Source organism: Corynebacterium sp. ED61, assembly GCF_015233855.1.
In the GTDB taxonomy this organism is placed as follows: Bacteria; Actinomycetota; Actinomycetes; order Mycobacteriales; family Mycobacteriaceae; genus Corynebacterium; species Corynebacterium dentalis.
Map to the genome: position 1 here is coordinate 1 of NZ_JADGIT010000011.1, position 42,046 is coordinate 42,046.

The following is a 42,046-nucleotide window of genomic DNA, read 5'->3' on the forward strand; positions in this document are numbered from 1 at the left end:
GCATGTTCCAGATTTTCCCATCTACTCAGACGGAACAAAACCTGGGGCACTTCAGGCTGCCACCAAGGTGTATTCCTCTGCGGCGTATTGGGTGGCTGCGTTCACTGCCATTGCGTTGGCTTTTATCCCGAAGTTCGGGGCTGCCATCTTGACGATTCCAGTCGGTGTATTGGGTGGGGCAACGATCGTCTTGTACGGAATGATTGGGCTGCTGGGAGTGCGCATTTGGCAGGACAACAACGTTCGTCTCACGGATCCAGTCAATCTCACAGCGGCATCCGTCGCCATCATCGCCGGCATTGGAAATCTAACGTTGACGGTAGGCAGCGTTCAGCTGGAGGGCATTGCGTGGGGTTCGGTTGGCATCATTGTGGGCTATCCAGTGATGCGTTGGCTTTACGATCACGTGGGGGAAGGCCGATACGTCAATACGGCACGCGCGGAATAGTCGTGGTGGCGACTGCTGAATACCGGGTGGCTACTTTTTAGCGAAGGCTACAGAAACTCCAGCATTCTCTAGTGCGGCGACGTAGGACTCGTGTGGTTGTAGGTCAGTGACAACGGTGCTGATGTCTTCAATAGCAGCGAAGCTGACTAAGTAATCCAGCCCGAACTTTGTGGCATCTACGAGGGCTATGACGTGCTCGGCGTGTGTGACCATGGCGCGTTTCACAGCGCCCTCTTCTTCATCAGGGGTGGAGAGCCCGTGATTTAGGGTAAGAGCGTTGGTGCCTACAAATGCCACATCAGCTCTGAGAACTGCGATGGTTTGGGTGGCGATATTGCCTACGACCGCTTGCGCCTGTGGGCGTACTTTGCCGCCGAGAAGCTGGATATCGAAGTATTCGGAATCTGCCAGAGTTTTGGCGATGGGTAGTGAATTCGTGATCAGCTTGTAGGGAGGAACATAACCGCTGGTAGGGGCGTGGGGGATGCTCTCTAGTCCCGAGGTGGCGAGAGCTTCTGCCATGAGAGCGGTAGTGGTTCCTCCGTCGAGAAACAAGGTGCGGCCAGGAGGCGGAAGTAGCTCGAGAGCTCTGCGAGCAATACGCCGTTTAGCGTCGAGCGCAGATTGGGCGCGCGATTCGAATGGGGTGAATTCCGTGCGGTAGTTCTGTGACGGGACCGCGCCACCGTGTACTCGGCGAATTCCGCCTTGTGCATCGAGTGTGGCCAGGTCGCGCCGAATTGTTTCTGCCGTGACGCCAAACTTCTCCGCGAGCTCAATTACCGTGACGCGACCCTTAACGGCGGTCAACGACAATATTTGCCGGCGACGTTCAGTGGACCGCAACGGCATGGGCGGACGACCTTTCTCCTAGGGCTAATCGATTACCTCGTCTAGATCTTACGGAGGACGGCGACGACCTTGCCCAAGATCTCCGCCTCTTCAGCAGGAATTGGTTCGAACAGATCGTTGTGGGGGAGCAGCCACAATCCGTCTTCGTTCTTGTGCCATTCCTTAACGGTGGCGTCTCCATCAATCATCGCGGCCACAAAATCGCCCAGTTCTGCGACCTTTTGGGACTTGACGACGACCCAGTCTCCATTGAAGATGCCGGCATCTCGCATGGATTCACCGACAACCTGCAGGAGGAAAAGTTCTCCACTGCCCACGAGTTCATTTGGGAGGGGGAAGACCGCTTCTACGTTTTCCTCAGCCAATATCGGAGAACCAGCGGCGATCTGACCGACGACGGGAACATACGAGGCTTCAGGGCGCGCATCACTGGCTTCAGTGGCGTTTTCGCTTGGCTTAGACCGTCCTGGGGATGATTCATATCCGCGAATATCAACTGCACGCGGCTTCTTGTCTTCTCGGCGAAGCAGCCCCTTCTCCTCGAGCTGGGTCAAGTGATAGGACACCGACGAAGTGGACTGCAGACCAACGGCCTCTGCAATTTCGCGGATGCTTGGGGGGTAGCCACGCAGCACCTTGGAATCAGTGATGACTTCTAGAATGCGCCGCTGGCGCTCACTGAGAGAATCGCGACCCTTTCCCTTGGCGCTTGCCGCCTTATCTGCTGCGGACTTACGGGGTCGGCCTGGCTTGCGGCGGGCCTCGGGTGCGACGGGCTGCTCATCTCCGGCGGAAGAAAGTGGACTCATGTGTGCTCCTTGAAGATTTCGACGTGGTTCTCACCCTACCTCATCAACGTCACTTAGTCTGGTTCATCTGTTCGAAAAAGCTTGGAAAATGAATGGACAGTTTAGAACGGGCGTGCTATTTTTCCATTAAGGCATGAAATCGAACGTTCGTACCAAAGGCGTTCAGTGTTCGATTAAATCCACTCTGGTTGTCTAGCCGGTGAGTTTAATGATCTTCGTGCCTGTTCGGATGGCTCGCAGGTAGTCGATGGCCGCACTGGTCGTGAGAATTACATGCGTGAGCTAGCCGAAGTGGCAAATGCATGAAATCACCGAGGTTTGTCCTCATGACGATTGTTTGAGAAGAAAGAAGGCCAATATGACTACTGCGCTGACTCGCCCGGATTCCCGTTCTGTTCGTACTGCACGTGCAGAGCGTATCGTGTCGTCGATCCCCGCACAGAGCGGTTCTACCATCAGTCCACCTCGGGAATCTTTCACGGACCTTCTTGTTCCGAAAGTTCCTGAATCCACGCAGCGTTCGAACACCCATGGGCAGGGAAGGGCGATCGTTCCTTCACGAGCGCGTGTTCGTAGGAGCGAGCGTCTGGTGGAAGATTCTTCTGCAGCGTTCGATAACGCATCATCTAGGTTCTTGGAACGATGGACGCAGAATGTAGAGAAGTTCGTTACCTCTCCAGGTGGTATGTCCCTTTCGGTGGGGACCATGGTTCTGACTATGGGTTTGAGCCCGCTATTCCTTTAAACGCTGCATCGGGACTAGCATGAGTGGCGTGCTGTGCCCTTCTTGTAGTTCCCAACAGTCGCGTGTAGTTGATTCCCGAACCGTGGAAAGCGGTGTCGCGATTCGCCGTCGTCGAGAATGTCTCGAATGTGAAACCCGTTTTACCACCGTGGAACGCTCCGTTTTGCTGGTTACTAAGCGCAGCGGGGTGACTGAAGAATTTAGCCGCGAGAAAATGATCAAAGGCGTTCGCCGGGCATGCCAGGGTCGTGATGTGTCAGATGATGCACTTAAGAGACTGGCCCACGAAGTAGAGCAGAACGTTCGCGCTGTTCACGGTTCACAAGTGCAGGCCAACCAAATTGGCCTCGCGATTCTGGAACCTCTAAGGAACCTGGATGCAGTGGCCTATCTCCGCTTCGCCTCTGTGTACAAGTCCTTCGATAGCGCAGAGGATTTTGAGCAGGAGATCGAATCACTCCGCGCTCACCGCGCCCGTAGCTAGCTAAGATGCAGAGCTCAGCACTGAATCTTCCGAGGCCTTGAAGCACAACCCCTAGCGAATCTTGTCGAGTGCCTTCTTAATCCTCTGGACAGATACCGAGCGTGCGGTACCCAAGTTTTGCGCAAACAAGCTGACCCTGAGCTCTTCAATCATCCAGTGGATCTCCTTGATCTGCGGAGAAGCCGCTCGCGCCTCAGGCAATCTATCCAGGGTCTTAGCCAGGTATCTTTCCGCGTCTAAGACTTGCCCGTCCAGCACTTCTTCCTTGTCCGGATCAGTCTCCATCAGGTCCAACCTGGCCTGCATGGCAGCCACGTACCGCGGAACATGCCTAAGTTGAGCAACCCCATGGCGCGCCACGGCATGAGATCCCACATAGAAATCCAGTTGCTGACGCATTGCCTCTATGGGCTCGCCACTCCACTCCCTTAGTTCCTCGGCCATGTCCGCAACCGCCAAAACTGCAGGTGCAACTTCCACCACAGCCTTTCGGACCCCAGTGGCACCCTGCTTCCGAGCAATGTTAATGACTTCTGCGCACCGGTCTGGATCTCGAATAACTGGTCCGTGCTCCTGCAAAATACTCTTGCACGTCACGGTGACAAGATCTTCCAACAGTGAGTCAAAGCCCACATACGGGAAATTCTCCAACGCAACGCGCTGTCGCAGCGGCAGGCCTTTGAGCATCTGTGCGCGCGAGACGGCTACCGTCTTCGTCATCATGGTCAAAACCGTCTTGAACTGCTGTGCAGCAGCCGCTTGCGGCGTGGGGAACGCTCGTAACACCACGCCCTTGTCCACGGAGACGATCGCGGGGTAGGCCACCACAGTCTGCCCATCGACGATGGTTTCTACCGTCTCTGGAACCGTCCCTATGTTTTCTGCATCCCAGTTGGCGGCGCGGGCCAGCACACCGCCAGTGGCAGCACCGCCGCGTCCTGAAGCGTTGCGTCCGCCAGGTTTACCCTGCGCAGAATTCTTATCTCGACCATTCCCGGACTTAGTCTTATCGCCACTTTTCGGCCTTCCGTGGCGACCATGAGAAGCTGCGTCGGCGGGATCGGGCGCATCAGATCCAGAACCCAGGCTGCGGGCTGCGGCTTGCGCAATAGCGTTGGTGACCTGAGAGGTGAGTCGCTGTTGGAGCGCAGCGACGTCGCGGTCCTGATCCACCACATGGCCTCGTCGATCAATGGCAGCCACGTTCATCCGCAGGTGGGATGGCACCTTGGACCAATCAAAGTCCGATGCGGAGATTCCACTGCCACCAAGTGACCGAAGCGCATCAGCCAGCGCTGCATCGATGGCTCCGTCGAAAGGCGTCATACGTTGCAGTGCGTGTTCCGCGAAGTCCGTAGCGGGCACCACGCTCCTGCGTAGTGGCTTGGGCAAGCTCTTAATCAGCGATACACACAGTTCCTTGCGCAGCCCGCTGACCAGCCACTGCGTGGCTTGGGAATCGACCGTAGCCAACAAGGGAAGTGGCACGCGCATGGTGATTCCGTCACGCGGGTCTCCCGGCTGGAAGACATAGCTGAGTTCGAACTCTAAGCTGCCCTGCTGCCACACGTCAGGGAACTCGTGGGCGGCTGTCGCCCCCTCAGCGGATTCGATTAGCGCATCGGCGGAAAAGTCCAGCAAACCGGCGTCGGTATGACGGGCCTTCTTCCACCACGCGTCGAAATGCCGAGCTGAGGTGACAGAGGCAGGGATCCGGGAATCGTAGAACCGGAACAGAGTGTCGTCGTCGACAATAATGTCCCGCCTGCGGGCCTTGTCTTCCAACAAGCTGGCCTCGTTCAACAACTCCTGGTTGTGATGGAAGAACTTGTGGCGCGTGGTCCAATCGCCTTCCACCAGGGCATTTCTGATGAACAGTTCGCGCGCCAGTGGTTTGTCGATTCGTCCCAGGTTGACGGTTCGGTCCGCAACCAGCGGCAATCCGAGCATCAAGACCTTTTCGTGGACCATCGCTGCGCCGCGAGAGCTAGACCAATGTGGTTCGGAATGCACAGTCTTGGTCATGTGTGGCGCGATGGTTTCCACCCACGCAGGATCAATTGGACCGGCCGTGCGCGCGAAAACCTGGGAGGTTTCCACCAGTTCGGCAGCCATGACCCACTGCGGTGGTTTTTTGGACAGCTGGGAACTGGGGTGGATGACGAAGTGCGTATTGCGCGTGCCAGTGAACTGCTTGGAGTTGCCTTCCCGCATGCCAATATTAGTCAGCAGGCCGGTGAGTACTGATTTGTGCACCGCGTCTTCATGGATGTTTTCTTCGTCGAAGTCCATGTCGCGCACGTGGGCAATGTTGGGGATGCTCCACGAGAGTTCCTGGATGACTGTCAGCAGCTGGCGCACCAAATCCATCCATTCGCGAGAGCGCATGTAGTGGATGAATTCGCTCTGGCAGAGCTTGCGGAACTGGTTGCCGCTGAGTTCCCGACGATTGTGCTGCAGGTAGTTCCAGAGCTTGAGCACGCTGATGAAGTCCGAGTCCGCACCGAAGCGGGCGTGCAGCTGGTCCGCCTTGCCTTGGTGTTCGAGCGGACGTTCCCGCACATCCTGAATGCTCAAGGAGGCCACAATCACCGCGACTTGTTCCAGAACGTTGTTGTGGTGGGCTGCCTCGAGCATGCGTGCCAACCGAGGATCGGTGGGAATGCGAGCCATATCGCGGCCAGTTTGGGTTAGTTGTTGTTGCCCGCCGGCCTGGTGCTTTTTTCCCGACGCCACCTTCAGCGCGCCCAGCTCGTGCAACAGCGCCACACCATCGCGGACGGACTTCTTATCGGGAGCTTGGAGGAAGGGAAACTCGTCGATATCCCCGAGACCCAGTGCGATCATGGAAAGAATGACGCTGGCCAGGTGCGTGCGAAGAATTTCCGGGTCGGTGAACTCCGGGCGAGCGTGGAAGTTTTCTTCCGAGTACAGGCGGATGGCGATGCCGTCTGCGGTTCGGCCACAGCGGCCGGATCGCTGCGTTGCACTAGCTTGGCTGATCTCTTCGACTGGGAGGCGCTGGACTTTTGTGCGGTGGGAGTAGCGGGAGATGCGTGCCAGGCCGGTATCCACCACGTAATGAATGCCGGGCACGGTCAGCGAGGTCTCCGCAATGTTGGTAGCTAGCACGATGCGTCGCTTACCACCAGGGGAGAAGACTCGATGTTGCTCGGCGTTGGAGAGTCTGCCGAATAGCGGGAGTATGTCGATCTGCTCGCCCCGGTTGTGGGGGAAGGCGGCGTGTAAGGCGTCTGCGGCATCGCGGATCTCTCGTTCTCCAGAGAAGAAGCAGAGGATATCGCCGGGGCCAGTCCGCACGAGTTCGCGGCAGGCTTCCACGAGACCGTCGAGAGGATCGACTTCCGTTTCCGTAATCTCGCCAGTCTTGTCGTTGAGATGCTCGCGAACCAGCGGCCGGTAGCGAACTTCCACCGGGTAAGTGCGACCGGACACTTCGATGATCGGCGCGGGCTTTCCTGCAGCATCGCAGAAGTGCTCTGCGAATGCCTGGGGGTTGATGGTCGCGGAGGTGATGATCAGTTTGAGATCCGGGCGCTTGGGTAGCAACTGCTTGAGGTAGCCCAAGAGGAAGTCGATGTTGAGGCTGCGTTCGTGGGCTTCATCGATGATGAGTGTGTCGTAATCACGCAAGAGCCGGTCGCGTTGAATCTCATTGAGAAGCACACCGTCCGTCATGAGCTTGATGGCGGTGGACGAACTGATGTTGTCATCGAAGCGGATCTTGTAGCCCACCAGCTTTGCGTTCTCTGAACTGGAGGAGGTGAGTTCTTCATCGATACGCTCCGCGACGCTGCGGGCGGCGATACGGCGAGGTTGAGTATGACCTATGAGCTGGGAACGTCCACGACCGAGCTCGAGGCACATTTTCGGAATCTGGGTGGTCTTGCCGGATCCAGTTTCGCCCGCGATGATGACCACCTGGTTTTCAGAGATCGTCTTCATGATCTCTTCACGCCGCTCGCTGACCGGCAGTTGATCCGGAAAGCTAATGGGACCAATGGTGCGCACGGGGCGTGAGGGGCGGGACGAGCGACCTCTCCGACGTTTACGACGTTGGGGACCGGACGTGCCGCGGGGGTGTCCGTCATGTCGTGGTTTGTCGCTATTGGGGGTACTCACCAAAAAGATTCTAACAAGTGGCCTGCGGGCTTCTTCATTTCCGCCCCACGCTCGACTCTCGTTTGTTTAGTATTGCCTAGCTAATGAATATCTAATTCGAAGAAAGTGAACGACGCTGATGGTTAAAGACACCATGGGGCAGTCCCGCACGCACACCGAAGCCACTCTGGCTCAAGCCACCGAGGTAGCGGGAAGCGTGTTCAATTCCCCGTTTTCCCGCCGCATCTTTTTCGCTGGGATGGCCGCAATCAGCGGCAGCGTGCTGTGGTCTTCCATCTCCCAAAGAGCCGCCGGGGCGCAATCTGGAGGATCCCTCGAAGTTGGCCGTGGCATGGCAGACATGACTGGAGAGCCGTGGGGCGCGGGAATGAATGGGTATGCCGTGCTGGAGCAATCGTCCATTGGGCTACAGCGTCGTCAATATGCACGTTCGTTCATCTTCGTGGACCCCGATAGCGGGCAGCGAGTGGTGCACTGCACAGCGGATGTGGGCCTGATGTTTCAGTCCATTCACCTAGAAGTGTTGCGGCGGTTAAAGGCAAAGTTCGGCGACTTGTACGGCCAGCACAACGTGCTGCTGCACGCCCAGCACACGCACATTGCCCCGGGTGGTACCTCTGCCCACCTCATGGTGGACATCACTGTGGGCGGATTCCGTCCCATCACTTTTGAGGCCAACGTCTCAGGCATTGTAGATTCCATCGTGCGTGCGCATGACGATATTCAGCCCTCAGACATCACCCTGTCCCGTGCCGAGGTGCATAACGCCAGCGTGAATCGCTCACGAGAGGCCTTCGACAAGAACCCGCAGGAAGACAAAGACGTATTCCCGGAGGGCATCGATCCAGCGGCAACAACGCTGCGCATCCATCGTGGTGACAAGACCGTGGGCTTTATCAACTGGTTCGCTGTGCACCCCACGAGCAACGGACACACGTACCGTCACGTCGGTACAGATAACAAGGGCTATGCCGCATGGGCCACCGAAGAAGCGCTCGGCGTGGATCACCAACATCCAGAGAATGCTACATTCGTAGCCGCATTCGCCAATTCCTCCCCAGGAGACATCACTCCAAACCTCGGGCTCACGCCTGATAGTGGACCGGGAGTCAACTCCATGGACTCCGCGCGCATCATCGGCGAGCGGCTGATGGGTGGCATCGCGGGATCCAGCGACATCCCCGGAATCTCTGGTGGAGGGGTCAGCGGCATCTATCGGTGGATGGACATCTCAAACCAGCAGGTCGACGGAAAATGGACCCCGGATGGCAAACCGGGCAAGACCAGCCCGGCCATCCTCGGCGCCGCCTTTGCCGCGTCCTCGCAGGAAGACGGCGGTGGCGAACCTCTGCTGGGCTTCCAAGAGGGTGAGCGAGGCGGCACACCGTGGGTCGAGCAAGTGGGCAAAGTCGTGGTTCCTCCGCAGATGCATGAGATCCATGATCCGAAAGAAATGTTGCTTCCCGTCGGCTTCATCCCCGGCATGCTGCAGCAGGTCTTCCCGTTCTACATTCATCGGATCGGTGGACTCGTGCTCATCTCTCACGGATTTGAGGCCACTATCGTGTCTGGACTGCGGCTGCGCCGAGTGGTTGCCGAGGCTTTGAATGTGCCCTTGGACACGGTCATTTCCCAGGGATACGTCAACTCTTACGGGCACTACGTCACCACTCCAGAGGAGTATTCCACTCAGAACTATGAAGGTGGAGCCACCGCCTTCGGAAGGAACCAACTCCCAGCGATGCAACAGATTTTCCACGATCTGACGCAAGCCATGCACGAAGGCAAAGAGGTGCCAGTAGGTGGCCCGGCCGGGGATCTCACGGGACATATCCCTCCTGCACCGGGAGCCAACCCGTGGATGGACATCGCTCCCTTCGGCAAGAAGTTTGGCGATATCGTGCAACAGCCGGGCGTGGTGACGTCGGGAAACAGCGCCACCGCAAAATTTGTGGGCGCCAACCCAAACAACAACCTGCGCCACGGCGAAGGGTATTTGACCATCACCGATGAGGACGGCGCAGTGGTGGCCAACGATTCCAGCGAATCCACGCTCATTACCTTCGCGAACTCGTGGGGGAGTACCACCGTCACCGTCTCGTGGAATACCGCAGAGATGAAGCCAGGCAAGTACGCCTTGAGCTTCCGTGGTGATTCCAAGTCCATTGGCGGGCAACTCACGCCATATGAGGCGAAAACTACCATTACCGTGGTCTAACGCTTAGGTAGGGTGAAAGGGTGGTTTATAAAGACTTTCGGCCGACCTTCGCCCAGCTGCGAACTTTCGCGATCATCGCGGAGTTCAAGCATTTTGGTGCGGCAGCGCGACACTTGGGCATTTCCCAACCCTCGCTGTCGCAGGGGCTCGCGGCGTTAGAAACCGGACTGGGAGTGCAGCTCGTGGAACGCTCCACGCGCAAGGTGATCATCACACCCATCGGCAGAACCCTGTTGCCGTTTGCCCAGGCCACGCTGGAAAGCCTCGATGCGTTCGTGGGGCAGGCCCGCGGCGCACAAGGCGGACTGGTGGGGGATCTAATGGTGGGAATCATCCCGACCATCGCCCCATACCTGCTGCCGCATTTGCTGGGCCGGCTTCCCGAGGCCGCGCCGGAGCTGCAGCCGCAGATCGTGGAAGACAGAACTCACGCGCTGGAGGAGGGCTTGCGTTCCGGAAATCTGGAAGTAGCGGTACTCGGCGGTTCTGTGGATAGCACCACTTTTGATTCCATCGAGCTCTACGACGAAGAATTCGTGCTTGTGGTTCCGTACGATTCCCCGCTGGCGGGACGAACAGATTTGGCGCTCAGCGAGATCGCCGGGGAAAACATTCTTTTACTTGACGACGGACACTGCCTGACAGACCAAGTGGTGGACATTTGCCACGCGGTGGATATCCCTGTGGATCCCCGCACGGCGTTGACTCGAGCGGCCAGCCTGACCACCGTGATGCAACTAGTGGCGGCTGGTTTTGGAGCCACGCTGGTTCCCTTGAGCGCAGTGGCCGCTGAATGCCGCCGCCCACACCTGGCGTTTGCTCGCTTCGCCGGTGGAGCACACACCGCGAGCCGCTCCGTGGTTCTGGCGTTTCGTGCGAGCACCACGCGAACCAGTGACTACGCGGAGTTAAGCGAAATGCTCACAAGCGCGTATCGGGACGCGGAGGCGGAAAGCCACGAATTTCTCGAATCCCATGGTTTGGCGCGCTAGTTCCACAGGCTGCTAGCCCTGGATTATGCGCAGCGCACGCAATCGCACTTCGCCAGCTTCATCGGTAGCTGCGAGGTCAACCTCTCCCTCGAAAGCCCAACCGTGGTCCTTCTCTGGGTCATCTAAGGTTTGCCGGACCAACCACAGGTTGTTGTCTGGCCCATCCCAGCCTTGACCGCGTTGGATGCGGATCATCGCGCCCGAACGCGCATCAGCATCGAGTCCGAGGTCGGCGTACTCCTCGAAGTAATCGTCCATCGCAGCGGGCCACTCTGGTGGGGAATCCATATAGTCGTCCAATGCAGCCAGCGTGTTTTCGCGCTCGAAGGCGAACAGCTCCACGTGCCTGAAGAACAAGTTGCGCACCATAGTCGTCAAGGCACGCGGGTTGGAGGACAGCAAGGACGCATCTTCCACGCCAAATGCGATCTCAGCCACTTGCTCTTCGGTGAGCGGCGTATCTTCGTCGCCCATCGTCGCCCACTCTTCGATGAGTGAGGAGTCCACCTGTCGGATCAGCTCGCCAAGCCACACGATGACGTCTTCCAACTGCTCCGTGCGGTGCTTGGCGGGCACAGAGTGATCGAGTGTCTTCCATGCATCCGTGAGATAGCGCAGCAGCACGCCTTCGGACCGGGCCAGGCCATAGGTGGCAATGAAGTCTGAGAACGTCATCGCCTTCTCAATCATGTCCCGGACGATGGACTTCGGGCTGATATCGAAATCTCGGGCCCACGGGCTGCCTTCACAAAACATCTCGAAGGCATTTTCGAGGTGCTCTTCCAAGGGCTTGGGCCACGTGACTTCTTCCAGCAGCGCCATGCGTTCGGTATAGTCCACGCCTTCGGCCTTCAGCGCTGCGATTTCTTCGGATTTCGCGGCCTTCATCTGGGCGGTCAGAATCTGTCGCGGGTCATCCAGCACGGCTTCGAACGTGCTGATGATGTCCATCGTGTACGTGTCCGATTCGGGATCAAGAAGATCTAATGCGGCCAAGGCAAAGGGAGACAGTGGCTGATTGAGAGCAAAATTGACCGGCATATCCTCTGTCAGCCGCGCGTTCTTTCCGGTCGGAGTCTGTGGGTCGTCGTATTCTTCGACGACGCCAGCCCACAGCACGCCACGGTAGAGCTCGATGATCCGGTGAATGGAGGCGTTTTGCTTCGTCCGCGTATCGTGATTGCCACGAATGAGGTGACGCAACGCGCCATATGTCCATTCGGGACGTGCCACGACGTTCAACAGCATTGAGTTGCTGACGTGGAATTGGCTGATCAATTCCTCGGGCTCTGCGGTGGTCAGGCGTTCAAATGTCTTTTCCGACCACGTCGCACGGCCCTCCGGGGCGGCCTTCTTGCGAAGCTTCTTTAGCTTCGCCGGATCGGTGCCCGCACGCTGACGGAGACGGAAGTTTTCCACCTCGTGCTCGGGCGCCTGAACCACCACGGTTCCCTGCGTGTCGTAGCCCGCGCGTCCGGCACGTCCGGCGATCTGGTGAAATTCGCGGGACTTCAAGATGCGATGTCGGATACCGTCGTACTTCGCCAGCTCGGCAAACAACACCGTGCGGATGGGCACGTTGATGCCCACGCCGAGGGTGTCTGTACCGCAAATGACCTTGAGCAGGCCCTGTTGAGACAGTCTCTCCACCAGGCGACGATACTTCGGCAACATACCCGCGTGGTGGATGCCGATACCCTTGCGCAGCAGCTTAGACAGCACCTTGCCGAAGGCGGACGTAAAGCGGAAATCACCGATCGCCTCGGCAATCTGTTGCTTCCGTTCGGCATCGATCATCGACACGCTGGTCAGCGCCTGGGCGTGCTCGGCAGCCTCTCGCTGGGTGAAATGCACGATGTAGATCGGGGCGAGGCCTGCGTCGAGAAGACTCTCCACCGTCTCGTGGATCGGCGTGTAGACGTACTGGAATTCCAGGGGGACAGGGCGGACGCTGCCCGTGACGTGGGTGGTGGTGCGACCGGTGCGGCGGGTGAGGTCTTCCTGCAGCCATTGCGTGTCGCCGAGCGTGGCGCTCATCAGCAGGAACTGGACGTTCGGAAGTTCTAAAAGCGATACTTGCCACGCCCAACCGCGATCGGGTTCGGAGTAGTAGTGGAACTCGTCCATGACCACTTGGTCGATGCGGGCATTCGCGCCGTCGCGGAGCGAAATGTTGGCAACAATCTCCGCAGTAGCGCAGATGATGGGAGCGTTGCCGTTGACGGTCGCATCGCCGGTCATCATGCCGACGTTTTCCGGGCCGAACGTCTGGCACAGGTCGAAGAATTTCTCGCTGACCAGGGCTTTGATGGGGGCGGTGTAGAAGCTGCGCTGTTTGCGTGCCAGCGCCACGAAGTGCGCGGCGATCGCCACCATGGATTTGCCCGAACCGGTTGGCGTGGCCAGGATGACGTTGTCCTCCGCGACAAGCGCCGTGGCTGCCTCTTGCTGGGCAGGGTAGAGGGTGATTCCACGGTCCCTGGTCCATCCGAGAAAAGATTCCAGAATGGCATCGTCGACCAGGCTTTCTGGAACTTCCTCGATGTCCGGGAGTAGACGAGCGAGGTCAGCGGCAACGCCCACTAACTGTCCTCATTTCCTTCTTCTCGACGCCGAGCTTGATCTTCCTCAGTACTTTCCGCCGAGTCTTCCTGCTCGGAGTCATTCTGCTCAGCGGCACCGCCAGATCCCTGGGATTCAGCTTGTTCCCCTGGACTCGTGGACATTTCCGCGAGGAACGCCTCAAACTCCGCGCCTAGTTCGTCTCCCGTAGGAATGTCTTCACCGGGTGCCAGAAGGTTGTTTTCTCGACGCTTGCGCTGGCGCTCTGCCTCCAGATCGTACTGCTGCTCCAGGGCGCCCACGATCGCGGCGATCTCCTGGTTTTCTTCCACCTGATCAGCAAGTTGGCGCTTCATGCGGTCGATGTCAGCGTCCAAAGCTCCCAGTGGAATCTCGCGCTCAGTGACCTTGCCCGCGGCGGAAAGCAGTGCCCGGGTAGCCTCTGGGTAGTCCGAAGCGGAGATGTAGTGCGGAACGTGCGCAGTCACGCCGACGGTCTCGATGCCGGCCTTTTTCAGGTTCAGCTCGATCTCCAAAGCCGCCGAACCAGGAATGATCATGCGTGCTTCCCACGTGTGGAAGTCCTTGACTAAGGAGCGATCCGAGGCGTGGGCGCTGATCATCAGTGGGCGAGTGTGCGGCACCGTCATGGGTGCGGCATACAGAGTGACCACGCGGTCTACGGAGCAGCGCTTGGCCAGGTCCACCACGGAACGGCTGAACGTTTCCCATTTGAGATCCGGTTCTGGCCCGGAAAGCAGCAGGAAGGGGCGGTCTTCTGTGTCCTTGACCAGATTCAACGTGAGTGCCAAGCTCTCCCGATCTGCCACGCTGGAGTGATCCAAGGTCACGCTGGGACGACGAGAGCGGTAGTCGATCAACTCATCCACATTGAACGAGGCAACGGGGCTGTGGTCCAAGGCCTGCAGGAGGTGAGTAGAGGCCTGGTTGATGGCTTGACCAGCATCAGCGTAGCCCTCAAGAGCCACGACCATCGGAAGGGATTCTTGCTGCCCGTGAGTAGACAGCGGACCAGGGAATTCCAATTCATACATGGAATCCTTTTTGCGTCCGTTGTCTGGTTGGTTGTAGCGATCAAATGCCGGGCGATCATTGGTGGTCATGCTGGCGCTCCCTTCTCGCTCAGGTATTTGTCTAGGTTAGCAGCCGTATCGGACGACTATTCACAGCTTGAGGGTTTTCCACACCGTGCTGGGAAAACCCATTCTGCTTCCCACTACGGGAAAGCGATGCGGGATGTGATCCGTGGAAGATAACCCCATGACGTTCTTCGATGACACTTCATCCAACACCACCACCGACCCCGATATTCCGCACCACCCGATTCTTATCGGATCCGATCCCGGAGCAATCTTCGCCGCACTTCCCTCCATGATGGGCTTCGTCCCAGATCGTTCACTGATCATCGTGGGAATCATCCCAGAGGCTCCACATTCCACACGCTTCCGAGTAGGACCTGTGGTGCGTGCAGATCTCGCCGAAGAATCTATTGACGATGCCGTGCGCGCAATGGATCACGCTCTTTGTGACATGGAGGACGTTCGTGCGTTGCTGTACTGCGTGCACCCGCACCGAGACGTGGCGGAAGAGTACTCAGAGTGTGCCGACCGGATCCTCGACGATCGAGACATGCGGGTACTCGGATCCTGGTGGGCAACAGCGATTGAAACTGGGGCTACGTGGATCGACCTAGAGTCCGAGGAAACTGGTGAGATTGCACCTCTGACGGACAACCCCATGCATTCGCACAGTGCAGTACATGGAGCCAAGGTGTTTTCGAGCCGAGCCGAGCTCGATCACTGGTTGGATCCTACGACGAACATCCAGCCCCTCTACGCACGGACGTTTGTGGACTCCGGGGAATCAGAAAAAGAATCTCTAGCCATTGTGCGCGATGCCATCACCGTTATGGAGTCCATTACCGAGATTGTTCGCGGTGAAGCTGCCCTGGAACAGGCCTGTACCCGCCGCAAGGTACTGCTGGCAATCGCAGCGTTATCTCGTGACGAGCGCCTGCATCCACTGCTGGTGACGTTGAGCGTGGGGGACCGGGCGCCCATTGTGCGAGAACTGCTGGCGGAAACGGCGCGCAAGACGCGCACTCAAGTCAGGCGTAGAATCCTGGCGCTTTTGTCCACGGTGCTGGCCGGCAACGGGGAAGGCATGCCAGCGTTCCACACGTTGCAGCGCTGTGGGGAAGAACTGCGCAGGCCAAGCAGGGCGGGGGAGATCGATGCACTGACCACGCTCATGCGTGGCCATCTATGGCAGGGCCACATGGAAGGCAAGAGCAAAGCCCAGATGATCCGGGTTGCCGAACATGGAGTATTTTGGGCCATCAACTGGGGCTTGCCGGACGAAGCGGAAACGACTGAACGCTTGCGTCGAGAATTCACACAGCACTACGCGACGTTCCTCAACTGTTTGGAACAGGCCGTCGACTGGGACGCGTTTAGTGCTTGCGTGCCGAGTGTGCCTGATCTCCCAGATTCTGCGTGAAGGCCCACGCATCAGAGACGATGGTGTGCAGATCAGAGCGAGATGGTTGCCAGCCCAACTCAGCGATGGCCTTCGCGCTAGAGGCGATGAGGGTGGCTGGGTCGCCCGCACGGCGAGGAGCCTCCACTGCAGGGATGGGGTGCCCGGTGACTTCGCGGCACGTGTCTACAACTTGCTTGACGCTGAATCCGTCTCCGCTGCCCAGGTTGAAGATTCTGTGGACACCGGGAGTGTTGGAGGTTGCGGCCAAGATATGGGCATCCGCGAGGTCCCGGATGTGGATGTAGTCGCGCACTGCAGTGCCATCTTCGGTGGGCCAATCCGTACCGAACATGGAAATGTGCTCGCGATGCCCCAAGACAACCTGCAAAACAAGGGGGATGAGGTGGGTTTCCACCTCGCGATTTTCCCCCACCGAACCGTATGCGCCAGCGACATTGAAGTAGCGCAAGCTGGTGGCGCCCAGCCCATAGGCAGCGGCGTAGCTGGTGATGATGCTATCGATCGTCAACTTTGATGCGCCGTAGGGATTCGTGGGCTGGGTGGGCATGTCCTCGGTGATGGGAACTTGCTCCGGCTCGCCGTAGCAGGCGGCCGTAGAGGAAAAGACGAGGTTGTTCACTCCATGTCCGCGCATGGAATCCAGCAGTTCCAGGGTGGTGACCACGTTGTGGTGCCAATACTCGGCAGGCTTTTCCACGGATTCGCCCACCAGGGAACGAGCCGCAAAGTGGAAAACGGCGGAGATATCTGAATTACCGAGAACCTCTTCAGCCACATCCCGGATATCGCCCTCTACGAACGTTGCCTCCGCGGGAATAGCGGACCGGTTACCCGTGGACAGATCGTCAACCACGGTCACTCGATAACCCAATTCCACCAAGACAGTGGCACAGACGCTGCCCACATAACCTGCGGCTCCAGTCACGAGGACGTGGCTGCCGGGAGCAAGTGAAGTGGAATTGGGAAGCGCAGTCATGGGAGTGAAATTAGCTTTCTAGGCGAAGACAGATGGCATGGCACAGCTCATCTGGGATGAGCATTTCGCCCTCGGGGCTGCCGATAGTGAGGCCGTCATCGCTGTATCGAACGTTCACGGTGGAACCCGGAGTGATGGACAAAGCGCTGAGCTTAGCCATGATCTTGTGCTCCACCTGCACGATCTCATTGAAGTTCAGGATAACCGCGGAGATGGGTTCAGTGGATTCAATTTCTGAGGCGCGGATGAAATCACCTTCCACCTCAGGAGCGATCTTGACGCGCAGCTCATCGGCCTCTGGCTCATCCTCCAACAGAGAATTCAAGCCGGGGATGCGGTTGCCAAATGGGGAAGTGCTGACGCTGTCCAAGACGGTAACCAGACGGCGCTCCACCTCATCGCTCATAACGTGCTCCCAGCGGCAGGCTTCATCGTGAACCTTTTCCCACGGAAGACCAATAACATCAGTCAAAAGACGTTCAGCCAAGCGGTGTTTGCGCATCACGGCGGTGGCGTGATCGCGACCCTCCGCGCTCAGCTTCAGTGAACGGTCGCGAGAGATGGTCAACAATCCATCACGTTCCATACGCGCAACTGTTTGGCTCACGGTGGGGCCGGACTGCTCGAGCCTTTCGGCGATGCGAGCGCGCAGCGGAGGAATTCCCTCTTCCTCCAGTTCGTAGATGGTTCGGAGATACATTTCGGTTGTATCGACGAGATCCCTCAACGTATAGGCCCTTTCTCGAAGCAAAATCTTAAAGTGCTGGGTCTTCCCAGCCTAAGCACGAAGGCATGACTCACACTAACGTTACACGGCAGCATTCGGCGTGGAACGCATGGATCTGCTCCGAACGCGGTACTAGACAGCGTATTCGCGGAGCTTTTCCGCGCGGTCACCATCACGGAGCTTGGCCATGACTTCGCGTTCTATCTGACGCACACGCTCGCGGGACAGCCCGAAACGGCGGCCGATCTGATCCAACGTGCGCGGCATGCCATCGTCTAGGCCATAACGCAGCTTGATGACATCTTGTTCCCGCTCCTCCAACGTGCCCAATACTGCGCGGACATCGGAGTGGCGAAGGGACGCGACAACAGCTGCCTCGGCATCCGTGGCATCCGAATCCTCGATGAAATCACCCAAAGGGGCTTCCTCATCGGATCCCACAGGCATATCCAAGCTCACTGGATCGCGAGACTGCTTGAGCAACATCTCGATCTTGGACTCCTCGATGCCGGACTCCTCAGACAGCTCTTCGTTGGTGGCCTCTCGACCCAGCTGCTGGTACATCTCGCGCTTGATACGGGACAGCTTATTGACCTGCTCCACCAAGTGAACCGGGAGGCGAATAGTGCGAGACTGGTCAGCCATGCCACGGGTAATCGCCTGGCGAATCCACCACGTGGCATAGGTGGAGAACTTAAAGCCCTTGCTGTAATCGAACTTTTCCATCGCGCGGATCAAGCCCAGGTTGCCCTCTTGGATTAAGTCCAACAGCGGCATGCCACGTCCGGTGTAGCGCTTGGCCAAGGAGACCACGAGACGCAGATTGGCCTCGAGGAGGTGAGTACGAGCAGCCTTGCCTTCGCGAGCCAAGATCTTCAGGTCACGCTTACGTGCACGCGTCAGTTGTTCGCCACTGTTCAAAATGTGGCTGGCGTACAGACCGACCTCGATGCGCTTGGAGAGTTCCACCTCATCCTCTGCGGTGAGCAGAGCGGTTTTGCCGATGCCGTTCAGATAGACGCGCACCAGGTCAGCGGAAGGGTTCTCATTGTTTCCGCGACGGCGGCCTTTGTCTTCGACCTTGTCCTGGGGCTTGTCATCCTCGGCGGTATTCTGATCAGCCTCCTTGAGGGTGTCGACGTTGTCCTCGTCAAACATGGATTCACTCATAAGCGCGAAAACCTCCTAGGGGCTTGGGGTGGAGACAATCACTGGGCAGGCTGTTCTGCTCAATGTGTTCCTGATCTCTCTGATGATCTACCTCTTCAACGCTTTGCGCACTGCAATAGTTCCATTGCCCCTAGAAGGCCCTTGATCTCAACCCTTTTTAGGGGTGCAATCACATCTGTCCGCCTCATTTTTCAATGATGACTGTATAAGGGCCTTCGTTGACACTGCGAACCCGCATCATCGCGCCGAAGCGACCCGTTTCCACATGCAGATCTCTCCCGCGTAGATAGTCCACAATCTTGTCGATGATTGGTTCTGCTTCCTCGCCGGGCGCCGCTTGAGCCCACGATGGCCGCCGGCCCTTGGCAGTCGCACCCATCAACGTAAATTGACTCACTACCAGCACAGATGCCCCGATGTCTGTGGCGCTGTAGTCTCGGCTGCCATCCCAGCCTTCGTCTGGGTGGGAGAATAGCCGCAGCTCGGCAATTTTGCGAGCAATCGTCTCCCACGCCTCCGGGGAATCTTCTCGGCCAACGCCCACCAGCGCCAACAGAGCAGGTCCCTCGACCGCACCGACTGTTTCACCCGCCACCGTGACAGCGGCTTCACTGACCGTGCTTACTACTGCCTTCACACACCCTCCTTCGAGTAGTGATTTTCTTCCTCCGACTCATCCCATAGTTCCGCGGGGATCAGCATTCCGTGGCGTACCAGGTCCACAGCCAGAGGAGCCAGTGCGGCGCAAAACTCCATGTCATCCACGTCATTGACAGCGCAGTACAGCTCGGCCACGTCGCGAAGAGGCAGCGCTCGAGGGTGCACACCCGCTAATACGGTGATGAGTGGTTCATCCACTTCATGAGACCAGCGTGGGCCGTCAGTACGCGTAAGGCGCGAGACCTCTGGCAGGAAACCGAGAGAAGTGGTGGCGTCGGATCCAGGGAGACTCACCCGCTCCAAAGCCACCGTGGGGCGCAATGCGAAATGGGCATCCAAGATCGCCTCGGGACCGCGGCCACTGATCCCGGCTAGCCATTCGGAACGAGCGAAGAACTCACCTACCTCCGCACCCAAAAACGTTCCTGGTGACAGAGCGTGATCGAGGGGCTCCACGGTTAATTCGGTGGGCGCGTCATCCTCGATGCGCTGCAGGTGAATGAAGCCCAGTCCCACTTCCACCACATCGTGCTCGGCGAAGTAGTCCATCCATCGTTGCGTGCGCGCTCGACCGGCCTCGTGCCGCGGATCGATCGATTCATCTTCCAGCCATGTGGTCACATACGTCGCAGGATCAACGGTTTCTCGTTGCAAAACCCACGCGCGAATGCCCTTCTCCGGTAGCCAAGAAACAACGCGTTGCGCGGCAGTTTCTGCGTTCCGCAGCGCCCATGCTGCCAGGATGTGCGCGGTACCTGAGTCCGTGAGAAATCCTGGCGCGCTCTCCACCACGTGTTGGGTGGCACCATCCAGCGGGAGCCCGGAATCGCGATAGACGTGCTCCACGTCCGGCGGTCCCACCACGAACGGCGGGTTGGCCACGAGGTAATCGAATTTCTCTTCCGCAACCGGTGCAAACCAGTCGCCGTGTTTCCAGGTCACGGTGCTTTTTGTTTTCGACGCCAACCGCTGGCCATTCACCTGGGCATAAGCCAGAGCCCGCAATGAGATATCGGTGCCCACCACGGTGACATCCGTGGCTGACGATGCGAGGACCAAGCTCAGGACTCCGGAGCCACATCCGAGATCGAGAACCCGCGAGCCGTCGGCAATCGGTGGGATGGAACCCAACAAAGAAATGGGAGCGTTGCCCACACCAGGCACATGATCGGGGCCAGGCATGTGATCCCACAGTGATGCATCGGGATCGGAGGCGATGAGCACATCCTCCACGCCGTGGCTGGCAACCGTAATCGGGCGAATGTCCACGTTCGAAATCCAGGTGTCAGCGCCGTGGGGAACGAAGACGTGATCTGCAATCAGCTTTTCTATCAGTTTGGTGCCCACGCACTGATCCAATGCGGCCATCGAAATAGGCCGACGGAGGTAAAACGTACGCACCAACTGGCGAGCATGATCTGTGGCCGTGGAACGCTGGACGTGCCACTCTGCAGCTTGAGGGGCGCCCGTTGCCGCTGCTGTGACTCCTGTTTCGCCTAGGACATCGTGAATCATTGCGCCGCCATATCCGGCGTGCTCGAGCAGTTCCAGCAAATCTTTGAGGGATTGGCCTGCGCGCGCAGCGGGAGCAGGTTCTGAGATCGGGGATAGATCCGAGGGGGTGTTGATGACGTCCTCTTTCAATTGCGGGGAGGGTTAATCCAGGTCGATGATATGCGGAGGCAATTCTCGGGGAGGAATGCTCTGCTGGCGAGGCGCCGATTCCCGGCTGCGAGCCAACGTTGCATCGGGATCTAGCTCTTGTTGTTCCTGGCCCAATTGACGCTGAGTCGCTTGCTCCAGTGCCACTGCCTGGCGTGCCTCGCGTGCCACCTGCGGCTTGTACACGCGTTGGCTGCGTCGATCCACATCGCCTTTTTCGTTGGCGAGAAGAACCGCGATCCACGGCAAGGGGAGACTGATCGTGGCTACGGAGGCGGAAATCCACAAGTTATTGGTCCACCACATCAGCAGGCCAGCGAGCCCCAGCAGCGGAATACGGGCAAGCTGCAAACTGGCGTAAATTTTTCGCCGATTATTCCAGTCCTGCAACGGTGACTTGCGTGCACTGGTGATCAAAGTGACGGCTTTGGAACCGTGCCGACCGCCCGAGCCGTGTGCCCGACGAGGCGTGTCGTGTCCCTTACCTGCAACCATGCTTCCACGGTAGTACGCGGCTGGAAAATGCGGAACGGGAGGGGCAATATGGAGCATTGTGAGTAACCCGAGCACGACAACAATTGAACGCCCCGAAGAGGTCACCGAAGACCAGCGGCAGGACGATACGCCCAAGTTCTTCCACTACGTGAAGAAGAACCAGATCGTAGAGTCTGCCGTGGAAGGCAAGTTTGTGGTGGCGCTATGCGGTGAAACGTTCCCCGTCACCAAGCAGGCCAAGCCAGGTTCCCCTGTGTGTCCTGACTGCGAGCAGATCTACCAAGGCCTGCGCAAGAAGTGAACGGACTTCGCGCGTGGCAGCGGGAAGCACTAGAGCAATACGTCGAGCGTTCTCCTAAGGACTATCTCGCTGTCGCTACCCCGGGAGCGGGCAAGACCACCTACGCACTGACGGTTGCCCGGCTGTTATTGGACACTCGTGTGGTGCAGCGCGTGGTTATCGTCGTACCCACGGACCACCTGAAAACGCAGTGGGCACAGGCCGCGGCTGCTCGTGGCATTGCTATCGATGCCAGTTTCACTAACAGCTCCGCGGTCAATAGCTCCTATGACGGCGTGGCCGTGACGTACGCCCAGGTGGGGATGAAGCCCACCAAGCACTACCAAGTGGCAACCGCACAGAAGTCTCTGGTGATCTTGGATGAGATCCACCACGCCGGCGACGCGAAGAGCTGGGGCGATGGCGTGCGCTTGGCCTACGCACACGCTGAGCGGAGGTTGGCTCTAACCGGTACTCCGTTTCGTTCCGACGATTCGCAGATCCCGTTTGTTCGCTATGTCGAAGTGCCTGGCACGGGCGGCGCGCTGGAATCGGCAGCGGACTACACCTATGGATATTCCGAAGCGTTGCGCGACGGAGTAGTCCGTCCCGTGGTGTTCCTGGCGTATTCCGGGCAGGCACGCTGGCGCGATAGCGCCGGCGAAGAGTACGAGGCGCGCCTCGGCGAGGTCCTGACTCCGGAGCAGAATGCTCGCGCCTGGCGCACGGCTCTTGACCCCCGTGGCGACTGGATTCCCTCCGTATTGCAGGCCGCCCACACACGTCTATTGCAGCTGCGTGAGACCACCCCAGATGCCGGCGGGCTAGTCATCGCCACGGATAAGCTATCCGCGCGCGCCTATGCCACCATTTTGAACCGCATCAGCTCCACACCAGTGACCGTGGTGCTCTCTGACGAAGCCGGAGCTTCGCAGCGCATCAAGGATTTCTCCGCCTCCTCAGACGAATGGATGGTGGCAGTGCGCATGGTCTCCGAGGGCGTGGACGTGCCCCGATTGGCCGTCGGCGTGTACGCCACCAGCGCCTCCACTCCGCTGTTCTTCGCGCAGGCTATCGGCCGTTTCGTGCGTTCTCGCCGCCCGGGAGAGTCCGCCAGCGTGTTCTTGCCAAGTGTTCCGGTATTGCTGGATCTGGCGTCGAAAATTGAGAGACAGCGCAACCACGTGCTGGGGCAACCAGACCGACTAAAAGAAGGTTGGGACGATGAAGCCCTCGCGGAGGCGAACAAACAAAAAGACGAGCCGGGCGAAGAACGTACGTACGAATCGATCGGCGCGGACGCAGAACTGGAATCGCTCATCTACGACGGCTCCACCTACGGCACCCGGGTGGAGGGCTACGAGGAAGAGCAAGAGTACCTCGGGTTGCCGGGTCTGTTGGACGCGGAGCAGATGCGGACGTTGTTGCAGCGACGCCAAGCCGTGCAAATTGAAGCACGTGCCGAAGCGGAAAGAGAGAAGAAGGCCGCGGCGGCGCAAGAGGGCACGGAGCTGCACGCCGTACATGAGCGCATCGCCAGCGAGGAGTTGCCAGCGCTGCGCAAGGAGCTGAACGCGTTGGTGAACATGACCTCCGCGCGCACGGGACGACCACACGGGGCGATCCACAACGACGTACGGAAGAACTGTGGCGGGCCTCCCACGGCACTGTGCTCGGCGCAGCAGCTCAAGGACCGTATCGCGTACTTGCGTGAATGGTGAATGGGCGCTGAACCTGCGATAATTTCCCACTATGGCTAGAAATAGGGATTATTCAGATCTGGACAGCGCACCCCGAAAGGTGACGACGCAAGACGTCGTCGTGGGGCCGCGGCCAATATCCAAACTGTCGTTGGCAGCGCTGCTCATTGGCATTCTCACCATTCCCGCGGCAATCCTCCCCATTTTTGGAATCCCCGTGGCGATGGTCGGCATCGTTGTGGGCATCGTCGCCGTGATCCGTGCCTACCGCAACCAGACACAGCGCTCTTACGCGATCGCTGGACTGTTGCTGGCAATTCTGGCGATGGGCCTGGCAATCTTCTTCACCACGGTCAGCTTCCAAGCTCTGGAAGGCTGCGAGGATCTGCGGGGCGAAGAGTTCACGCAGTGCGTGCGCGATAACCAGTAACTAGCTTGTCGAGCTAGTCCAGGTAGTCGCGCAGCACCTGAGAGCGGGATGGGTGGCGCAGCTTGGACATCGTCTTCGATTCGATCTGGCGGATGCGCTCGCGCGTGACTCCGTAGACCTGACCGATTTCGTCTAAAGTGCGCGGCATGCCGTCGGTGAGGCCGAAGCGCAGCTTGACCACGCCGGCTTCGCGCTCGGACAAGGTGTGCAGCACGTCCTGCAGCTGGTCCTGCAGCAGGGTGAAGGACACAGCATCCACGGCCACGACAGCCTCGGAATCCTCGATGAAGTCTCCCAGCTGGGAGTCGCCTTCATCGCCGATGGTCTGGTCCAAGGAGATCGGTTCACGTGCGTACTGCTGGATCTCCAGAACCTTATCCACGGAGATGTCCATCTCCTTGGCTAGCTCCTCTGGGGTTGGTTCGCGACCCAGATCCTGCAGCAATTCGCGCTGAATGCGGCCCAGCTTGTTGATGACCTCCACCATGTGTACGGGAATGCGGATGGTGCGGGCTTGGTCAGCCATGGCGCGGGTGATGGCCTGGCGGATCCACCACGTTGCGTAGGTGGAGAACTTGTAGCCCTTGACGTAATCGAACTTCTCCACGGCGCGAATCAAGCCGAGGTTGCCTTCCTGGATCAAGTCCAAGAACGCCATACCGCGTCCGGTGTAGCGCTTAGCCAGGGAGACAACGAGGCGCAGGTTGGCCTCCAACAGGTGGTTCTTGGCCTTGCGGCCGTCGCGCTCGATCTCGCGGAGATCGCGGCGGTTCATAGGGGAGAGCTTCTCGCCGGATTCCTTGATCTCCTGCAAACGATAAGCGGAGTACAGACCTGCCTCGATGCGCTTGGCCAAGGAAACTTCTTGCTCTGCGTTCAGCAGCGCGACCTTACCGATCTGCTTGAGGTAGGCACGCACGGAGTCTGCAGAGGCGGTGAGCTCCGCGTCCTTGCGAGCCTGGCGCAGGGCGGCGGACTCGTCCTCGTCCCAGACGAAGTTTCCAACTTCTTCCTCGTCCTTATCGTCCGTGGCTGCTTCGGCGGTCTCTTCTTCAGCGTCGTCTTCGAGGTCGTCGCCCAGACCGTCATCTTCCAAGTCTTCGTCTTCGAGGTCGTCGTCGATCTCCTCTACGAAGTCGGAATCGATTTCCGCCTCCGGCTCGGCAAGGCCGTCCTTGTTAGGAGTTTCGACGATCGGCTCTGCAGCTGTATCCACCACTGCCTCTGCAGCGGTGGTGTCTGCCTCAGGTGCCGTATCTTCGGCTGCCGTTGCCTTCTTCGTGGCAGCCTTGCGCGTGGTCTTTTTCGCAGCATTCTTCTTGGCGGCCGTCTTTTTTGCCGCAGTTTTCTTTGCTGCGGTCTTTTTCGCGGTGGCCTTCTTCGCAGCAGTCTTTTTCGTCGACGCGGTGGTGGCGGTTGAACCTTCGGTGGCGGGCGAGGTGGAGGCCTCGGACTCCGTCGTTGCGGGCGTTTCCTTAGTGGAAGCAGCCTTGCTCGTTGCGGTGACTTTGCGTGGCGTGGATGCCTTCTTGGTCACTTTACGAGCAGTCTTCTTGGCCGTCTTTTTGGCGACCTTGCGCACAGCTGCATTCTCGTTGGTTTCACCGCTGGTGGTCGAGTCGTTCGCTGCCACAGAAGCCCTTTCACTCGTTTTTCGCGTCTCTTGCTTTCATCGCCACACTCGCTATGGTGTGGCCAGCAAGATCAGCCTGTCATTCGCGGTACGCGCTGGTTGTTCTAGCGGTAACCTCTTAGAACTCAACCCCCGAGCGCCCTATCTGTTGACAAGGGTTCGGACGTTGGAACGGTCTTAGCCGCGCGATCAACCGCCCATTATAACCAAATAACTGGCGGAGAGTCGTAAAGGCACTCCGCGTGCGTAGTCCGCGTGTTACCCCTGCTCTTGGGAAGCGATTCAGTAAGGCTTTTAGGGCATGGTGTTTTCTATAACGGCCAAAGCGGCTCCCACTATTCCCGCCTCATTGCGGAGCTGGGCCGGAACCACGTCTTGTTCCACTGTCAGCAGTGGCACCCACGCGTCTGCGTCGCGCGAAATCCCGCCACCGACAATGAACGTTTGTGGATTAAACAGGTCTGAGTACGCGTGCATCACTTCGTCCACGCGCGCAGCCCATTGTGCATAGCTGAGCTGCTCGGCCTCCTTGACTTTGGAACTGGCGTAGCGCTCTGCCGTGGTGGTCTTGAAGGGCAGGTGACCCAATTCAGTGTTGGGGTAGAGCTCGCCATCGATGAGCAGTGCAGAGCCGATGCCCGTGCCGAATGTGAGCATCATCGCAGCTCCCGTCCGTGCAGTGGGGTCTCCGTAGCGAACCTCGGCGAGGCCGGCGGCATCGGCATCGTTGAGCACGGCGATGTCTCGTGAGCCGAGATGTCGGCGGAATAATTCTTGGACTTCTGTGCCGATCCACGCGGGATCAATGTTGGCTGCACTCAACGCGATTTGATTGCGCACCACGGATGGAACGGTAATGCCAACCGGACCGTCCCATCCTGCGTCTTCTACGAGTTTCCGCACTACCTCTGCCACGGCGTCCGGTGTGGATGGGCGAGGCGTGGCGATCTTCTTGCGCTCCGTGACCTGTTGTCCGGTGGTGACATCGACTACAGCCCCCTTGACCCCGGAGCCACCAATGTCCACACCGAAGGCCAGCATGCTGTGCTTTCCTACAGGGTGTTCGGGTGCGTGGGTTTCTGCGGTCTGCGTTCCAGTTTCCGGGTTCTGGTTCATACTTCGAGATGCTACAAGAACCGCCGGGCGTGCACTCTGCTACGCATTCCTAGCGGGAGATGGGATTGGGCACGTTGTATGCATCACCTCTCCGCGCTGTCTGTATGCACAATGGAAGCATGACTTCTACTTCCGTAACTCCAGAATCAATCCCATTGTTCCACCGCACCCAGATTCTGGATGTCGCCTCTACTGAGGACGTGCCAACAGGTTTTACGGCCTGGAGCGAGGCAGCGGGTGGGCTTTCCGCGGAGGATCTACGAGACATTGCAGTGCAGGTAGCGATCAGCGCTGCCGGATTGGTGAGAAGCAAGCGAGAACAGTCGCGGGACGATGCCGGGCATGTTGCCGCCTATGGCCTGAAGAGCTCCGTGGTGGATCCGGTCACGGAGGTGGATCAGGCCTCCGAGGAGTTGATTCGTGGCGAGCTTGCGAAGTCCGTTCCCGGTTCTCGTGTGTTGGGCGAAGAGGGTGGCACGGCAGGTACGGACGAGGAATCCGCGGCCTCCGAACTGCTGTGGGTTGTCGATCCCATCGATGGCACCGTCAATTTCATCTACGGCCTGCCCGCGTATTCGGTCTCGATCGCAGCCACTATCGATGGCGTCCCAGTCGCAGCCGCAGTAGCCGATGTTGCAGGTGAGGTGGTTTATTCTGCGTCTAGCGGTGGGTCTTCTATGGAGCATTCTTTTTCCGACGCCAACTCCGGCCGAACCGGCAAGATACTGAGTGTCCACACCGAGCAAAGCCAGCTGAGTCTGGAGACCACATTGGTGGCCACCGGGTTCTCATATCTTTCGGAGCGCCGTAAGGCCCAAGCTCAGCTGTTGGTTGAGCTGCTTCCGAAGGTGCGGGATATTCGTCGCATTGGCTCAGCGGCGCTGGATTTGTGCCATGTGGCTGCGGGGCGAGTGGATGCGTATTACGAACACGGGCTGGGACCGTGGGATCATGCAGCGGGCGCGCTGATTGCGGCGCGTGCGGGGGCAATTGTGCGGATGCCACTTTTAGATGTGGTTTCAAACGATGGTCTGCAGGTCAGTGCAGGAAATCCTCAAGTGTTCCGAGCCTTCGAAGAAGCGGTGGTAACGGGCGCAGCGGGGGGAGTGTTGGCGCCCGTAGCAACCCCTTAGGTTTGTCGAAGATGACATTCAGCCACGCACTGGTTTAGTATCCGCCACGACGCACCTGATTTTCCTTAGGAGGAAAGCGTGGCTACTGACTACGACGCACCCCGTCGTCGCGCTGAAGACGATATCGAGACCGACTCTCTCGAAGGCCTCAAGGCCGCTGAAAAGGCCGAGACCGTAGTGGACGATACTGACGATGGCGAGATCATTGAACCATTCGACGTTCCCATGGCAGATCTATCGGGAGAAGAACTTTCCGGAACCGTGACCCCGAAGCAGAGTGACGAGTTCACGTGCGGAGAGTGTTTCTTGGTACAGCACCGCTCTCGCATTGCAGAAGAGCGAGACGGCAGTTACATCTGCGTGGACTGCGCCTAGCAACCCTCTAGGCAGCCGCATCGTAAACGCGGTGGGAAGCCCGGCCTAGTAGATGGGGCGGCCAAGGGCTTCCAGCAGTTCTTGAGGTTCCTTACTGCTGATAAGCCAGTAGGGGGTGGGATCATCCGGATCTTCGAGAACGAGCATGGCCATGGTAGGAATCCATGACTTATTCAACACATAGGCAGCTGGGTCTAACTGTCGACCCATAGCCGCCTGTTTCGCGGTGGGGGGAATCACCAACGTGCGGCTGACCACATCTGCGGGCAGCTTCGCCGCACCTGCATAGAGCCACACCTCTCCGGAGGGCTCACGTGTTACCACGATCTTCGTGGAAGATAGGGAAATCATTGACCAAATGACAGCTGCGGAGACAATTACTCCGGCGGCGATGCCCCAGTACCACTCGCGCTGCATCTGCGCCTGCCAAGACAAAAGTCCCACCATGAGCGCGCCGAGCAGCCACCATGACAGCGGGACGCGCTGAGATTCCGAGTACAGAATTTCAGACTGCTGTGCCCGTTGCGGCTCAGTCTTTGGCACGGGTGCTCCTTGAGAAGATTGTGAAACTAAAAACGTGGCTACCAGCAGGGTTAATCGAGAAACCTTGAGGGCAGTCCAATGAAAACTATTTCTAGTCTAGCCAACTACCCCTGCTGAAAAGCCAACTGCCTGCCAGCGGCTTGTAAAGTAGGGCACCATGGAACAGCGTCATCCCGCACCTCTCAAACTTGTTCGCTTGGATAAGTCATTACCGCTTCCCACTCGAGCCCACCCCACTGATGCGGGCATCGACCTCTATGCGGCAACTGATTGCACTATCGAACCTGGAGCTCGCCAACTGGTGGGCACCGGAATCGCTATTGGCCTTAACCCGGGCACAGTGGGGCTAATCCACCCGCGGAGCGGAATGGCACTCAAGCACGGCCTGTCCATCGTCAACGCCCCGGGAACTATCGACGAGGACTACCGTGGCGAGGTCAAGGTGTGCTTGATCAACTTGGACCCTGAACAGGACATCGTCATCAGCCGCGGAGATCGCATCGCGCAGCTGGTGCTGCAAGAGGTTCTGCTGAGCCCAGTTGAGGAAGTCGAGAGCGTGGACAAGCTCGGCCACACACAGCGCGGAGTTGGAGGATACGGCTCAACCGGCCAGTAGTGGCAAACGCGTATAGAGCGACTGCGGACGCTCGCGGCGTCGAGAAAAATAACGAACAACACACCAAGGAACCAGAAACAATGGCACTTTTCGGCAACAACGACCAACCCAATGAAGAAACCACCACAGCCACCCCAGATTTCGGCCCTTATGACGCGGATACGGTGAATTTCTCGGACCTCGATTTCTCGGACTTCGCCAAGGGAGGCTTGGATTTGGGATCGATGATGATTCCCGTGCCTCACGAGGGTGAAGTGCAGGTGGAAATGGGAGCCAACGGCCCGCAGATGGTGCACGTACTCACACCAGCTGGCCGCCTGACTCCCGTGGCATTTGCCGCACCGAAACAGGGCAGCCTGTGGGAAGAAAGCCTGCCCGAGGTCGTGCAAGGCATGACCAACGACGGTCTCACCGTCTCCCAGGTAGAGGGGCCATGGGGCGAGGAAATCGTGGCCACTGCTGGCGATGGAACCATGCGCGTCATCGGCGCCACGGGTGACCGATGGATGCTGCGGATGACCGCCGCTGGCCCCACGGACAAGGCCGAGGAATTGGCACGTTTTGCGCGGGAAGTGATGGCGCGGGCATTTGTGCGTCGTGGAAACGATCCCATTCCCGCAGGCAACGTGCTTCCCGTAACAATCCCGCAAGCGATGGCCGAGGAGCTGCAGAAGCAAATCCAGGAACACAACCTCGCTCAGGCCCGCAATGCAGCACAGAACCCGGATGCCACCCAGAACCCAGACGCTGGCGAGTAGAAGTACAGAGGACTCGTGAATTCTGAACAACACGCGAACGATCCACGCACGCACCAGTTAGACCAAAACGGCGAGCGCGAAGAGGACACCCGGGAACCAGAACCCGTGGTGGACGCGGACAAGCCGCAAACCCTGCTGGAGCAAATGGGTGGATTCACCGGACTCGTGGCGACCACGCTGCCGGTGCTGGTCCTAGTGCCCGTCAACAGTGCGTATGGATTGCAACCTGCCTTGCTGGCTGCGCTGGCTGTGGCCGTGGTTGTTTTGCTGTGGCGGCTGGCGCGCAAGGAGAGCCTGCAACCAGCTATTTCCGGTTTCATCGGTGTGGCTTTTTGCGCAGCGATCGCCTGGTTTATGGGCGATGCCAAGGGCTACTTTGTCTACGGCATTTGGTATTCGCTGATTCTCGGCATCGCTCTTGTGGTGTCCATTGTGGTGCGGTGGCCTCTGGTGGGCGTGATTTGGCGTGGCATCAACGGCGAGGATCAGCGATGGCGCACAAACCGAGAAGCCGTGCGTGGATACAGCATCGCCACCGCAGCGTGGGCGGTGCTCTTCTTGGCCCGTTTCGCCGTCCAGCAGTGGCTCTATCAGCAGGATTCCACCGAGGCGCTGGGCTACACCCGCATCGCCATGGGATGGCCGCTGACCATCCTCGCCGTACTGGTCACCGTATGGGCAGTACGTAAGGCAAATCGGGCCGAAGAAGGCTCACAAGAAGGCCCTGAAGTTACTCGCTATGAACAATTTTCCGACCAACCTTAAGTCAGGACACACTATTTCCAATTCACAGCCAGCAGGTTCAACCCACACCGATTCCACCGGTGATAGGGAAGAGGTCACCGTCAACCTTGCTAACCCGGCACACGGCGGAAGTGTTATCGCCCGAGTAGATGGCCAGGTTGTCTTTGTCACTGGAGGACTGCCAGGCGAATCCGATGTGCGTGTAGTGCTGGATCCAGCCAGCGCATCCAAAAGCAAGCGCAGCTTTCGCACCGGATCCGCGGTATCAGTGGGGCAGCCCTCGCCACACCGCATTGAAGGACAGTGTCCCGCAGCCGCCGCAGGCGCGGGCTGCTGTGACCTCGATTTCGTGGACTCCGAGGGTTCCATCGATTTCAAGCGCGAGGTGGTGACAGATCAGCTTCGGCGCATCGGGCGTATCGAACTGTCTGATGATCGAGTGGACACCCATGTTCTGCAACCCACTCTGGGATGGCGTACGCGAGTCCGGCTTGGAGTCAATGAGAATGGCAGGGCAGGACTGCGGAAAAAGGATAGCCACGAGATCGTCGAAATCTCTGTTGCCACGTGCGCACAGTGGGCGCCTGGACTAGTCGAGGGCCTTTCCGAGCACGAGTTCACCCCGAATGCAGAAGTTTCAGTGGCACTGGGCGATGACGGCACACGCAGTTTTGTGGAACTGACCGGATCGCGGAACCAGCCACACCGCGAGGTGGTTTTAGGCGATCCCACGATTGTTCACCAGGTGGGCGATGTGGCGTGGTCACTTCCCGCAGACGCGTTTTGGCAAGGGCATCACGCCGCTCCAGAGTTCTATAGCTCGTGGATCCAGAAGCACGTGCCTGCAGGAGAAGGCGTGGCGTGGGATTTGTACGGCGGAGCCGGGGTGTTCGCAGTGGCGCTGGCTGATCGCGTGGACGCAGTGGACAGCGTTGACGTCGGATCTGAAAGCACCGACGCCGGAAAGGCAGCGATGACACTGGCCAACATCGACAACGTGCGGTTCGTCAGCGGCGACGTTGCCCGCCAACTGGATGCACTGCGATCCCACGAAGGCCTGCACGCGGTGGTTCTCGACCCGCCGCGCACCGGTGCGGGCAAGAACGTGGTGCGCCGCATCGCGCAGTCTCGCCCACAACACGTAGTGCACGTGGGGTGCGACCCTGCCACCGCAGCGCGAGACCTCGCGGAATGGGTAGCCAACGGATATCAGATCGACGCTCTGACCGTGGTGGATGCCTTTCCTCTGACGCACCACGTAGAGATGCTGGTGGCGCTGAGCCGAGTTTAAGTCTGAGATTTGGAACGAACTTCCCAGACAGCACTAGACTGAACGGATAACCTTGTCGCTTCAAGCACTTGTCGCGATACAGTCGAAACAGATGCCTGTTATAGGCACAGAGAGCGCACCCCTTGCTCTCAACGTGAGCCGCTAGCGATGGATGACCACCATCTCCAGCAGGCGCGCACAGCAGATACAACGGATGGAGAAGAGCCGGACCGCATGGGTATCCTCGAGACAATTTCCTCACCAGCTGATCTCAAGCCGCTCAACGATGAGCAGCTCGACAAGCTCGCCGGCGAGATTCGACAGTTCTTGATCGAGAAGGTCTCCGCCACGGGTGGTCACTTGGGGCCCAACCTCGGAGTAGTGGAACTGACTTTGGCTATGCACCGGGTTTTCGATTCACCCACTGATCCGTTGATCTTCGATACCGGCCACCAGTCCTACGTGCACAAGATCGTGACGGGACGCCGTGAGCTGTTCGATACGCTGCGCCAGCGCGACGGCTTGTCCGGCTACCCAGAGCGCGCGGAATCCCCGCACGACTGGACAGAATCTTCGCACGCTTCTGCCTCGCTCTCCTACGCGGATGGCCTGGCCAAGGCCTTTGAACTGAGTGGTCAGGTGCATCGGCATGTCGTCGCCCTCGTAGGAGACGGTGCGCTCACCGGCGGTATGTGCTGGGAGGCGCTGAACAACATCGCCACCTCCAAGAAGCGCAGCGTGATCGCGGTGGTCAACGATAATGGCCGTTCCTATTCACCCACCATCGGCGGTTTCGCGGAGAACCTCGCGGCTCTGCGCCTGCAGCCTGTCTACGACAAGGTGATGGACTCTGGGAAATACGCCTTGGGCCACATGGGCTGGGTGGGTGACCGCATGTTCCAAGTCATTCACGGGCTTAAGGAGGGCGTGAAGCACACCGTCATCCCACACGAGATGTTCTCTGATCTGGGCATCAAGTACATCGGCCCGGTGGACGGTCACGACCTGCACCAGGTGGAAAACGCTCTGCGTTACGCCAAGGATTACGGCGGCCCGGTGATCGTCCACACTATGACGCAGAAGGGTAAGGGCTTCAAGCCCGCGGAAACTGACGAGGCCGACCAGATGCACGCCACCGGTGTCATCGACCCTGTGACTGGTGCGCCGCTGAAAACCTCCAAGCCGGGGTGGACCAAGGTGTTCTCCCGCCACTTGATCGAGGTGGCCAAGGACCGCGAGGACATTGTGGCTATCACGGCCGCGATGGCGGGTCCTACTGGTTTGGCAGAGTTCGCGGAGCACTACCCGCAGCGCACCTTTGACGTGGGCATTGCTGAGCAGCACGCGATGACCTCCGCCGCTGGTTTGGCGCTGGGTGGCATGCACCCGGTAGTGGCTGTGTACTCGACATTCCTGAACCGCGCGTTTGATCAGCTGCTGATGGATGTCGCATTGCTGAAGCTTGGTGTGACCGTGGTGCTGGATCGTGCGGGAATCACCGGCCCGGATGGCGCGTCCCACAACGGCATGTGGGATATGTCCCTGACCAGCATCGTTCCTGGTATTTCTGTGGCTGCCCCTCGCGATGGTGCGCAGTTGCAGAAGGCGCTGGACCGCAGCCTGGCCATCGACGATGCTCCCACCGTGGTCCGTTTCCCCAAGGGCAGCGTGCCGGCCGACGTGGAAGCGGTGCGTTCCGAGGAGGACTTCGATGTTCTCTTTGAGTCCGGCGCCAACCTCAACGACGATTCCGCCACATTCCGGGTGATCATCGTGAACTTTGGCAGCTTGTCCGCTCAGGCGCTCGCTGCCGCAAGCGCCCTCGCAGCTGATGGTGTGACCGCAAGCGTCATTGATCCGCACTGGGTGGTTCCAGTGCGCGAGTCGGTGGTGGATGCCCTGCGCGAGGCAGATTTGATTGTGACCGTGGAGGACAACGGTGTGCACGGCGGTGCGGGTGCCGTGCTTCAGACCGAGCTCAATGCGGCGGGCATGACCACTCCCGTGCGCAATATCGGTATTCCGCAGCAATTCCTGGCTCATGCCGAGCGCCCTGAGGTACTGGCTCAGTTGCGCCTGGACAATGAGGCAGTCACTGAGCGAGTCCGCGAGTGGGTGCAGTCGCTGCGCTAGCCAGTCAGTGCTTCAATCAGTACGGGCACGCTGCGGTTAAGGATTAACTCGCTCTGCCAGTCGCGGGCACCATTGGCTTTCAGAACGCTACCTAACTCGTTTTCCATCGCACCCACTGGATCATCTGCGTCACAACTATCCAGTTCCACGTGACTGACGGCCCACGCAGCCGGACGGATTTGTCGCATGACGGCGAGGGATTCCCGGGAGATCTCCAGTTCTTCTGCGAGCTGCTCCACCTGCTGTTCCAAGACCCTCAGTGCAGCAAAAGCATGGGGATAATCGTCTTCCCAATTCCGATGATCGGGATATCCTTGCGAACTTCGTGGAAGCGGGGCAGGAAGCTCAGCTTCACGCAGTGCCATGGCGTGACTGATGGCCTGCCGAGCAGGGGCAACCAGATCCTTGGCCATGCGCATGGTTCCCAAAGCCCGCTTTGCGGAGTGGGGATGCTTGGCCAGCGCGACGATATCTTTGCTGGACATGGTGCGCTCGAGGGGCCGATCGCGCTGCTGGGCAAAAGCGATCCGAGCTTCAGCCAGCCCCCGTGCTACCGCCACGCTGCGCGGGGTGCGGAGACTTTGAATCCCCTTCAGGTTCGTCCACGTAGGGACCTTCAAAGGCCGGGCCTTGCGCAGATCCGCGGCACAGTCCTGCACATACCAGTCGAGGCGGCCGCGCGCCTGCAGTAACGGCAGCACGATATCCAACAATTCGTGCAGTAGCTCCACGTCTAACGCCGCATACGTCAACAAATCCGTGGTTAAGGGGCGCGCAGACCAATTTTCGCGACCCTTATCTTTGTCGATCGTGACGTCGAGAAACTCTTCCAACATCGCGGCCAAACCAGGCTGACCCATGCCCAAAAGCCGGCCGGCAATCTGTGTGTCATGTAGCCGGGTGGGCCGCCATCCCAGCGTGGTCAATGCGGGCAGATCGGTATGCGCGGCGTGCAGGATCCACTCCGCGGAATTCATCACGCGCCCCAGTTGATCCATCGCCGCAGAGAAAGCAGACCCAGAGAAAGCAGAGGCAGAAACAGTAGAGCCGGAAGCACTGCCCGTGGGATCAATGAGCAGCGTACCCGTGCCAGGGCGTCGAAGCTGCACGAGGAAGGCACGCTCGTCGAACCGGAATGCGGACGCGCGCTCCGTATCCACCGCGATGGGACCGTGCCCGGCAGCTAATCGGCGGGCGCCGTCGGCAATTGCTTCTGCCGTGTCCAGCAGTGGAGGTAGGCCGTCTCTGGGCTCTGCAAGGTGCACGTCAAGACTTTCGCGGTGAGGCTGGCGTCGAGAAAAAGAACGAAACGAAAAACGAACCGAGGCCTAGCCTGCGGAGGTTGCTCCCGACGCGCCGTGGCTGTGGGTGCCAATGGACGTGATGCCCTCGGGAGGAAGTCCCGCGACATTGGCCAGAACGCGGGCGAATGCCTGCACGTGGCCGGAAAGATCGGTTCCGGTGGCGGTCCAGGAGGCGCGCATCTCGATCTGGAACGCGCGGGGTGGCCCGCCGATCTCACCATAACGCACCGACGCGGTGGAGGTTACGGTGCCGCCGAGGTTGGTATAGGGACTAGTAGGGGAGTCCAGTTCCTCGGTCAGCCAGTCCCATGCCACGTCCGGAAGCAGTGGATCGGAGGCGAGGGAGGCATCCATATCCGCCTGGATGTAGGCCACAAGGCGCATCTTGGCACCGTCCCAACCTTCGTCACTGGCGGGATCGTGCAGCAAGATGAGGCGGCCAAAGGCATCGCCGCCGTGGTCCAGTGCAAACTCGGGTACGTGATCGGTGTCTGGATCCAGTTCGGGGTGCAGTACCTCGAGGCCCACGGCGTGGCTCAATGGCGCTAGGTTCCGAGGCGGGCGGATGTCACCGACGCTGATGCCCGTGCGGACCGCGGCGTGGGACATGGAGTGCACAGCATCGTCGAAGTACTGAGGGACGTCTCTGTTTTGCTCTGTCTCTTGGCTCACAAGGCCTCAACCTACCGTTGAGGGTTCAACGTACAAGAGAGGCGCGCCGATGGGCTGAGAGGGAAAATCGCCGAAGCGCGGTCGACATTTCTGCAAGCGTTTCGGTGCAGCCACAAGGTGCGTACCGCGAGGCGCAGATTGTGGGGGCACTCAACAAAATAGGGGATGCACGCAGGACTGGCATAATGACGGGCATGACTGCTGAGAAGTTTGCCCTTGAATCCGCCGACCTTTTTGCCACTGATACCGAGGCAGCTCGTCAGAAGCGACGTGCCAGCGTAGATGCCCCACTGCTGGCCACCGTTCGTGGCGAGAAGCCGAGTAGGCGACCGGTGTGGATGATGCGGCAAGCGGGACGTTCCCTGCCCGAGTACCGCGAGGTGCGGGCGAACGTTCCTATGCTCGACGCCTGCTTCGATGACGAGCGGGTTGCAGAAATCACCATGCAGCCTGTCCGTCGTCACGATGCGGACGCGGCAATTCTGTTCAGCGATATCGTCGTCCCGCTCAAGGCCGCAGGAGTGGATCTGGACATCGTCCCCGGCCGGGGCCCCGTGGTGGCGCAACCTGTACAGACTATGGAGGCGATTGCACAGCTGCCAACGGTAGAGCGCGAGCAGCTGGCAAACATTGAAAAGGGCATCGGCCACGTCCTCGAGGAGTTGCGCGATGACCAGGTGCTGATCGGCTTCGCTGGCGCACCGTTTACCGTAGCTTCCTACCTCGTGGAGGGCGGCCCCTCGAAAAACCACGAGGTCACCAAGTCCCTGATGTATTCCCAGCCAGAGACCTGGCACGCTCTCATGCGTGCGCTCACCCCGACGATCGTGCGCTTTTTGCAGGCACAGATCGAAGCAGGTGTGGACGCGGTGCAGCTGTTCGATTCCTGGGCCGGCTACTTGACCTCGCGGGATTATCGCGAATTCGTGGCGCCGTACTCGCACGCCATCTTCGAGGCCATTCGTCCTTACGAGATCCCGATGATCCACTTTGGCGTGGGCACCGGCGAGCTGTTGGGAGATATGGCCGTGGCAGGTCCGGACGTGGTGGGCGTGGACTGGCGCGTACCGATGGACTCCGCAGCCGCACGCATTCGCGCGGCACTGGATCACCATCGTCCCGATGCCAAGCCGGAGGACAAGATCAAGGCCTTGCAGGGCAACTTGGATCCGGCGGTGCTGTTCGCCGGAGATGACGTGATTGCAGCCCACGTCAAGCGCATCGCTGCCGAAGCCGATCGCGCAATCGACCGAGGCCAGGCGAAGGGGCATATCTTCAACCTCGGCCACGGCGTGCTGCCAACCACTGACCCAGATGCGATCACCCGCGCCTTCGAGGAGGTTCATAAGTCATGACCAGGTCCACGTCATCTCCCGGTGTAAACAACCGTTCGCAGGCGGATCGCCCGATCCGCGTTGCTGTGGTGGGCGGCGGTATTGCTGGCGTCACTGCAGCGTGGGAGCTGCGGAAACGGTTGGGACCGGAGGCTCACATTTTGATCGCCGAGGCCTATGACCGTCTGGGTGGCAAGTTGAAGACCGTCAACTTCGCGAACGGTCCGGTGGACATGGGTGCCGAGGCGTTCATGGGGCTGCGTCAGGACTTCGTGGACTTGGTTCGTGAGGTGGGGCTGGGGGACCAGTTGCGCACTCCGTCCTCCGATAGGCCTTCTGGTTTCTTTGTCGACGGCAAGCTGGTGGATATCCCGCGAGGAACTCTCATGGGGATTCCTGCAACGGGCGCTTCGGTTGCCGAGGTTGTGGGCCCCGAGGCAGCTGCCAGGATTGACGCCGAGCGCTCTGGTGCTCCGATGACCTGGGAGCCGGGTCAGGATGTGTCCGTAGGCCAGCTGGTGGAAGCCCGCCTTGGCCGGGTAGTGGTGGACCGCATGGTCACGCCATTGCTTGGCGGGGTGTACTCCACGGCTGCCGATGATCTGGGCGTACGCGCAACTATTCCGCAACTGGCCGAGGTCTTGGATGAGCGCGGTGCAGGAGGGGCAGAGTTCTACTTGATTGACGTTGTCCAACAGCTCCTGGATCAGCGTGCCGCCAAGGCTGCTCACACCGATGCGGGCGCGCGCCCGCCGATGTTCTACGGGTTCGAGAGTGGTTACCGCAGGTTGATTGATGCTTTGCGTGCGCAGTCCGGCGCCGAGGTGCTATACAACACGGGCGTGGAATCCATCGGGCGTAACAACGATGGCTGGTACCTCGAGCCCATTGGCTTTGTGGACGCAGTGATTCTCGCAGCTCCAGCCCCGACCACCTCAGTACTACTGCAAGATGTGGCACCGGTGGCCGCCGAGGCAATGCGTTCCATCGACTTAGCCAGCTCCGTGGTGGTGGGCATGCGTTTCGCATCGGCCTACGGAATCCCGGAGCGCTCGGGAGTGCTTCTGGGACCGGACGCGCCGACAGAGGCGAAAGCCTTCACGTTCTCCTCTCGCAAGTGGCCGCATTTGGAACAGCGTGGCGGCGCTTTTGTCCGCGCCAGCTTCGGCACCTTCCGTGATCCGTGGTACGTAGAGGCGGATGACCGTGCTCTGGTGGCCTATGCCCTCGATGGCTTGGAGAAGATCACCGGCGAGCGCAAGAAGCCGGAAGAGTACTTTGTGCAGCGCTGGTGGGGCGGAATACCGCGCTATGGCGTGGGCTATATGGAGCGCATCAATGAAGCATTCCAGGATGTTCGGGATATCCGTGGGTTGGCGCTTGCTGGTTCCATGCTTTCCGGAGTGGGAGTTCCGGCAACGGCGGCGACTGGCCGGGCTGCGGCGGCGGAGATCGTTGAAGAAATGGGATGGAATAACTAGCGCCACACCCCGTTCGGGGGACGTTGCCCCGAAGAAGCGTAATTTGGAATCCGGATATGTCGTCAAATGTGCTTGAAAGGCCGTGTCGGAATAATGACTGATCAAAGCAATGTAGAGGTCGAGAAGCTCAATGCGATCGTGCGCTACGCCATGTACTCCGTGTTTAAAGTGGAGCCAGGCGTGCTAGGCGAGAACCGGGAAGAAGCCGCCGCAGATTTCCAGCGTTTCCTCGATACCTTTGCGGATCAAGATCTTGAAGTCCGTGGCGTCTACGATCTCGGCGGACTCCGCGCTGAAGCAGACATCATGATCTGGTGGCACGCAGAGAAGATGGAAGATCTTCAGGAGGCTTACCGCCGCTTCCTGCGTGAGACCACCCTGGGACAGGCCTGCGAGCCAGTTTGGTCTAACGCTGGCTTGCACCGTCCTTCCGAGTTCAACCGCTCCCACCTGCCATCGTTCATCATGGGCGAGGACCCTGAGCAGTGGATCTGCGTGTACCCTTTCGTGCGTAGCTACGATTGGTACCTGTTGGATCCCAAGGATCGCGCCAAGATGCTGCGTGATCACGGCATGGCAGCAATCGGCTTCGATGATGTGCGTGCGAACACCATCTCCGCATTCGCTCTGGGTGACTACGAGTGGCTGCTGTCCTTCGAAGCTCCAAAGCTGGAGCGCATCGTCGAGCTGATGCACAAGATGCGCTACACCGAGGCTCGCCTCCACGTGCGCGAGGAGATCCCATTTTTCACCGGCCGTCGCATCAACGGCTCCTCCGAAGAGATCTCCGAGTTCGTCGCCGCTCTGGCCTAAAAGTTAACGCGCAAATAATCGCATAGAGCGCAAGAAGAAAGGCTCGCCAGTGAGATTCTGGCGAGCCTTTCGCTATATCTAGAGGCTGTTCCTCATCCGCGTCAAAACGCTCCCGGACCTACTCCGCAGGCTTGAGCGTCAAGCTGATGCTATTGATGCAGTAGCGCAGATCCGTGGGAGTATCGTAGCCCTCACCAGCGAACACATGGCCCAGGTGGCTCTGGCAATTCGCGCACAGCACCTCCACGCGAGGCATCCCCAACGAATTGTCTTCACGAGTGACCACGGCATCTGAATCTGCGGGATCGAAGAAGCTTGGCCATCCGCAGTGAGAGTGGAACTTCTCCGTGGAGCGGAATAACTCTGCCCCACATGCGCGGCAGGCATACACGCCCTCGGTTTCCGTGTCCGTGTACTCGCCCTTAAACGGCGCCTCGGTGCCTGCCTGACGCAGCACGTAGAACTCCTCCGGGTTGAGGCGTTCGCGCCATTGTTCGTCCGTCAGCCCCCGAAAATCCTCGATGGGATTCAGTCCAGGGTTAGTGCTTGGTTCGTTCGACATGCTCGTCCTCCTTGATCTGTGCGGTGGTTGTGCGATCTTCATTGTCGACGCCAGACTCATCACGTCCGCCGAAAAGTCCACCAGTTGCTACATCTCCCAACACTGGTGCACCGCGGCGTATTTCCATGACGGTCCACACCACCACGGTGGTGGCCACGGCGATAATAATCGCGCTCCAACCCACAGTAGCCCGGATGTTTTCCATCGCGCGGCCAATCGTGTGGAAGCGGTCCGAGTGCCAATGATCGGCGCTGAGGCAGAAGTAGACACCCAGCCAGACCACCGGGTTGTGCATCGCGGAACGATAGCGCACCACCGTCAGCAGCATCGGGACCAGCAGCATGGAGTAGTACATCTGGCCCAGAGAGCTCAAGAGGAATACGCCGGTGAGCAGCACGCCGGCCGTTGTAGTGGCCCACATGATCGGATCCCGGTCACGCCAACGCATCAGCAAAACAATGGCAATGGCAGTCAGGGCGGCAAATAGTAGCTGCCAGAACCACAGCAGCGGACCAGAGATACCGAAGTACGCGCCCACGCCAGTGATGGAGGAGTTGGCGTAGTCCCGAACCTCGCCGAGATAGGGAACCAGCTTGTCCAGGTAATCCCCGGGAGCAGTCATCAACGGCCAGGCAACGATATTGAAAACTACTGGCACGGCGATGCCCGTGCCGACGGTCGCGAACTGGCGTCGAACAAAAGGAATGAACAACAACGGAGCGAACTGCGGCTTGACCGTGATCGCCAGACCCAACAGCACGCCGGCCGCAATCTGCGCGACCACCGAGCGATGCTTCAACAACAGGTACAGGAAGCCCACCTCAGCTAGCAGCAAGAGCCCATTGATGTTGGAAAACAGCAGCGTGTTCTTCACAGACTCCGTGGCGAAGACCGCAACAATCAAGGTGGGCCAAACGCCACCACGCAAGCGGAAACCGAACAGCCTTGTGAGGATCGCCAGGGCCAGCACGATGGCCAACCCGTTGAGGAAGATATAAGCAATACGGCCGGAATCGAAGCCTGGCATGAGCGTCAACGGGCTCAGCAGCAACGTGCCACCGGGGGAGTAGAGGTAGTGCGGATCGACCGTCGAATAATCTTCCGAATACACCGGAACGCCCGCGCGGAAACGGCCGAGGGCCTCCCACACGGTAGTAAAATCATCTGTGATGTGGTTGTTGTGCGGAACGAGGAACACCTTGTAGATAAGGCTCATCAAAGCCAACGGCCACATGACCAAAGCAGTGATCAAAGAAATGCGAGCAGTGGACCACATGGGCAATGAGGGAGTTTGATCCGACACGGACGTGTACTCATCGGTTGCTGCCTCAGAGGCTGGGTGGCTAGTCGCTGGAGGGGTGTTCGTCTTGTACGCAGTCATCGAAAAAAATTCTATCGTGTGCACACCGATAAACAGGGGAGGCGACGCCGCAGATGACGACGCAAAAACGCCCACACAGTGCAGAGACCGTGTGGGCGTGAATGTGTTTCTGGATAATCTTCGAGGTGGAAACGGGAATCGAACCCGTGTTGACGGTTTTGCAGACCGTTGCCTAAGCCACTCAGCCATTCCACCGTGGCGTATACCGCCTCGACGATTCACCGTACAGCAAACTGTTGTGAACCTGGAGCGGATGACGAGACTCGAACTCGCGACCCTCACCTTGGCAAGGTGATGCGCTA

Annotated in this window: 36 protein-coding genes and 1 tRNA gene; 18 read left to right on the plus strand and 19 right to left on the minus strand. The window is 59.1% G+C overall.

The annotated features are described in order from the left end of the window. Positions 1-448, plus strand: a 448-nt coding sequence (locus tag IM764_RS09860) for a solute carrier family 23 protein (RefSeq protein ID WP_304503321.1), incomplete at its 5' end; no start/stop codon positions are given. Positions 449-478: 30 nt separating this feature from the next. Here IM764_RS09860 and IM764_RS09865 read toward each other — a convergent pair. Continuing rightward, complete coding sequence (locus IM764_RS09865) at positions 479-1,294, minus strand: DeoR/GlpR family DNA-binding transcription regulator (protein WP_099298825.1); 816 nt, start codon at positions 1,292-1,294, stop codon at positions 479-481. Between the two features lie 47 nt (positions 1,295-1,341). Further along, a complete protein-coding gene (gene lexA / locus IM764_RS09870; protein WP_194187715.1) occupies positions 1,342-2,109 on the minus strand; it encodes a transcriptional repressor LexA in 768 nt (255 codons plus the stop codon). A gap of 773 nt (positions 2,110-2,882) precedes the next feature. Here lexA and nrdR point away from each other — a divergent pair. Then, positions 2,883-3,338, plus strand: coding sequence for a transcriptional regulator NrdR (nrdR, locus tag IM764_RS09875; RefSeq protein WP_194187716.1), 456 nt, complete (start codon positions 2,883-2,885; stop codon positions 3,336-3,338). Between the two features lie 51 nt (positions 3,339-3,389). On the opposite strand, the gene hrpA is transcribed toward nrdR, so the two are convergent. Then, positions 3,390-7,481, minus strand: a complete 4,092-nt coding sequence (hrpA, locus tag IM764_RS09880) for an ATP-dependent RNA helicase HrpA (RefSeq protein WP_370551585.1) — start codon at positions 7,479-7,481, stop codon at positions 3,390-3,392. A gap of 118 nt (positions 7,482-7,599) precedes the next feature. Here hrpA and IM764_RS09885 point away from each other — a divergent pair, with 118 nt between their 5' ends. After that, positions 7,600-9,699, plus strand: a complete 2,100-nt coding sequence (locus IM764_RS09885; RefSeq protein ID WP_228073744.1) for a neutral/alkaline non-lysosomal ceramidase N-terminal domain-containing protein — start codon at positions 7,600-7,602, stop codon at positions 9,697-9,699. Between the two features lie 20 nt (positions 9,700-9,719). Then, entirely contained in the window at positions 9,720-10,691 is a 972-nt protein-coding gene (locus IM764_RS09890) for a hydrogen peroxide-inducible genes activator (protein WP_099298628.1), read from the plus strand. 12 nt (positions 10,692-10,703) lie between these two features. Here IM764_RS09890 and IM764_RS09895 read toward each other — a convergent pair whose 3' ends face one another. Then, positions 10,704-13,274, minus strand: coding sequence for a DEAD/DEAH box helicase (locus IM764_RS09895; protein WP_194187718.1), 2,571 nt, complete (start codon positions 13,272-13,274; stop codon positions 10,704-10,706). After that, positions 13,274-14,377, minus strand: coding sequence for a PAC2 family protein (locus IM764_RS09900; RefSeq protein ID WP_194187719.1), 1,104 nt, complete (start codon positions 14,375-14,377; stop codon positions 13,274-13,276). Before IM764_RS09900 ends, IM764_RS09895 begins: the two co-directional genes overlap by 1 nt. A 142-nt stretch (positions 14,378-14,519) precedes the next feature. Between IM764_RS09900 and IM764_RS09905 the strand changes: the two genes are divergently transcribed. Further along, positions 14,520-15,773 carry a DUF4192 domain-containing protein gene (locus tag IM764_RS09905; protein WP_194187720.1) on the plus strand — a complete coding sequence of 418 codons (1,254 nt, stop codon included), beginning with the start codon at positions 14,520-14,522 and terminating at the stop codon, positions 15,771-15,773. Here the strand turns inward: IM764_RS09905 and galE are convergent. From galE to IM764_RS09935, 6 genes are all read right to left on the minus strand, one after another. After that, positions 15,727-16,752 carry a UDP-glucose 4-epimerase GalE gene (gene galE, locus IM764_RS09910; protein ID WP_194187721.1) on the minus strand — a complete coding sequence of 342 codons (1,026 nt, stop codon included), beginning with the start codon at positions 16,750-16,752 and terminating at the stop codon, positions 15,727-15,729. The two genes, IM764_RS09905 and galE, sit on opposite strands and share 47 nt — an antisense overlap. Before the next feature lie 10 nt (positions 16,753-16,762). Continuing rightward, the gene (locus IM764_RS09915) at positions 16,763-17,479 is read right to left on the minus strand and encodes a metal-dependent transcriptional regulator (RefSeq protein ID WP_099298633.1); all 717 of its coding nucleotides are present in this window, start codon (positions 17,477-17,479) and stop codon (positions 16,763-16,765) included. Positions 17,480-17,611: 132 nt separating this feature from the next. Then, positions 17,612-18,649 (minus strand): sigma-70 family RNA polymerase sigma factor, encoded by a 1,038-nt coding sequence (locus IM764_RS09920; RefSeq protein ID WP_370551586.1) that lies wholly within the window; start codon positions 18,647-18,649, stop codon positions 17,612-17,614. 184 nt (positions 18,650-18,833) lie between these two features. Beyond that, the gene (gene dtd, locus IM764_RS09925; protein ID WP_194187722.1) at positions 18,834-19,286 is read right to left on the minus strand and encodes a D-aminoacyl-tRNA deacylase; all 453 of its coding nucleotides are present in this window, start codon (positions 19,284-19,286) and stop codon (positions 18,834-18,836) included. Next, complete coding sequence (locus IM764_RS09930; RefSeq protein ID WP_194187723.1) at positions 19,283-20,953, minus strand: methyltransferase; 1,671 nt, start codon at positions 20,951-20,953, stop codon at positions 19,283-19,285. The genes dtd and IM764_RS09930 overlap by 4 nt, the downstream gene beginning before the upstream one ends. 12 nt (positions 20,954-20,965) lie before the next feature. Continuing rightward, complete coding sequence (locus IM764_RS09935; protein ID WP_159460961.1) at positions 20,966-21,466, minus strand: DUF3099 domain-containing protein; 501 nt, start codon at positions 21,464-21,466, stop codon at positions 20,966-20,968. A 58-nt stretch (positions 21,467-21,524) separates the two neighbouring features. On the opposite strand from IM764_RS09935, the gene IM764_RS09940 reads away from it, so the two are divergent. Genes IM764_RS09940 through IM764_RS09950 form a run of 3 tightly spaced genes read left to right on the plus strand, consistent with a single transcriptional unit; the run spans position 21,525 to position 23,876 of the window. Continuing rightward, on the plus strand, positions 21,525-21,767 hold the full coding sequence (locus IM764_RS09940) for a DUF3039 domain-containing protein (protein ID WP_099298637.1): 243 nt from the start codon (positions 21,525-21,527) through the stop codon (positions 21,765-21,767). Continuing rightward, positions 21,764-23,467 carry a DEAD/DEAH box helicase gene (locus IM764_RS09945; protein WP_194187724.1) on the plus strand — a complete coding sequence of 568 codons (1,704 nt, stop codon included), beginning with the start codon at positions 21,764-21,766 and terminating at the stop codon, positions 23,465-23,467. Before IM764_RS09940 ends, IM764_RS09945 begins: the two co-directional genes overlap by 4 nt. A 31-nt stretch (positions 23,468-23,498) precedes the next feature. After that, positions 23,499-23,876, plus strand: a complete 378-nt coding sequence (locus tag IM764_RS09950; protein ID WP_099298639.1) for a hypothetical protein — start codon at positions 23,499-23,501, stop codon at positions 23,874-23,876. 13 nt (positions 23,877-23,889) lie between these two features. On the opposite strand, the gene IM764_RS09955 is transcribed toward IM764_RS09950, so the two are convergent. Together IM764_RS09955 and ppgK are read right to left on the minus strand one after the other, a co-directional pair. Next, positions 23,890-25,509: an RNA polymerase sigma factor gene (locus IM764_RS09955; RefSeq protein WP_194187725.1), complete on the minus strand. Its 1,620-nt coding sequence runs from the start codon at positions 25,507-25,509 to the stop codon at positions 23,890-23,892. 294 nt (positions 25,510-25,803) lie between these two features. After that, positions 25,804-26,550, minus strand: a complete 747-nt coding sequence (gene ppgK / locus IM764_RS09960; protein WP_194187728.1) for a polyphosphate--glucose phosphotransferase — start codon at positions 26,548-26,550, stop codon at positions 25,804-25,806. Between the two features lie 194 nt (positions 26,551-26,744). Here ppgK and IM764_RS09965 point away from each other — a divergent pair, with 194 nt between their 5' ends. Then, a complete protein-coding gene (locus IM764_RS09965; protein WP_228073746.1) occupies positions 26,745-27,758 on the plus strand; it encodes an inositol monophosphatase family protein in 1,014 nt (337 codons plus the stop codon). 78 nt (positions 27,759-27,836) lie between these two features. Continuing rightward, positions 27,837-28,133, plus strand: a complete 297-nt coding sequence (locus IM764_RS09970; RefSeq protein WP_099298643.1) for a DUF4193 domain-containing protein — start codon at positions 27,837-27,839, stop codon at positions 28,131-28,133. Positions 28,134-28,178: 45 nt separating this feature from the next. Here IM764_RS09970 and IM764_RS09975 read toward each other — a convergent pair whose 3' ends face one another. Then, positions 28,179-28,676: a DUF3093 domain-containing protein gene (locus tag IM764_RS09975; protein ID WP_099298644.1), complete on the minus strand. Its 498-nt coding sequence runs from the start codon at positions 28,674-28,676 to the stop codon at positions 28,179-28,181. 157 nt (positions 28,677-28,833) lie between these two features. Here IM764_RS09975 and dut point away from each other — a divergent pair, with 157 nt between their 5' ends. From dut to dxs, 5 genes are all read left to right on the plus strand, one after another. Beyond that, complete coding sequence (dut, locus tag IM764_RS09980) at positions 28,834-29,292, plus strand: dUTP diphosphatase (protein WP_099298645.1); 459 nt, start codon at positions 28,834-28,836, stop codon at positions 29,290-29,292. Positions 29,293-29,372: 80 nt separating this feature from the next. Then, the gene (locus IM764_RS09985; RefSeq protein ID WP_194187726.1) at positions 29,373-30,050 is read left to right on the plus strand and encodes a DUF3710 domain-containing protein; all 678 of its coding nucleotides are present in this window, start codon (positions 29,373-29,375) and stop codon (positions 30,048-30,050) included. Positions 30,051-30,194: 144 nt separating this feature from the next. Further along, positions 30,195-30,815 carry a DUF3159 domain-containing protein gene (locus IM764_RS09990; protein WP_194187729.1) on the plus strand — a complete coding sequence of 207 codons (621 nt, stop codon included), beginning with the start codon at positions 30,195-30,197 and terminating at the stop codon, positions 30,813-30,815. Next, positions 30,790-32,085 carry a class I SAM-dependent RNA methyltransferase gene (locus tag IM764_RS09995; RefSeq protein WP_099298647.1) on the plus strand — a complete coding sequence of 432 codons (1,296 nt, stop codon included), beginning with the start codon at positions 30,790-30,792 and terminating at the stop codon, positions 32,083-32,085. The genes IM764_RS09990 and IM764_RS09995 overlap by 26 nt, the downstream gene beginning before the upstream one ends. A gap of 213 nt (positions 32,086-32,298) precedes the next feature. Next, complete coding sequence (gene dxs, locus IM764_RS10000; RefSeq protein ID WP_099298830.1) at positions 32,299-34,197, plus strand: 1-deoxy-D-xylulose-5-phosphate synthase; 1,899 nt, start codon at positions 32,299-32,301, stop codon at positions 34,195-34,197. Here dxs and IM764_RS10005 read toward each other — a convergent pair. Together IM764_RS10005 and IM764_RS10010 are read right to left on the minus strand one after the other, a co-directional pair. Beyond that, positions 34,194-35,462, minus strand: a complete 1,269-nt coding sequence (locus IM764_RS10005; RefSeq protein WP_099298648.1) for a ribonuclease D — start codon at positions 35,460-35,462, stop codon at positions 34,194-34,196. The genes dxs and IM764_RS10005 overlap by 4 nt on opposite strands. A gap of 63 nt (positions 35,463-35,525) precedes the next feature. Next, positions 35,526-36,173: a DUF3000 domain-containing protein gene (locus IM764_RS10010; RefSeq protein WP_099298649.1), complete on the minus strand. Its 648-nt coding sequence runs from the start codon at positions 36,171-36,173 to the stop codon at positions 35,526-35,528. A gap of 194 nt (positions 36,174-36,367) precedes the next feature. Here IM764_RS10010 and hemE point away from each other — a divergent pair, with 194 nt between their 5' ends. The 3 genes from hemE (at position 36,368) to hemQ (ending at position 39,801) form a co-directional block, all read left to right on the plus strand. After that, complete coding sequence (gene hemE / locus IM764_RS10015; RefSeq protein WP_099298831.1) at positions 36,368-37,528, plus strand: uroporphyrinogen decarboxylase; 1,161 nt, start codon at positions 36,368-36,370, stop codon at positions 37,526-37,528. Further along, a complete protein-coding gene (hemG, locus tag IM764_RS10020) occupies positions 37,525-38,988 on the plus strand; it encodes a protoporphyrinogen oxidase (protein WP_099298650.1) in 1,464 nt (487 codons plus the stop codon). The genes hemE and hemG overlap by 4 nt, the downstream gene beginning before the upstream one ends. A gap of 93 nt (positions 38,989-39,081) precedes the next feature. Beyond that, complete coding sequence (gene hemQ, locus IM764_RS10025; protein WP_099298651.1) at positions 39,082-39,801, plus strand: hydrogen peroxide-dependent heme synthase; 720 nt, start codon at positions 39,082-39,084, stop codon at positions 39,799-39,801. Positions 39,802-39,919: 118 nt separating this feature from the next. Here the strand turns inward: hemQ and msrB are convergent, their stop codons facing one another. From msrB to IM764_RS10040, 3 genes are all read right to left on the minus strand, one after another. Beyond that, positions 39,920-40,363 (minus strand): peptide-methionine (R)-S-oxide reductase MsrB, encoded by a 444-nt coding sequence (msrB, locus tag IM764_RS10030; protein WP_099298652.1) that lies wholly within the window; start codon positions 40,361-40,363, stop codon positions 39,920-39,922. Further along, positions 40,341-41,744 carry a glycosyltransferase family 87 protein gene (locus IM764_RS10035; protein WP_099298653.1) on the minus strand — a complete coding sequence of 468 codons (1,404 nt, stop codon included), beginning with the start codon at positions 41,742-41,744 and terminating at the stop codon, positions 40,341-40,343. The genes msrB and IM764_RS10035 overlap by 23 nt, the downstream gene beginning before the upstream one ends. A gap of 123 nt (positions 41,745-41,867) precedes the next feature. After that, positions 41,868-41,939, minus strand: a tRNA-Cys gene (locus IM764_RS10040). Positions 41,940-42,046: the final 107 nt, after the last annotated feature.

Coding starts and splice junctions, on each gene's coding strand:
- dut (WP_099298645.1), top strand. CDS start 28,834: ATGGAACAGCGTCATCCCGCACCTCTCAAACTTGTTCGCTTGGATAAG.
- hemE (WP_099298831.1), top strand. CDS start 36,368: ATGACTGCTGAGAAGTTTGCCCTTGAATCCGCCGACCTTTTTGCCACT.
- dxs (WP_099298830.1), top strand. CDS start 32,299: ATGGGTATCCTCGAGACAATTTCCTCACCAGCTGATCTCAAGCCGCTC.
- ppgK (WP_194187728.1), bottom strand. CDS start 26,550: ATGCTGGCCTTCGGTGTGGACATTGGTGGCTCCGGGGTCAAGGGGGCT.
- IM764_RS09885 (WP_228073744.1), top strand. CDS start 7,600: ATGGTTAAAGACACCATGGGGCAGTCCCGCACGCACACCGAAGCCACT.
- IM764_RS09950 (WP_099298639.1), top strand. CDS start 23,499: ATGGCTAGAAATAGGGATTATTCAGATCTGGACAGCGCACCCCGAAAG.
- IM764_RS09965 (WP_228073746.1), top strand. CDS start 26,745: ATGACTTCTACTTCCGTAACTCCAGAATCAATCCCATTGTTCCACCGC.
- IM764_RS09920 (WP_370551586.1), bottom strand. CDS start 18,649: ATGAGTGAATCCATGTTTGACGAGGACAACGTCGACACCCTCAAGGAG.
- IM764_RS09985 (WP_194187726.1), top strand. CDS start 29,373: ATGGCACTTTTCGGCAACAACGACCAACCCAATGAAGAAACCACCACA.
- hemG (WP_099298650.1), top strand. CDS start 37,525: ATGACCAGGTCCACGTCATCTCCCGGTGTAAACAACCGTTCGCAGGCG.
- lexA (WP_194187715.1), bottom strand. CDS start 2,109: ATGAGTCCACTTTCTTCCGCCGGAGATGAGCAGCCCGTCGCACCCGAG.
- galE (WP_194187721.1), bottom strand. CDS start 16,752: ATGACTGCGCTTCCCAATTCCACTTCACTTGCTCCCGGCAGCCACGTC.
- IM764_RS09995 (WP_099298647.1), top strand. CDS start 30,790: ATGAACAATTTTCCGACCAACCTTAAGTCAGGACACACTATTTCCAAT.
- hemQ (WP_099298651.1), top strand. CDS start 39,082: ATGACTGATCAAAGCAATGTAGAGGTCGAGAAGCTCAATGCGATCGTG.
- IM764_RS09935 (WP_159460961.1), bottom strand. CDS start 21,466: ATGGTTGCAGGTAAGGGACACGACACGCCTCGTCGGGCACACGGCTCG.
- IM764_RS09900 (WP_194187719.1), bottom strand. CDS start 14,377: ATGACCACCAATGATCGCCCGGCATTTGATCGCTACAACCAACCAGAC.
- IM764_RS09990 (WP_194187729.1), top strand. CDS start 30,195: ATGGGTGGATTCACCGGACTCGTGGCGACCACGCTGCCGGTGCTGGTC.
- IM764_RS10035 (WP_099298653.1), bottom strand. CDS start 41,744: ATGACTGCGTACAAGACGAACACCCCTCCAGCGACTAGCCACCCAGCC.
- msrB (WP_099298652.1), bottom strand. CDS start 40,363: ATGTCGAACGAACCAAGCACTAACCCTGGACTGAATCCCATCGAGGAT.